Genomic DNA, 44,481 nt, shown 5'->3' on the forward strand with positions numbered 1-44,481 from the left:
TGGCGCGCTTCGGCGGCCGCAACTGGACGGTCTTCAGCGCGCTGATGCTGCTGCTCCCCACCATCGCGGCCGCGGTCGTGATGAAGCCCGGCACCTCGTACACCACTTTCATGCTGGTGGCGGCGCTCACCGGGGTGGGCGGCGGCAACTTCGCCTCCTCCATGACCAACATCAACTCCTTCTTCCCGCTCCGGAAGAAGGGCTGGGCGCTCGGCCTCAACGCGGGCGGCGGCAACATCGGCGTGCCGGTGATCCAGCTCGTCGGGCTCCTGGTGATCGGTACGGCGGGCGCCGCGCACCCGCGGATCCTGCTCGGGGTGTACATCCCGCTCATCGTGATCGCGGCGACGCTGGCCGCGCTGCGGATGGACAACCTGGCGCCGGTCAGGAACGACACCGGTGCGGCCCGGGAGGCGGTGCGGGACGCCCACACCTGGATCATGTCCTTCCTCTACATCGGCACCTTCGGCTCGTTCATCGGCTACAGCTTCGCCTTCGGCCTCGTGCTGCAGAACCAGTTCGCCCGCACCCCGCTGCAGGCCGCCTCGATCACCTTCATCGGGCCGCTGCTCGGCTCGCTGATCCGTCCGGTCGGCGGGCGCCTCGCGGACCGGTTCGGGGGAGCGCGCATCACGCTCTGGAACTTCCTCGGGATGGCCGCCGCGACGCTCGTCGTCGTGCTCGCCTCCGTGCAGAAGTCGCTGCCGGTCTTCACCACGGGATTCATCGCCCTGTTCGTGCTCACCGGGCTCGGCAACGGCTCGACGTACAAGATGATCCCCGGCATCTACCACGCCAAGGCGCTCGCCAAGGGCCTCAGCGGTGAGGCGGCCGCGGCGTACGGGCGCCGGCTCTCCGGGGCCTCCATGGGACTGATCGGCGCGGTCGGCGCGCTCGGCGGCCTCGGCATCAACCTGGCGTTCCGCGAGTCCTTCCTCACCGCGCACACCGGAACCCCGGCCTTCGTCTCCTTCCTGGCCTTCTACGCGGTGTGTTTCGCGCTCACCTGGGCCGTATACCTCCGCCGTCCCGCCGCTCCGCCGGCGCTCTCCCCGGCGGCGGAACCGGCGCCGCAGCTGAGCTACGCGGAGGTGTGAGCGGGCCCGGCCGCGCCAGGGTCCGGGATACGGGATACGGGCGTAACACCCGGGAAATCCTGGCGATCCCCGCCCGTCACCCCGTGTTGGCACGATGCGTCCGACCGGCGGATCGGCCGGACGTGACCATCCACCGGCGGCGGGGGCCACCAGGTACGTGTACCTCCAGCGGAGCGGGGCAAGCCATGCAGGTGCGGAAGACAGAACAGGGTGCGGACGGTGCCCGGGCGCCGTCGGCCGAGCCCACCGACACCACGGCACCCGTCACGGCGCCCGGGAAACTCGCCGCGGCTGCCTCCGTGCTGCCGCTGGCAGGCTTCACGGTCGGGGTGACGGCGGCCCGCCGGGCCGATGAGCTGGCCGCGCTGCTGGAGCGGCGCGGGGCGGTGGTGCTGCGGGCGCCCGCGCTGCGGATCGTGCCGCTGCTGGACGACGCGGAACTGCTCTCGGCGACCAAGGAACTGCTCGACAACGGACCGGACATCGTGGTGGCCACCACCGCGATCGGGTTCCGCGGCTGGATCGGCGCCGCCGACGGCTGGGGCCTCGGCGAGGCCCTGCTGGCCCGGCTGAGCGGGGTGGAGGTGCTGGCCCGCGGGCCCAAGGTGAAGGGCGCGATCCGGGCGGCCGGGCTGACGGAGACCTGGTCGCCCGCCTCCGAGTCGATGGCCGAGGTGCTCGACCGGCTGCTGGAGCAGGGGGTGGTGGGCCGGCGGATCGCCGTCCAGCTGCACGGTGAGCCGCTGCCCGGCTTCATCGAGTCGCTGCGGGCGGCGGGTGCCGAGGTCGTCGGCGTACCGGTGTACCGGTGGATGCCGCCGGAGGACATCGGGCCGGTCGACCGGCTCATCGACGCGGCGATCGCCCGGTCGCTCGACGCGGTGAGCTTCACGAGCGCCCCGGCGGCCGCCTCGCTGCTGGAACGCGCCGACCGGCTCGGCCGGCTCGACAAGCTGCTCGACGCGCTGCGGCACGACGTCCTGCCGGCCTGTGTGGGACCGGTCACCGCCCTCCCCCTGGAGGCCCACGACATCCCGACGTTCCAGCCGGACCGCTTCCGGCTCGGCCCGCTCGTCCAGCTGATCGCCGCCGAACTGCCGGGACGGGTACGGGCGTTGCCCGTCGCGGGCCGCCGCGTCGAGATCCGCGGCCAGGCGGCCGTCGTCGACGGCGAACTGCGGACCGTACCGCCCGCCGGCATGGCGCTGCTGCGCGCGCTGGCGCGGCGGCCGGGGTGGGTCGTCCCGCGCGCGGATCTGCTGAAGGCCCTGCCGGGCGCGGGCAGCGACGAGCACGCCGTCGAGACCGCGATGGCCCGGCTGCGGACGGCGCTGGGGGCGCCCAAACTCATCCAGACCGTCGTGAAGCGGGGCTACCGGCTGGCACTGGACCCGCTGACGGACGAGAAGTACGCGGGGGAGGAGTAGACCCCGTCCACCGGCCCGTCCATCCACCTGCCCACCGGCCCGTCCCTTGACCTAGCCCCGGTGGCCCCGGCGGGGCACTCTGGGGGCAGCGGGTGACGGGCGGCGGCTGGAAGGGTGACAGGCACATGACGGTTACGGCCTCCTCCGAGCTTCGATTCGACACCGGGCGGGTGAGCCTCGACCTCCTCGCGACGGTCACCGGACGCCTCTCCGAGGAGCCCGTCGACCGTCTCGACTCGCCGCGCCGCCTCACCGAATGGCTGTACGGCACCGGGCTCGTCCCGAGCGGTACGGCGGTGGCCGTCGACGCGGCATGGCTCGGCCGCTTCCTGGTGCTGCGGGACGTGCTGCGGCGCGTCGTGGCGACCCAGCTGGCGACCCCGCCGGCCGACGCGCCGTCTCCGGACGTTCCCGCCGAGCCGCTGCCGACGACGCCCACGGCCGCCGACGTCTCCCGGCTCAACGCCGCCGCCCTGGCAGCACCGCCCGCGCCCAGCGCCCGGTCCGCGCCGGACGGCACCCTCGTCCGCACTCTGGCCGCGCAGCCCGACTGCGGGGCCCTGCTCGCGGCCGTCGCCCGCGACGCCGTCGAGCTGCTCACGGACCCCGCCGCACGGGCCCAGCTGCGGCAGTGCGAGGGGGAGAGCTGCTCCCTGGTCTACCTCGACGCGTCGCGCGGACGGCGGCGCCGCTGGTGCAGCAGCGAGATCTGCGGCAACCGGGAACGCGTCGCCCGCCACCGCCGCCGCGCGGTGGCCGCCCAGGCCTGACCGCGCGACGGTCCATCGCCCACCCACCGTCCACCCACCCTCGGTCCGTCCGGATCGGCCGACGATCGGCCGCGTCATCGGCCGGGGTGGGGAATCGCAAGCCCGTCGCAGGCGGAGTGGTGCGCAGGGGGGTGCGGGTCGCGTACGGTTGCAGGCTGCCCCGTGCGTGTAGCCGAACCCGCACGGAGCGCTCTCAACGCACAGGAGAAGGGGGTCTTGCGTGGCCGCGCAAACCGCAGCGCCCGGGGGGGTCCGGGACGTGGAGATCGCCGTCGAACAGGCGCACCTGGACCGGGTGTACCGCCGGCTCGAGGAGAAGATCCACGAAGCCGAGTTCCTTATGGATGACGCCGCCAAACGCGGTCAGGTGGGAACACCCGGCGCGCTCGCGGAGCGCGACGCGCAGGTGTTCCGCGCCGGGTTGCACCTCAACCGGCTCAACGCGGAGTTCGAGGACTTCCTCTTCGGACGCATCGACCTGCTGCAGGGCAAGGACGGAAAGCGTGGCGCCGACGGCGCGTTCACCTCGCTCGAACCCGCGGACGACGCCGTCGTCAACGACGCCGCGAAGATCGCGGAAGTGCTGCACATCGGCCGCATCGGCGTCCTGGACGCCGACTACGCGCCGCTGGTGATCGACTGGCGGGCGCCCGCGGCCGCGCCGTTCTACCGCTCGACACCGGTCGCCCCCGGACGGGTGGTGCGCCGCCGCGTCATCCGGTCCAAGGGCCGCAGGGTGCTGGGGGTGGAGGACGACCTGCTGCGCCCGGAGCTGGAGACCGGGCTGCCGGTGGTCGGTGACGGTGCGCTGATGGCCGCCCTGGGGCAGGCCCGCAGCCACACGATGCGCGACATCGTGGCGAGCATCCAGGCCGAGCAGGACATGGTGATCAGGGCGCCCGCCGCGTCCGTCACGGAGGTCACCGGGGGCCCCGGCACCGGTAAGACGGCGGTCGCGCTGCACCGCGCCGCGTATCTGCTCTACCAGGACCGCCGGCGGTACGCGGGCGGCATCCTGGTGGTCAGCCCGACGCCGCTGCTCGTGGCGTACACCGAGGGCGTCCTGCCGTCGCTCGGCGAGGAGGGCCAGGTCGCGATCCGCGCCGTCGGCTCGCTCGTCGACGGCGTGGAGGCCGATACGTACGACGAGCCCGCGGTCGCCCGCATCAAGGGCTCGCTGCGGATGCTGAAGGTGCTGCGCAACGCCGCGCGCGGCGCGCTGGAGGCCCCGCAGGCGGGCAGGCCGCAGCAGCAGGCCGCGCTCTTCGAGGACGACGAGGAGGAGAACGGGGCCGAGCAGCGTGTCTCCCGCACCACGCTGCGCGTCGTCGCCTTCGGGCGGCGGCTGGAGCTGGGCGAGCAGGAGCTGTCGTCGATCCGGCACAACGTGCTGGGCGGCACCGCCCCCGTGAACCTGCTGCGCCCGCGCGCCCGCAGGCTGCTGCTGGACGCGCTGTGGCGGAAGGCCGGACGCCGCTTCGACGACCAGGAGCTGGCGGCCGAGGAGCGCCAGGGCTTCGACGAGGACATCTCGACGGAGCCGGAGTTCCTGGACTTCCTGCAGGCCTACTGGCCGATCCTCACCCCGCGCGGGGTGCTGGCGGCGCTGGCCGACGAGAAGCGGCTCGGCCGTTGGGCGCGCCGGGTGCTCACCCCGCCCGAGGTGCGCCGGGTGGCGCGTTCGCTGCGCCGCGACGGTGTGACCGTGCACGACGTGGCGCTGCTCGACGAGTTGGAGACGCTGCTGGGCCCGCCGCCGCGCCCGAAGAAGCGCGACGCGGACCCGCTGGACATGCTGACCGGTCTCGACGAGGTCACCACCTCGGCCGACCGGATGGGCGGCGGCCGCCGCAACCGGGCGGACCGGCTCGACGAGGAGCGGACCGAGTACGCGCACGTCATCGTCGACGAGGCGCAGGACCTGACGCCGATGCAGTGGTGGATGGTCGGCCGCCGCGGCAGGACCGCGACCTGGACGATCGTCGGTGACCCGGCGCAGAGTTCCTGGACGGATCCCGACGAGGCCGCCCAGGCGCGCGAGGAGGCGCTCGGCAGCCGGCCGCGCCGCCGCTTCACGCTGACGGTCAACTACCGCAACCCGTCGGAGATCGCCGATCTGGCGGCGAAGGTGCTGCAGCTGGCGATGCCCGGCATGGAGTCGCCGCGCGCGGTGCGCTCCACCGGCCTGGTGCCGCGCTTCGCGGTGGCCGGCGCCGATCTGGGCGCGGCGGTGCGCGCGGAGGCCGAGTTGCTGCTGGCCGACGTGGACGGCACGGTCGGCGTCGTGGTGGCCATGGGCCGCCGCGGGCAGGCCCGCAAGTGGCTGGCGGGGCTCGGCGAACGGGTGGTGGCGCTGGGCAGCCTGGAGGCCAAGGGCCTGGAGTACGACGCGACGATCGTGGTCTCCCCGGCGGAGATCGCCGACGAGTCGCCGGCCGGACTGCGGGTGCTCTACGTGGCGCTGACCCGCGCCACCCAGCGGCTCACGGTGCTCTCAGGTGAGCGCGACAGCCCGGACGGGTCCGGTGTCCCGGACCTGCTGCGGGACTGACGGCAGCCGCCGTCCGGGACCTGAGCGGGTCCCGGAGGGTGCTGGTGGAACGACGACGGGCGCCCCTCGTGAGAGGGGCGCCCGTCGGACGTTGGTGACACCGACCCGCCATGCTCGCCTCGCGGCAAGTGGGCGCTCGAAGCGCCTAAGGTTGGGCCCGGGGGCTTGGATCGAGCCGGTGCCGTACCCAGGCTAACAAACCGTCCCGTGGGTTGCTTCCCGCATCTGCCGACAACCCGGAATTTGCTCAAGGTCACAGTCCGGGCTTGAAAATTCAGCCTGTTTCTCGCATGGTGGAAGTATCTTTCCGTTGCCAAGGTCACGGTTACGCGTACCGGCCAGTAGGTGCAACGATCGAGCGGCAGAGCGTTTGAACCAGCAGGCAGCGGAAGAAGGTCGTCAGGATGGCAACGGCGCCAAGCGTCTCGTACTCGATCACGGTACGGCTGGAGGTCCCGGCGAGCGGGACCGCGGTCAGCCAGCTCACCACCGCGGTGGAGTCGTCGGGAGGGTCGGTGACCGGTCTTGACGTGACCGCCTCCGGCCACGAGAAGCTCCGGATCGACGTGACCATCGCGGCCACGTCCACCGCGCACGGCGACGAGATCGTCGAGAAGCTGCGCGGCATCGAGGGCGTCGTCCTCGGCAAGGTCTCCGACCGTACGTTCCTGATGCACCTCGGCGGCAAGATCGAGATGCAGTCGAAGCACCCCATCCGCAACCGTGACGATCTCTCGATGATCTACACCCCGGGCGTCGCCCGCGTGTGCATGGCCATCGCCGAGAACCCCGAGGACGCCCGCCGCCTCACCATCAAGCGCAACAGCGTCGCCGTCGTCACCGACGGCTCCGCGGTGCTCGGCCTGGGCAACATCGGCCCGATGGCCGCCCTGCCGGTCATGGAGGGCAAGGCGGCGCTCTTCAAGCGCTTCGCCGGCATCGACGCGTGGCCGATCTGCCTCGACACCCAGGACCCCGACGAGATCGTGGCGATCGTGAAGGCCATCGCGCCGGGCTTCGCGGGCATCAACCTGGAGGACATCTCCGCGCCGCGCTGCTTCGAGATCGAGGCCCGGCTGCGGGAGATGCTGGACATCCCGGTCTTCCACGACGACCAGCACGGCACCGCCATTGTGGTGCTTGCCGCACTCACCAACGCGCTGCGTGTCGTCGGCAAGGACATCGGCGACGTACGGGTCGTCATGTCGGGTGCGGGCGCGGCCGGTACGGCCATTCTCAAGCTGCTCATCGCCGCCGGCGTGAAGCACGCGGTCTCCGCCGACATCCACGGTGTCGTGCACGCGGGACGCCCCGACCTCGTCGACGCCGACCCCGAGTCGCCGCTGCGCTGGATCGCCGACAACACCAATCCTGAGGGCATCACGGGCACCCTCAAGGAGGCCGTGCGCGGCGCCGACGTCTTCATCGGCGTCTCCGCCCCCAACGTCCTGACCGGCGACGATGTCGCCGCGATGGCCCAGGGCGCGATCGTCTTCGCCCTCGCCAACCCCGACCCCGAGGTGGAACCGGCGGTGGCCCGGCAGACCGCCGCGGTGGTCGCCACCGGCCGCAGCGACTTCCCCAACCAGATCAACAACGTCCTGGTCTTCCCTGGTGTCTTCCGCGGCCTGTTGGACGCTCAGAGCCGTACGGTGAACACCGAGATGATGCTGGCCGCCGCGCACGCTCTCGCCGATGTCGTCGGCGAGGACGAGCTGAACGCGAACTACATCATTCCCAGCGTTTTCAACGACAAGGTGGCGGGCGCCGTCGCGGGAGCCGTTCAGAAGGCGGCAAAGGCGATGGGCGCGGCAACCGACTCGACGGCCACTGTGTGACGACACTGGGTCATCGCAACGCATCCGAGCCGCTTTTTCAGCGACTCGCTCGGGTGCCGGATTGGCTTTCCCCCCATATATGGGGGCAGGATGCAACTCGGGCAGTGAGGCAGCATCAGCTTCAAGCTCGCGCCCCCCTGGCAGAAAGAACACGGGAGTAAAGATATGAACCGCAGTGAGCTGGTGGCCGCTCTGTCCGAGCGCGCCGAGGTGACCCGTAAGGACGCCGACGCCGTACTGGCCGCTCTCGCCGAGACCGTCGGCGAGATCGTCGCCAAGGGCGACGAGAAGGTCACCATTCCCGGCTTCCTGACCTTCGAGCGCACCCACCGTGCCGCTCGCACCGCGCGCAACCCGCAGACCGGCGACCCGATCCAGATCCCGGCCGGCTACAGCGTGAAGGTCTCCGCGGGCTCCAAGCTCAAGGAAGCCGCCAAGGGCAAGTAGTTCCCGACTGGCAAGGCAGAGGGCGGCCATCCCCCCGGGGGGATGGCCGCCCTTGCTGTGTCCGGGCTCCGGACGGGCCCGCGGGCCCGTCCGGGGGAGTGCTAGACGCTCACGGGGTTCGGCAGCTCGACGTTGGCCCCCAGCTCCGCGAGCTTCGCCATGAAGTTCTCGTAGCCGCGGTTGATGAGGTCGATGCCGTGTACCCGGGAGGTGCCCTGGGCCGCCAGGGCGGCGATCAGGTACGAGAAGCCGCCGCGGAGGTCGGGGATGACCAGATCGGCGCCCTGCAGCTTCGTGGGGCCGGAGACGACCGCCGAGTGCAGGAAGTTGCGCTGGCCGAACCGGCAGGCGGAGCCGCCCAGGCACTCGCGGTACAGCTGGATGTGCGCACCCATCTGGTTGAGCGCCGAGGTGAAGCCCAGCCGGGACTCGTAGACCGTCTCGTGGACGATCGACAGGCCGGACGCCTGCGTCAGCGCCACCACGAGCGGCTGCTGCCAGTCGGTCTGGAAGCCGGGGTGGACGTCCGTCTCCAGCGCGATGGCGTTGAGCGGGCCGCCCGGGTGCCAGAAGCGGATGCCCTCGTCGTCGATCTCGAAGGCGCCGCCGACCCGGCGGAAGGTGTTCAGGAACGTCATCATCGACCGCTGTTGGGCCCCGCGGACGTAGATGTTGCCCTCGGTGGCCAGCGCCGCGCTCGCCCAGGAGGCCGCCTCCAGGCGGTCCGGGAGCGCGCGGTGGTTGTAGCCGCCGAGCTTGTCGACGCCGGTGATCCGGATCGTCCGGTCGGTGTCCATCGAGATGATCGCGCCCATTTTCTGCAGAACGCAGATCAGGTCCTCGATCTCCGGCTCGACCGCCGCGTTCGACAGTTCGGTGACGCCCTCGGCCAGCACGGCCGTCAGCAGCACCTGCTCGGTCGAGCCGACCGACGGGTACGGCAGCGTGATCTTGCAGCCGCGCAGCCGCTGCGGGGCTTCCAGGTACTGGCCGCCGGGCCGCTTCTCGATGGTCGCGCCGAACTGCCGCAGCACGTCGAAGTGGAAGTCGATCGGCCGGCCGCCGATGTCGCAGCCGCCCAGGCCCGGGATGAAGGCATGCCCGAGGCGGTGCAGCAGCGGGCCGCAGAACAGGATCGGGATCCGGGAGGATCCGGCGTGCGCGTCGATGTCGGCCACGTTGGCGCTCTCGACGTGCGAGGGGTCGAGCACCAGCTCGCCCGGTTCCTCACCGGCCTGGACCGTTACGCCGTGCAGCTGGAGCAGCCCGCGCACGACGCGGACATCGCGGATGTCGGGCACGTTGCGCAGTCGGCTCGGCTCGCTGCCGAGGAGGGCGGCGACCATGGCCTTCGGCACGAGGTTCTTCGCGCCGCGGACACGGATCTCGCCCCGGAGCGGGGTTCCGCCATGGACAAGCAGTACGTCGGAAGCGTCGGTCATGGATCTCGCGTTCCTGGAGACAGTCATAAAAATGGGCGGGGTCCCCGCAGGCACCAAGAAGAAATGGTAATGCGCCTACAGGGAACTCCTGTAAGCCCAGGAGGCGCCAGCTGTGTCATGACTTCGCTACAGCCGCTCCGGCCCGTCTGGTTACCAGCCGGTACAGGGCGCCCCGGGCCGGCGGGGCCCACCGCTCGACTGCCCGCACGCTGCGCGATTACGCCGGGGCCGGTCGTTGGCACCCCGCGACGGCCCGGGATGCGGGATCATGTTGACCATGATGGAGGTCACTTCGCTCACCGGCAGGCTGCTCGTGGCGACGCCGGCTCTGGCGGACCCGAATTTCGACCGTGCGGTGGTACTCCTTCTCGACCACGACGAGGCGGGGTCGCTCGGCGTCGTGCTGAACCGACCGACCCCGGTCGGAGTGGGCGATGTGCTCCAGCCGTGGGCGGTGCTCGCCGGGTCACCTCCGGTGGTGTTCCAGGGCGGCCCCGTCTCGCTGGACTCCGCCCTGGGGCTGGCCGTGGTCCCCGGTGAGTCCTGGGACGACGGGGACGACGCCCCGCTGGGCTGGCGGCGGGTGCACGGCGCGATCGGCCTGGTGGACCTGGAGGCCCCGCCGGAACTGCTCGCGGCGGAGCTGGGATCCCTGCGGATCTTCGCCGGCTACTCCGGATGGGGGCCGGGTCAGCTGGAGGCGGAACTGGTCGACGGCGCCTGGTACGTCGTGGAGTCGGAACCGGGTGATGTGTCCTCACCGGACCCGGAACGGCTGTGGCGCTCCGTGCTCAGGCGGCAACGCAATGAATTGGCGATGGTGGCCACGTACCCGGACGACCCGTCGCTCAATTAGGCTTGACGGTTATGAGCACTCTTGAGCCCGAACGCGGGGCCGGTACTGGCACCCTCGTCGAGCCGACCCCGCAGGTGTCGCACGGCGATGGCGACCACGAGCGCTTCGCACACTATGTCCAGAAGGACAAGATCATGGAGAGTGCGCTCTCCGGATCTCCGGTGGTAGCGCTGTGCGGGAAGGTCTGGGTGCCGGGACGGGACCCGAAGAAGTACCCGGTCTGCCCGATGTGCAAAGAGATCTTCGAGACGATGCCCCTCGGTGGCGGCGACAAGGACAAGAGCGGCAAGAACTGACCGCAGGTCTACGCCTGATTGGTCTATGCCAATTCGGTGCCGGCGGGGCAGGATGTCGGTCATGGATCTGATCCCCGCCCCGCGCCAGGTGTCCGACGACTCGGGGGACGAGTTCTTCGTCCTCGGACCTGACACGGTGCTGGCCGCCGGGCCGGGCACGGAGCGGGCGGAGAGATGGCTGCGCTCCGAACTCGGAGCGGCCACCGGTCACCGCCTCGCGCCGGGCAACGGCTCGGAGACCGACGCCATCAGGATCACGGTCGCCGAGATGGTCACCGACGATCTCGGCCCCGAGGGCTACCGGATCATGGTGTCGCCGACCGGTGTCCATCTCTACGGCGGCGGCCCGGCGGGCGTCTTCTGGGGCGCGCAGACGCTGCGTCAGCTGCTGGGCCCGGACGCCTTCCGGCGCGCACCGCTCGAAGGCCGCGAGTGGCGGATCCCGTTCTGCCACATCGAGGACTCACCGCGCTTCGGCTGGCGCGGCTTCATGCTCGACGTGGCCCGGCACTTCATGCCCAAGGACGCGGTGCTGCGCTATCTCGACCTGATGGCCGCGCACAAGCTCAACGTGCTGCATCTGCACCTCACCGACGACCAGGGCTGGCGCGTGGAGATCAAGCGCTACCCGCTGCTCACCGAGGTGGGGGCCTGGCGCGAGCGCACCAAGGTGGGGCTGCGGGAGTCCGAGCTGTGGGACGAGCGGCCGCACGGCGGCTACTACACCCAGGACGACATCCGCGAGATCGTCGCCTACGCGGCACAGCGGCACATCACCGTGGTGCCCGAGATCGACATCCCCGGGCACTCGCAGGCCGCCATCGCCGCCTATCCCGAACTGGGCAACACCGACGTCGTCGACACCGGCACGCTCTCCGTGCTGACCAGTTGGGGCGTCAACCCCAATGTGCTGGCCCCCGCCGACAGCACCCTGCGCTTCTACGAGGGCGTCTTCACCGAGCTGCTCGACCTGTTCCCGTCCGAGTTCTTCCACATCGGCGGTGACGAGTGCCCCAAGGAGCAGTGGCGCGCCTCCGCGGCCGCGCAGGCGCGGATCAAGGAGCTGGGGTTGGCCGGTGAGGACGAGCTGCAGAGCTGGATCATCCGGCACTTCGACGGCTGGCTCGCCGAGCGCGGCCGCCGGCTGATCGGCTGGGACGAGATCCTCGAAGGCGGCCTGGCTCCTGGTGCGGCCGTCTCCTCCTGGCGGGGCTACGAGGGCGGGATCGCCGCCGCGCGGGCCGGGCACGACGTCGTGATGTGCCCCGAGTCGCATGTCTATCTGGACTGGCGGCAGTCGGACCGGGCCGACGAGCCGGTGCCGATCGCGCGGGTGCGCATCCTGGAGGACGTCTACCGGTTCGAGCCGGTGCCCGCGGAGCTCACCGAGGAGCAGGCCGCGCACGTCATCGGGACCCAGGCCAACGCCTGGACCGAGGTGATGGACTCACCGCGGGTCGTCGACTACATGGTGTTCCCGCGGCTGGCGGCGGTCGCCGAGGTGGCCTGGTCGGAGCTGCCCGCGCCCGCCGAGCGGGACTGGCCGGACTTCGAGCGCCGAATGGAAGTCCACTACGCACGACTTGACGCGCTCGGTGTGGAGTACCGCCCGCCCGGTGGTCCGCTGCCGTGGCAGCGGCGCCCGGGTGTACTCGGACGCCCGATCGACGGACCACCCCCGATCGTGTGAGCAATACCGCAACATCTGTCCCCCGCAAGGGCGGGCCTGGCACGGTGGATTGGCGTATCTTCGCAACACCCTCGAAGAGCGTTAATCCCGACACTGGGGTGATACCCGACAGAACGGGGCATTCCCTCCCGTGGAGGGCAGGCCCGCACTTCGCGGACCCTCGCGTTGACCATCGCGGAACATGTGCCAGAGTTGCCACGTCCGGGCTGTCAGCACGTACGGTACGGCTACCGCACGGCGGAGAGCCGGGAAGGGGCAGCTGCGTGAGCACGAATGCACAGCAGACGGCACGCAACGTCACGTTGCCGTCCTCGCTCGAAGAGGCGGTGGCGGCGCTCGCCGCCGCGCCCAGCGCCGTGCCCGTGGCCGGCGGCACCGACCTGATGGCGGCCGTCAACTCCGGGCTGCTGCGGCCGGCCGGGCTCGTCGGTCTGGGCCGGATCAGCGAGATCCGCGGCTGGCAGTACGCCGACGGCCACGCCCTGCTCGGCGCGGGCCTCACCCACGCCCGGATGGGCCGCCCCGACTTCGCCGCGCTCATCCCGGCGCTCGCCGCCGCCGCCCGCGCGGCCGGACCACCGCAGATCCGCAACGCGGGCACCCTCGGCGGCAACATCGCCACGGCCGCGCCCACCGGCGACGCACTGCCGGTGCTGGCCGCGCTGGAGGCGAGCGTCATCCTGGCCGGCCCCGGGGGCAACCGGGAACTGCCGGTCAGCCATCTGCTGACCGGGATGGACCCGCTCCGCCCCGGCGAGCTCCTCGCTTTCGTGCGCGTACCGCTGCTGCACGCGCCGCAGACGTTCCTCAAGGCCACCGGCCGCACCGGCCCCGGCCGGGCGCTGGCCTCGGTCGCCGTCGTCCTGGACCCCGCCCGGCGCGGGGTGCGCTGCGCGGTGGGCGCGGTGGCGCCCGTACCGCTGCGGCCGCTGGAGGCCGAGCGGTGGGTCGCGGGACTGATCGACTGGGACGGCGGCCGGCTGCTCGCCCCCGAGGCGTGCACGGCCTTCGGCGAGTACGTCGCCGGAGCGTGCATCCCGGACCCCGTGCCGGGGCCGGACGGGGCCGAGGCCGTCGAGCTGCCGCCCGCCGCCGTACAACTGCGCCGCACCGTGGCGGCGCTGGCCCGCCGAGCGCTCGGGAGGGCACTGGCATGACCGACCAGCCGCAGCCGCAGCCGGGCACCCCGCTCACCCCGGGCACCTGGCAGCCCGTGCCGGGCGGCGGGGACTACGACCCCGACCAGACCATGCACGTCTCCTTCGCGGCGATGCTGCCGCCGGTGGCCGACGCGGGCGACGCGGCGACCCAGTGGTCGATCCCGCTCGTCGCGGCCGACCCGGTGGAGGAGTCCGGCGAGTACTCCCTGGGCGCCGTCACGGACGGCTTCACCGCGCCGTGGGCCGGCCGGCACCCCGACGAGACGCACTCCCGGCCCGACGCGCCCGCCCCGCGGCCGTTCAGCGCCGGGCAGTTCGGCCAGGGCGCGGCGGCGACCGCGGCCCGGCCGCCGGCCGGTAACGCCGGGCACGACCTCAGCGCGCAGGCCGTCGCCGAGCACGGCGGCGAGCCGGCCGGACCGTACCCGCCGGCCGGCCACGGGCCCGGCGAGGACGCGCGGCCGCTGGACGCACAGGACCCGGCGGCCCGGCACCCGTACTTCGCCGAGCACCCGCCGTCCGCCACCGCCGGCGCGATGCCGCCCGCCGACGGGGCCGGGCACTGGAGCCTGCCGTTCGTCGCGGAGGACGCGGCGGACGAGTCCGGCGAGTACCCCGTGGGCGCCATGGGGGCGGTCCCCGGAGCCGAGTCCGTCGTGGTGACCGAGGACGACCAGGAGGCGGCGGAGAGCCCCTCCGACGGGCCCGTCGAGCACGCGGAGCACGCGGAGCACCCGGAGCAGACCGAAGCGGCGGCGGACGACGAGGAGCCGGCGCCCGAAGAGGCGCACAGCGAACACCCGCTCGCCTCCTACGTGCTGCGCGTCAACGGCGCCGACCGGCCGGTGACCGACGCCTGGCTCGGTGAGTCCCTGCTGTACGTCCTGCGGGAGCGGCTCGGCCTGGCCGGTGCGAAGGACGGCTGTGAGCAGGGCGAGTGCGGAGCCTGTTCCGTACAGGTCGACGGCCGGCTCGTCGCCTCGTGCCTGGTGCCGGCCGCGACCGCGGCGGGCAGCGAGGTCCGCACCGTCGAGGGGCTGTCCGACGACGGGCAGCCGTCCGACGTGCAGCGCGCGCTCGCCGAGTGCGGCGCCGTGCAGTGCGGCTTCTGCGTTCCCGGCCTCGCGATGACCGTTCACGACCTGCTGGAGGGCAACCACAAGCCCACCGAGCTGGAGACCCGCCAGGCCATCTGCGGCAACCTCTGCCGGTGCACCGGCTACCGGGGTGTGCTGGACGCCGTCCAGGACGTCGTGGCGTCCCGCGAGGCCACCGCCGCCGAGCACTCGGACCACACTGCCGACGGGGCGCGGATCCCGCACCAGGGCGGGCCGCACGGCAGCCACCCGGGAGGCACCGCGTGACCCGCCGTACGATCCCGGGCCGACGGCCGGAGCCGCGGCACACGCGCCCGGCCGGCACGGGCGAACCCACCGGCAGCAGCGAGAGGGCAGCGGCATGACTGGATCCGACGCGGCCACGGCGGTGCCCGCCCAGGCCACCCGGACGCCCGCGGCGCCCGAACCGGTGCTCCACGGACTGGGCGTCTCCGTGCGGCCCGTGGACACCCTCGCGAAGGCGCAGGGGACGTTCCCGTACGCGGCCGACCTGTGGGCCGAGGGATTGCTGTGGGCCTCGGTGCTGCGCTCCCCGTACCCGCACGCGCGCATCGTCCGCATCGACACGTCGGAAGCCACCTCGATGCCCGGCGTCCGGGCCGTCGTCACGCACGAGGACGTGCCGGGTGACGCCATGCACGGCCGCCGCGTCGCGGACCGGCCGGTCTTCGCCAAGGACATCGTCCGGCACCACGGCGAGCCGATCGCCGCCGTCGCCGCCGACCACCCCGACACCGCGCGGCTGGCCGCCGCGGCGATCCTCGTCGAGTACGAGGTGCTGGAGCCGGTCACCGACCCGGAGAAGGCGTTCGCCGCCGAGCCGCTGCACCCCGACGGCAACCTGATCCGCCACATCCCGCTGCGCTTCGGCGACCCCGACGTCATCGGCGACGTCATCGTCGAGGGCCTGTACCGGATCGGCCGGCAGGACCCGGCGCCCATCGGTGCCGAGGCCGGGCTCGCCGTGCCCCGCCCGGACGGCGGCGTCGAGCTGTACGTGGCCTCCACCGACCCGCACACCGACCGGGACCTGGCCGCCGCCTGCTTCGGTCTGGAGGCCGACCGGGTCAAGGTCGTCGTCACCGGCGTGCCCGGCGCGATGGGCGACCGCGAGGACTCCGGGATCCAGCTGCCGCTCGGGCTGCTCGCGCTGAAGACCGGCTGCCCGGTGAAGTTCGTGGCCACCCGCGAGGAGTCCTTCCTCGGCCACTCCCACCGTCACCCCACCCTGCTGCGCTACCGGCACCACGCCGACGCCGAGGGCCGGCTCGTCAAGGTCGAGGCGCAGGTGCTGCTCGACGCGGGCGCGTACGCCGACCACTCGTCGGAGGCGCTGGCCGCCGCCGTGGCGTTCGCCGCCGGCCCGTACGTCGTGCCGCACGTCTTCGTCGAGGGCTGGGCCGTCCGCACCAACAACCCGCCGTCGGGACACGTCCGCGGCGAGGGCGCGCTCCAGGTCTGCGCCGGGTACGAGGGCCAGATGGACAAGCTCGCGGCGAAGCTGGGCCTGGACCCGGCCGAGCTGCGGATGCGCAACGTCATGGCCACCGGCGACCTGCTGCCCACCGGCCAGACCGTCACCTGCCCGGCGCCCGTCGGCGAGCTCCTCAAGGCGGTCCGCGACGCGGACCTGCCGCCGTTGCCCGTCGACGAGGAGGAGTCGCAGTGGCTGCTCCCCGGCGGCCCCGAGGGCGCCGGAGAGCCGGGCGCGGTCCGGCGCGGGGTCGGCTACGCGCTCGGCATGGTGCACATGCTCGGCGCGGAGGGCACCGACGAGGTCTCCACCGCCACCGTACGGATCCACGACGGCCGGGCCACCGTCATCTGCGCCGCCGTCGAGACCGGCCAGGGCTTCACGACGCTCGCCCGGCAGATCGTCCAGGACGTGCTCGGCGTCGAGGACGTCGGCGTGCTGGCCGCCGACACCGACCAGCCGCCGTCCGGGGCGGCCGCCCGAGGCCGGCACACCTGGGTGTCGGGCGGCGCGGTCGAACGGGCCGCCAAGATGGTGCGCACGCAGCTGCTGCAGCCGCTCGCGGCCAAGTTCGGGATGTCCGTCGAGCTGCTCACCATCGCCGACGGCAAGATCACCTCGTACGACGGGGTGCTCAGCACGACCGTCGGCGAGGCGCTGGAGGGCAAGGAGCTGTGGGCCACCGCGCAGTGCCGCCCGCACCCCACCGACCGGCTGGACGACACCGGCCAGGGCGACGCGTTCGTCGGCCTCGCCTTCTGCGCGGTCCGCGCGGTCGTGGACGTGGACATCGAACTGGGCTCGGTACGGGTCGTGGAGATGGCCGTCGCGCAGGACGTCGGCCGGGTGCTGAACCCGCGCCAGGTCGCCGCCCGGATCGAGGCGGGCGTCACCCAGGGCGTCGGTCTCGCGCTCATGGAGGACCTGCGGGCCCCCCGTGGCATCATCAAGCGGCCGAACCTCACCGGCTACTCCCTGCCGACCGCGCTCGACGCCCCGGACGTGCGCATCGTCAAACTCGTCGAGGAGCGCGACGTGCTGGCGCCCTTCGGCGCCAAGGCGGTCAGTGCGGTCCCGGTGGTGGTCTCGCCGGCCGCCGTCGCCGCCGCCGTGCGCGCCGCCACCGGCCGCCCCGTCAGCCGGCTGCCGATCCGCCCGCAGGCAGCGGTCGTCAAGCCGCAGTCCTGACCGGGACGGCGCCGGAGAACGGACACCACAGCGGACAAACGGAAGGGCCCGGCAGCGATGCGCTGCCGGGCCCTTCGTCTTCCTCACGGAGGCCGTAGCGGGAATCGAACCCACGTGCCTCGCTTTGCAGGCGAGTCCCTAAACCACTCGGGCATACGGCCGTGTCGGTGACATCACCGACGATAGGGCGCCGCCCCCGGGGCCGGTCAACGGTCCCGGCGGGCCCGCAACAGGACTGCCATACGCCGTTCATGAACCGAGGCGGGGGCCCGGGAACGGTGGCACGCCTAGGGCGTGTTGCGAGAGTCCCGCCGGGCCCACGACGCCTGGCACGCGTACCCGCCGCCGTGGGCGCCGCGCTCCTGGTCCCCGGCGTCCTGCGGCTGCTGCCGCGCGGGACGTTCCGGGCCGCCCGCGGACTGCCCGCGGTGATCCTGCTGCGCGGGGTCGCCGCCGGATCGTTCATCGGCGCGGAGAGCTTCATCCCGCTGATGCTGGTCACCGAGCGCGGCTATTCGGCCACCCTGGCCGGGCTCTCGCTCACCGGCGGCGGCCTGACCTGGGCGCTGGGATCGTATGTGCAGAGCCGCCCGCGGCTGCAGCCGCACCGCGAGCGGCTGATCAGGATCGGCATGCTCCTGATGGCCGCCGCCGTCGCGGGACCGGCCCTCGCGCTCGCCCCGTCCGTGCCCGCCTGGATCGTCACCGTCTCCTGGATCGTCGGCGGCTTCGGCATGGGCCTGGTCATCTCCAGCGGCAGCGTCCTGCTCCTCAAACTCTCCCGCCCCGACGAGGCCGGCAGCAACTCCGCCTCCCTGCAGGTCTCCGACGCCCTCGGCAACATCGTCCTCGTCGGCGCCTCAGGAGTCCTGTTCACCGCCCTGGGCGGCGGCTCCGGCCACTCCGGAGCCTTCGTGGCCGTCTTCCTCTCGATGGCGGGCGTCGCCCTCCTGGGCGTCCTCGTGGCGGGCCGGTTGACGCCGAAGGCGGTCTGATCCGGTCGTGGTACCGAGTGGTACCATGGCCTCATGCCTGGACTGAATGTTCGTTTCACCGACGATGAGCTGGAAGCCCTGCGCGAGCGCGCGGAGGCGGAGTCGACGAGCATGCAGGTCATCGCGCATGACGCGGTGGTGCGGGCGATCAGTGAGCGGGCGCGCCTCTTCGAGGCGGCGGCCACGCATGTCCTCCAGGCGAGCGAAGAGCTCAACCAGCGACTCGCGTGACGTACTACCTGACGCTTCCCGAGATCCTGAACCTGGCGAAGCGCCTCGGTGCTGATGAGGTGCGGGACTACGGGCTGCTGGATTCCGCGCTCGCCCGGCCGAGGGCGACCGTGTTCGGCCAGGATGCCTATCCGGACATCTGGCACAAAGCTGCCGCCCTCATGGAGTCACTGGCTCGCAACCGCGCACTGGTCGACGGGAACAAGCGGATCGCCTGGTATGCGACCTGGGTCTTCCTGCAGATCAACGGGCATACGCTGCGAGCGGGCTTCGACGTGGACGAGGCCGAGACCTTCGTGCTGAACGTCTGTCAGGGGGTGCTCGACGTGCCGAAGACCGCCGAGATCCTTCCCCGTTTCACCGGATGAGAGCCGGCACCCGGCGAGGCGAGCCCGGTCGCGGGACGCTCGGCGCGATGGCGTAGAACCGGGGTGACGGGCGTGCCGCAGGTACGCTTATGCGCTTGACGCTGTTGACGTCGACCGCCGCCGCTCCCGACCCCGCCCCGGAGACCGTGACTACTACCGCCGCCAGTGCCTCCCACCACCTTTCACCGGCCTTCCCGGGCCGTGCCCCCTGGGGCACCGCCGGAAAGCTGCGCGCCTGGCAGCAGGGGGCGCTCGACGAGTACATGCGGCTGCAGCCGCGCGACTTCCTGGCCGTGGCGACGCCCGGCGCCGGGAAGACCACGTTCGCGCTGACGCTCGCCTCGTATCTGCTGCACAACCACCTGGTGCAGCAGATCACGGTGGTCGCGCCGACCGAGCACCTCAAGAAGCAGTGGGCGGAGGCGGCTGCGCGGATAGGGATCAGGCTCGATCCGGACTACAGCGCGGGCCCGGTCAGCAAGGAGTACCAAGGCGTCGCGGTGACCTACGCGGGCGTCGGGGTGCGGCCGATGCTGCACCGCAACCGCTGTGAGCAGCGCAAGACCTTGGTGATCCTGGACGAGATCCACCACGCCGGTGACTCCAAGTCCTGGGGCGAGGCGTGCTCCGAGGCGTTCGACCCGGCGACCCGGCGGCTCGCGCTGACCGGTACGCCGTTCCGCTCGGACACCAACCCGATCCCGTTCGTGGCGTATGAGGAGGGCAACGACGGGATCCGCCGCAGCTCGGCCGACTACACCTACGGCTACGGGAACGCGCTCGCGGACGGTGTCGTCCGCCCGGTGATATTCCTCTCCTACAGCGGCAACATGCGCTGGCGCACCAAGGCCGGCGACGAGATCGCCGCGCGGCTCGGCGAGCCGATGACCAAGGACGCCATCGGCCAGGCCTGGCGCACCGCGCTGGCGCCGACCGGCGAGTGGATCCCCGCCGTGCTGAAGGCGGCCGACCAGCGGCTCACCGAGGTGCGCAGGAGCATCCCGGACGCGGGCGGGCTGGTGATCGCCACCGACCAGGAGTCCGCGCGCGCCTACGCGAAGATCCTCAAGGACATCAGCGGCCACAAGGTGACCGTCGTGCTCTCCGACGAGAAGGCCGCGTCCAAGCGCATCGATGCCTTCACGCACTCCGAGGACCGCTGGATGGTCGCGGTGCGCATGGTGTCCGAGGGCGTGGACGTGCCGCGGCTCGCGGTGGGCGTCTACGCGACGACGATCTCGACGCCGCTGTTCTTCGCGCAGGCGGTGGGCCGTTTCGTCCGGTCCCGCAGGCGTGGCGAGACCGCGTCCGTCTTCGTGCCGACCATCCCGATGCTGCTCGACTTCGCCAACGAGATGGAGGTCGAGCGGGACCACGTCCTGGACAAGCCCAAGAAGGCCGGCGACGAGGAGAATCCGTTCGCCGAGGAGGATCAGCTGCTGGCCGACGCCGAGAAGCTGGAGGACGAGGAGACCGAGGAGCAGCTGCCCTTCGAGGCGCTGGAGTCCGACGCCGTCTTCGACCGGGTGCTGTACGACGGCGCCGAGTTCGGCATGCAGGCGCACCCGGGGAGCGAGGAGGAGCAGGACTACCTCGGCATCCCGGGACTGCTGGAGCCCGACCAGGTGCAGATGCTGCTGCAGAAGCGGCAGACCCGGCAGATCGCGCACAGCCGGCAGAAGCCCGCGGACCAGGCCGACCTCATCGAGCTGCCGGCCGAGCGGCGCCCCATCGTCACGCACAAGCAGCTGCTGGAGTTGCGCAAGTCGCTGAACACGCTGGTGTCGGCGTACACCCACCAGAGCGGCAAGCCGCACGGCGTCATCCACAACGAGCTGCGCCGGGTGTGCGGTGGCCCGCCGAGCGCCGAGGCGACGGCCGGGCAGCTGAACGAGCGGATCAAGAAGGTCCGGGAGTGGGCCACGAAGATGCGCTGAGCGCCGCCGCGAACGGTCCCCGGAAGGCGCGCCTTCCGGGGACCGTTGTGCTCACCCGGCCGCTGTCACCAGGTGAAGGCCGACGACTGGGCCGTCGTCGCCGTGCAGTAGACCGTCGCCACGGTGGGCGACGAGGTCACGATCTTCAGTGACCAGTTGGTGGCGCTCGGAGTCCCGGTCAGCACCAGCGAATCGGTGGTGTTGCCGGTCGCGATGGTGCCCGAACTCAGCGACAGCGGGCCCAGGGTGATCGGGTTGCCGCCGGACATCGCCGGGTTGAGCTTCGCGGAGAACTGCACCTCACTGGTGACGCCGCCGGCGGTCTTGTTGACCTTCAGCGTCGTCGTGATGCTGTTCGGGTTGGCGCTGGAGCCGACCGGCATCGTGATCGCGGTGGAAGTGAGTTTGATCTTCTTGACGCCGCCGGTGTCGGTGGCTGTCAGGGTGCCCAGTCCGCTGCCCCACGTACCGCAGTTGTAGGTGGCGGTCGCGGTGCCCGGGGCAACGGCGAACGACGAGGTGGACAGGGCGAGGGTCGCCGTGACCGCCCCGACCGTGCCGAGAACGGCCAGGCCGACCAGTCTGGAACGTGCCATGTGGTTGGTGCTCCTTTCGGTGGATGGAGCGCCGGGCGCATGCCGAATTCAAGGTTTCCCAACCAAAGAAGTATCGCCAGGGCATTACGTCCGTCGCTGTTCCGCCGCCCCATCGACGGGGGCGTGCGGTGCCGGGCCCGGCATACTGAGTCGTAGTGAAACCATGATCTCCAGAACAGTCAACACATATGCGGGACAATTTTTCCGTGGCGTAAAGCGGAGGCTTCCGCAGTGTTTCCCGGTGATCGCTTCGAGTACTTCTCGACTTGTTCCTGAGATTGGCGGAGATCCCTTCCTTTGCTTCTCTTGACTTCTTCGGTCCTGGACCTCTCAATGTCCTGAATCATTCGACCGAGCCATCGCACTCCTGCCACTCCGGCTCCTCCCGGCGTCATGCCGTGCCGCCTCCGGTGAGGCCGGGGCGGTGGCCACCGTCACGAGGAGTCAGGTGTCCCGACAACGAAGATGCGTACCGCACCGGTTGGCCGCGGGCGCGGCCGGGCTCGTCCTGGTGCTGACCGGCGGGGGAGCGGCCCAGGCCCTGATCGTTTCGCCCTCGGGAACGGTCGGCCCGGTGGTGCACTGTGTGCTGCCGCTCGGTCAGGGTGAGGCCACCGGGCCGCAGGACATGACCGTCGAACTCAGCCCGTCCACCGTGCTCCCGGGCGGCAAGGTGCACGCCAAGGTCACGCTCGGGCCGGGCCCCGCCCTCAGCCCGATCTCCATCACCCAGGTGCCGACCACGCCCAACCTCGACCTGGCCCTGTCCGGCGGCGCCACCGGGACCGTCACCGTCACTGGCCCCGAGGTGCCGGTGGACGTCGAGGCCGGAAAGCCCACGGTCATCCCGCCGTTCGAGGGCGACTTCTTCGTCCCGCAGAACGCCTCGGGCCCGGTCGACTTCACCCCGCTGCGCAATCTGACCAGGACCAAGGTGCTCGGCGGGACCTACGAGACCCCCTGCGACGTGGTCAGCGGCAGCGGCAGCATCGGCACGGTCGACGTGCAGGGCTCCGGCGGCACGCCGGCCAGCCTTGTCGCGCCGACCGGGGCGGTCCGGCCCAACACCCCGGTCGCGCTGACCGGTTCCGACTGGACACCGGGCGGCACCGCCGTCCCCTCGCTGTGCTCCGCCGCCGGCACCGGCTGCGACCCGGCGAAGTTCTCCGCGAACACGCTGACCATCGGTTCCACCGGCGCGCTGGCCGGGACGGCGACCCTGGCCCCAGCCACCGACGTCCCGGACGGCGACTACCTGGTCAAGGTCAACGACGGCACGAAGGAGGCCACCGCGCCGCTGACGGTCAAGGCCGTGGCGGCGGGCGAGCGGGAGTTCACGCTGTCGAGCGGCAGCGGACCGGTCGGCAGCGTCATCACCATCACCGGCCGGAACTACCGGCCGGACCAGTGGATCAACATCGTCGGCCTCAACGCCGACGGCGCGACCCTGGACGACACCGCCGTCTATCCGCAGAGCACTCCGGACGGCACGTTCTCCACCGAGTTCACCGTCAGCGACCCCACCCTGGTCGCGGTCCAGGCGGACGAGGGCGGCGACCCGGCGACCGTCAGAACGCAGCCGTTCACCGTCACCACCGGCGGCGGAGGCGGCACCACCACCGGCAGTCAGACACTGCGGACCGCGGTGGTGCCGGGCCTGCTGTCGATGACCCAGGCGGGCGACACCGTCCAGTTCGGGTCGGTCCAGCTCGACGGTGACCCGCACACGTTGAACAGCGCGCTGAACAAGGTCACGGTGCACGACGCCCGCGGCGTCAACACGGGCTGGTCGCTGACCGGCACCATGACCGCCTTCACCAGCGGCTCCGGAGCCACCATCCCGGCCGACGCGGTCGGCTGGGTGCCGGTGTGCACGGCGCAGCCGGGCAGTGTCGGCACTCCGGTGGCGGGCTCGCCCGCGCAGCTGGGCAGCGCGGCCGCGACGTTGTGCGGTCTCGCGCCCGACGGGTCCCGCCAGTTCACCGGCGGGAACTTCGACGCCGACGCTGCTCTCACGCTCCAGGTCCCGGGGACGGCCCGGCCGGGCGACTACAGCGCGACGCTCACGCTGACGCTGTTGTGAACCGAGCTCCGAATTGATCGTTCCGCTGGACTTCCGGCCGGTACCCGCAGCTTCGGGTACCGGCCGGAAGTCTATTCAGGAAACAAGATCTGACGCCTCATCAGGTACTTCTCCGGCGCCTATTGACTTATGAAGGTCACACCCTCTCAATGTGCCGTGAATTAGCGGAATGACATCCCCCGATCTTGTTTCGAAGAATGGGAGTCACGTGTTCTTGCGACCAGGACCATTGGCACATCGATTGATGTCAGGATCTGCGGCACTCGCCCTCGCTCTGACCGGAGCCGGACTGGCTCTCGCACCGGCCGCCCACGCCGGGACGATCACTCCCACGGTGCACTGTTCGCTGCCGGCCGGCCAGGGTGAGGCGACCGGCCCGCAGACCATGACCGTCGACCTCACCCCCTCCGTCGTCGACCCCGGCGGCAGCGTGCACGCCAAGGTCACCCTCGGCGGGAGCCCGGCGACCAGCGGTATCGCGTTGAGCAATGTGCCGACCACCCCCAGCATCGACCTCGCCATGTCCGGCGGTGCCACGGGCACCGTCACCGTCCGCGGCCCCGAGATCACCATGGACATCCCCGCCAACACGCCGATTCTGATCCCGCCCTACGAGGGCGACTTCCTCATCCCGGTCAACGCCGCCGGACCGATCACGTTCAGCGTGGTCCGCACCCTGACCCAGACCAAGGTGCTCGGCGGTACCTACCAGACCCCCTGCGACGTCACCGCGAACGGCGGCAGCGTCGGCACGGTGACCGCCCAGGGCACCGCCGGCGTCCCGGCCACCCTCCACGCGCCCGCCACGCCCGTCCGCCCCAGCACCCCGGTGGCGCTCACCGGTGACCTGTGGACGCCCGGCGGCACCCCCGTCGCGTCGCTGTGCGACACCGCGGGCGGCGGCTGCGACCCGGCGAAGTTCGCCTCCAGCACCCTGGCGATCGGCGCCAACAAGCAGCTGACGGGCTCCGCGACGCTCTCCGACGCCAACTCGGTGCCGGACGGCAATTACCTCGTCAAGGTCAACGACGGGACCAAGGAGGCCACCGCGCCGCTGACGGTCAAGGCCTTCGTGCCCACCGGCCCACGGGCGTTCACGCTCTCGCGGAGCCAGGGCCCGGTCGGCAGCGTCATCACCGTCTCCGGCACCAACTACCGGCAGGACCAGTGGATCAACACCGTCGGCCTCGACGCCGACGGGCAGACCCTGGACGACACCGCGGTGTACGTGCAGACCACCGCCGACGGCACCTTCTCGGTGGACTTCACCGTCAGTGACCCGGCGCTGGCCGCCGTACGGACCGACGAGGCCGGCGACCCCGCCACCACGCTCACCCGGTCGTTCACCGTCGTGGCGGCCGCCGCCACGCTCGGCACGGGCACCGGCAAGGTCAAGCCCGGCGGGACCGTCACCGTCTCCGGAACCGGCTGGCCGGCCGGCACCGCCGCGACCGCCTCGCTGTGCAACGCCGACGGCACCGGCTGCGCCGCGAGCCGCATCGCCGCGAAGTCCCTGACGATCGCCGCCGACGGGACCCTGCACGGGACGGTCACCGTCGCGTCCTCGGTCGCCCCGGCCGCCTATCTGCTCAGGGTCGAGGCGGGCGGGGTCTCGCAGACCGGGGCCCTGACGGTGGCGAAGTACTTCATCGTCCTCAGCCCCTCCAGCGGCCCCAAGGGCACCCAGGTGACCGTCGTCGGCCAGGGCTTCGCCCCGGTCTGCACGGTGGTGATCTCCGGGCTGAAGGCGAACGGGTCGCAGACCTCCGACATCCCCAGGACCAAGGTCGTCGGCCTCGACGGCGCGTTCTCCCAGACCTTCACGGTCAAGGACGCCGCCACGGTCGCCCTCCAGGTCAAGGAGGTGCTGGTCAATCCGCGGATCGCGATGGCCGTCTTCACCGTCGACGACAGCATCCCGCCGCCCTCCGCCGGCTTCGCGCTCTCCCCGGACTCCGGCCCGCTCGGCACTGTGGTCCAGGTCACAGGCCAGGGCTTCGCGCCGGTCGCCACGGTGGCGGTGACCGGACGCCGGGCGGACGGCTCGCAGACGTCCGACGGTTCCGTCCTCCGCGTCATCGGCCTGGACGGCAGCTACGCGCTCAACTTCACGGTGCACGACCCGACGACCGTCGCCCTCAAGGCCTGTGAGGTGCTCGTCGACGGCAGAACCGTGCAGCGCACCTTCACCGTGACCTGACGGGAGGGGTGCGGAGGAACGGAAGAACCGCAGGCGGCGCGGCCCCGGAACCGGGACCGCGCCGCCTTCGTCATAGGCCCGTGAGCTTAAAGAGCGGGTCAGGAGTTTTCCTCGGTGTGACCGCATTGTGGACGACCCCTTCCGCTCAGCGGTACTCGGTCGCTACCGTGCCCGTCACGCACGCGCCGTGGCAGAGCAGCCGCGGAGCGCAGCCGGTACCACCGCGACCGGCGGCCTCTCCGCGCGCTGCCGCGGGACCGGCAGTGCGTCCCGCCGTGAGATGAGCCGCCACTCATATGAGGAGGGGGCGTCGTGACCGCGGAGACATCTCAGACGCTCGACAGAGGACTGCGGGTCCTCAAGCTATTGGCCGACACCGACCACGGGCTCACCGTTACCGAGCTCGCCACCAAGCTGGGGGTCAACCGCACCGTCGTCTACCGCCTGCTGGCCACCCTGGAGCAGCACGCACTGGTACGGCGTGACCTCGGCGGGCGGGCCCGCGTCGGGCTCGGCGTGCTGGGGCTCGCCCACCAGGTGCATCCGCTGCTGCGGGAGGCGGCACTGCCGGCCCTGAGGTCACTCGCCGAGGACATCGGTGCCACCGCGCACCTGACCCTCGTCGACGGCAGCGAGGCGCTGGCCGTGGCGGTGGTCGAACCGACCTGGACCGACTACCACGTCGCCTACCGCACCGGTTTCCGGCATCCGCTGGACCGGGGCGCGGCGGGCCGGGCCATCCTGGCCGGCCGCGGCGTCCTGCCGCACGCACCCGGGCAGGAACAGAACGGCGCCGAGCCGGGGGAGGGGCGGACCGAGCCGGTCCGCTACGTCCTCACCCACGGCGAACTGGAGGCCGGCGCCAGCGGCGCCGCCGCCCCGCTCATCGGGGTGACCGGTATAGAGGGCAGCGTGGGCGTGGTGATGCTCGCCGAGGCGGTGCCCGAGCGGGTCGGCCCCAGGGTGGTGGAGGCGGCCACGGAGGTCGCCGACGCGCTGCGCTAGGCCACGGTCCGCCGCGTGGCGGACGGGGCACCCGGCCGGGGTGCCCCGCCCGTCACGGCGGTGGACTACATTCTCTGCATGCCCGCAGTCTCCCGCCGTGCCCGAGTCCTTGCCCTTTGCGCGATGCTGGTGGCAGCGCTGCTGGCCGTCGCGGCGCTCGCCCCGCTCCCGGTGTCGATCGTGGTGCCCGGGATGACGGCGGACGTGCTCGGCGCGGACAAGGGCCGTCAGGTGATCACCGTCACCGGCACTCCGACCCGGACCACCAGCGGGCAGCTGCGGATGACCACGATCGCCGCGACCCAGCCGGACGCGTCGGTCCACCTCCCCGATGTGCTCAGGGCCTGGTTCGCGACCGACCAGGCGGCGATGCCGCGCGGCGCGGTCTATCCCGGCGGCGGCTCGGTCCAGGAGATCGAGCAGCACAACGCACAGGAGATGACCGACTCGCAGGACGCGGCGACCGGGGCGGCGCTCAGGCACCTCGGGCTGTCCCCCGCGAAGGTCAAGGTCGAGCTGCACCTCGCGGACGTCGGCGGACCGAGCGCCGGGCTGATGTTCAGCCTCGGCATCATCGACAAGATCGACGGGAACGGCCGCGGTGGTGACCTGACCGGTGGCCGCACCGTCGCCGGTACCGGCACCATCACCGCCGACGGCAAGGTCGGCGCGGTCGGCGGCGTACCGCTGAAGGAGCGGGCCGCCAAGCGCGACGGCGCCACCGTCTTCCTGGTCCCCAAGGGCGAGTGCTCCGACGCCGCCGCCGAGCTGCCCGCCGGGCTCCGGCTGGTGCCGGTCACCGACCTGGAGGGCGCCCTGGCGGCCCTGGCCGCGATCAACACCGGCGGCAGGGTCCCCAGCTGCTGACCTCCTGCTGACCCACGGATCCGTGGGTCGGGCCGCTCAGCCCTTCTTGATGAAGCCCTCCTGGATCATCCAGTCCTTGGCGACGTCGTGCGGGTCCTGGCCGTCCACGTCCACCAGCGCGTTCAGCTGCTGGGCGATCTGTGTCGTCAGCCGCTTGCTGATGGGGTCCAGCAGTCCGGCGATGGCCGGGTACTTGTGGAAGGTCTTGCTGTTGAGCTCGGGCGCCGCGTTGTAGTTCGGGAAGAAGTGCTTGTTGTCCGCCATCGTGTCCAGGTCCATGGCCTTGATCCGCCCGTCGGTGGTGAAGGCCTCACCGAGCAGGCAGGTGCCCTTGGCCACCTGGGTGTAGACGATGCCGGCGTCCATCTTCTGGATGTTGGAGGCCGGGATGTGCATCCCGTACGCCTTCTCCATGCCGAGCAGCCCGTCGTCCCGCGAGGCGAACTCGTTCTCCACGCACACGGTCACCGCCGAGGGGTCGGAGTTCGAGAGGGCGGCAACGTCGGAGAGCGTCTTGAGGTGGTACTTGGCGTTGTTCGCCTGGTTGATGGCGAGCGTGTACGTGTTGTCGAGGGAGGACGGCGGCAGCCAGGTGACGCCGTTCCTGACGTCCTCGTCGCGCACCGCCCGCCACTGCGCCAGCGGGTCGGTGATCGGCTTGTCGTGGCCGAGATAGGTGATCCAGGCGGTGCCGGTGTACTCGTACATCGCGTCCGCCTCACCGGACTTGATGGCCTCGCGGGCACCGATCGACCCCTGGATGTTGGTGCGGTCCAGCACCTCGGCGCCCGCAGCCTTGAAGGCCAGGCCGATCATCGAGCCGAGGATGATCTGCTCGCTGAAGTTCTTCGAGGTGACGATGAGCGAGGCGCCCTTGAGGGGCAGTCCCTGGCCGATGGAACCCGGGACCACGTCGTCCACCAGGGGGCTGCCGCTCTTGAGGCCGCAACCGCTGAGCGCGGCCGTCGCGACGAGCAGCCCGCAGCCCGCCGTCGCCAGGGTGCGTCCGTACCTCATGACCCCACCTCCAGGCCGCGCGGCCGCATCAGCTGTTCGGCGACCGAGGCGATCCAGTCCACGGCCAGCGCCAGCAGCACCGTCAGGATGGAGCCGAGCACCAGCACCGGCATCCGCTGGGTCTGGATGCCGGTGGTGATCAGGTCGCCGAGGCCGCCACCACCGCCGAAGGTGGCCAGCGTGGACGTGCCGACGTTGAGGACCAGCGCGGTGCGCACTCCGGCCAGGATCAGCGGTACGGCGAGCGGCAGTTCCACCTTGGACAGGACGCCGACCGCCGACATCCCGATGCCGCGCGCCGACTCGACGAGCGTCGGGTCGATGCTCCGCAGACCGGCCATGGTGTTGGACAGCACCGGCAGCACGGCGTAGGCCACCATGCCGATGATCGCGGTGCGCGGACCGATGCCCAGCCAGATGACGAGCAGCGCCAGCAGACCGATCGCCGGGGTCGCCTGGCCGATGTTGGCCAGCGCGGTGACGAACGGGGTGGCCTTGCGCAACTGCCGCCGGGTCAGCGCGATGCCGACCGGGATGGCGATGATCAGCACCCAGAACGTGGAGTACGCGGTGAGCTTGACGCTCTGCCAGAACCGCAGCTGGACGGTGTCGCCGGCCAGCGCGTTGTGCGCGATCGAGTCGAGGTCGGCGTTGCTGATCCACAGATAGGTGGCGCCCAGCGCGGCGCCCAGCACCAGCGGGGTGATCACCAGCTTGGGCCAGCGCAGCCGGCGCTCGGGCGCCTCGTGCGGCAGCGGACCGGTGCCCGTCCCGACGGCCCCGGCCACCCCGTCGTCCTCGGCCGCCTCCGGGTCGTCACGGAAGGCCCGCCCGCGCACCTCGTGCTCGCCCGGCGGGCGTTCGGGGCGGCGCGCGCTCATGCGTCCGCCCTCTTCGGTCCCTCCGGGGGAGCGGCCTCCGCACCCTCCTGCTCCAGCCGCGTCTGCTGCCTGCGCAGCTCCTCCAGCTCGTGCCGGTGCTCGATGGCGGTGAGCCGGTCGGCCTCCAGCATCTCGTGGACGGAGTTCATCAGCGTCTCCATGTCCACGACGCCGATGAACTCGCCGCGCCGGCCGGTCACCGCGACCCGGCCGCCGCTGTCGGTGAGCACCGCCTCCAGCGCGTCGCGCAGCGTCGCGTCCCGCGTCACCGTGTCGTGCACGAGGGTGCCGGCCCGCGCCAGGGACCCCTTGGCGCGCATCAGGTCGCCGCGCCGCAGCCACTTGTACGGGCGGCCGCGCTTGTCCAGCAGCAGCAGTTCGTTGGTGGTGGCGTCACGCAGCCGGTCGAAGATGGCCTGCAGCGGGTCGTCGACCGTCACGGTGGGGAACTCCGCGATTCCCACGTCCCGCACCCGGGTGAGGTTCAGCCGCTTGAGGGCCGCGCCCGCGCCGACGAAGCCGGAGACGAAGTCGTCCGTCGGGTTGGTGAGGATCGCCTCGGGGGTGTCGAACTGGGCGATGTGCGAGTGCTCGCGCAGCACCGCGATGCGGTCGCCGAGCTTGATGGCCTCGTCGAAGTCATGGGTGACGAAGACGATCGTCTTGTGCAGTTCGTGCTGCAGCCGGATCAGTTCGTCCTGCAGATGGTCGCGGGTGATCGGGTCGACGGCGCCGAACGGCTCGTCCATCAGCAGCACCGGCGGATCGGCCGCCAGGGCGCGCGCGACCCCGACCCGCTGCTGCTGCCCGCCGGACAGCTGGCGCGGGTAGCGGCCGTGGAACTCGCGCGGGTCCAGCCCCACCAGGTCGAGCATCTCCTCGACGCGGTCCTTCACCCGGGACTTCGACCAGCCCACCATCTTGGGGACCAGCGCCACGTTCTCGGCGACCGTCATGTGCGGGAAGAGCCCGGAGGACTGGATCGCGTAGCCGATCTTGCGGCGCAGTTTGACCGGGTCCATGTCGGTGACGTCCTCGTCGCCGATCCGGATCCGCCCCGAGGTCGGCTCGATCAGCCGGTTGATCATCTTCAGGGTGGTCGACTTGCCGCAGCCGGACGGGCCGACGAACACGACGGTCTCGCCCGCCTTGATCTCCATGCTGACGCTGTCCACCGCCGGTTCGGCGCTGCCGGGATAGCGCTTGGTCAGGTTCTCCAGCTGGATGGTGGCACCAGCCACCGAGGCGCCGGACGCCGGTGACCGATCGGACGGTTCAGACACGGATCCCCCTCGGGATGGTCATACGGCCCACGACGATGTACGCGGCGTCGAAGAGCAGCGCCAGGACGACGATGCCGAGCGTGCCGGCGAGCACCTGGTTGAGGGCGTTGGCACTGCCCAGTGACGCGATACCGCGGAAGATCTCGTTGCCGAGCCCGGGGCCGGACGCGTACGCGGCGATCGCCGCGATGCCCATCAGCATCTGCGTGGAGACGCGGATGCCGGTCAGGATCGGCGGCCAGGCCAGCGGCAGTTCCACCTTGGCCAGCCGGGCGAAGCGCGACATCCCGATGCCCTTGGCCGCGTCCACCAGTGTGGGGTCGACGCCGCGCAGCCCGACGATGGCGTTGCGCACGATCGGCAGCAGCCCGTACAGCGTCAGCGCGGTGACGGTCGGCGGGACGCCGAGGCCCAGCACCGGGATCAGCAGACCGATCAATGCCAGCGACGGGATGGTGAGGATGGTCGAGGTCGCGGTGACGGCCAGATTGCCCGCCCACTCGCTGCGGTACGTCAGGACGCCGAGCACGACGCCGATGACGGTGGCCAGCACCATGCACTGGAAGACGGCGCTGGCGTGCTGGAACGCGTCGGTCAGCAACTGCTGGTGCCGGTTGCCGAGGTAGCTCCAGAAACTCACCGTCCGGCTCCCTCCTGCTCGTACCGCGGGGTTCCGCCCGTCCCGTCACCTCACGGGCGGTCACGTCACGGGCGGTCCTCCGCTGCCTGTTCGATCAGCGGGATGATCCGGAGTGGCACCGGATTTTCCATGACGATCGCCGTGGAGGCCCGCATGATGCCATCAAAGCCCACAACCCGGTCGATCACCCGTTGAAGATCCGCGTTCGAACGGGCCACCAGCCGGCAGAGCATGTCGCCCTGGCCGGTCGTGGTGTGCAGCTCCAGCACCTCGGGCACGCCCGCCAAGTGGGCGCGGACGTCCACGCCTTGGCCCTGCTTGATCTCCAGCGTCGCGAAAGCCGTCACCGGATAGCCGAGCGCGGCCGGATCCACCTGCGGCCCGAACCCCCGGATCACCCCATTGGCCCGCAGCCGGTCCAGCCGGGCCTGCGCCGTCCCGCGGGCCACACCCAGCCGCCTGGACGCCTCCAGCATCCCGATTCTCGGCTCATCGGCGAGCAGCTTGATCAGCTGCCCGTCCAGCACATCGATCCCCATGACTACCGCCTCCGATGGTCAGACTGCACAGATTGACCCGTGATTCCGGCGCTTCACTGTGCTCATTGTCCAGTGAAATCGGCAACTATTGCGCACTCTGGTCCGCAGGGCGACGCTTTTGACATGACTGAGACGACTGAGACGCAGCAGACCGCCGAAGCCCAGCAGAAGGACCTGTTCCCGGTGAAGGGCATGGACGCCGTCGTCTTCGCCGTGGGCAACGCCAAGCAGGCCGCGCACTACTACTCGACCGCCTTCGGGATGAAGCGCGTCGCCTACTCCGGCCCGGAGAACGGCAGCCGCGAGACCGCGTCGTACGTGCTGGAGTCCGGCGGCGCCCGCTTCGTCTTCACCTCGGTCGTCAGGACCGCCAGCGAGCGCGGCAAGTTCCTCGAGGCGCATGTCGCCGAGCACGGCGACGGTGTCATCGACCTCGCCATCGAGGTACCGGACGCCCGCGCCGCCTACGCCTACGCCGTCGAGCATGGCGCCACAGGGCTGGAGGAGCCGCACGAGCTGACGGACGAGCACGGCACCGTCGTCCTCGCCGCGATCGCCACGTACGGCCAGACCCGCCACACCCTCGTCGACCGTTCCGGCTACACCGGCCCGTACCTGCCGGGCTACGCAGCCGCCGACCCGATCGTCGAACCGGGTACCCGCCGCTTCCAGGCGATCGACCACTGCGTCGGCAACGTCGAGCTCGGCAAGATGAACGAGTGGGTGGCGTTCTACAACCGCGTCATGGGCTTCACCAACATGAAGGAGTTCGTGGGCGACGACATCGCCACCGAGTACTCCGCGCTCATGTCCAAGGTCGTCGCCGACGGCACCCGCAAGGTGAAGTTCCCGCTCAACGAGCCGGCCATCGCCAAGAAGAAGTCCCAGATCGACGAGTACCTGGAGTTCTACGGCGGCCCCGGCGTCCAGCACATCGCCCTCGCCACCAACGACATCGTCGCGACCGTGCGGGCCATGCGCGCCGCCGGTGTCGAGTTCCTCAACACCCCGGACTCGTACTACGACACCCTCGGCGAGTGGGCCGGCGAGACCCGCGTCCCCGTCGAGACCCTCCGCGAGCTGAAGATCCTGGTCGACCGCGACGAGGACGGCTACCTGCTGCAGATCTTCACCAAGCCGGTCCAGGACCGGCCGACCGTCTTCTTCGAGATGATCGAGCGGCACGGCTCCATGGGCTTCGGCAAGGGCAACTTCAAGGCCCTCTTCGAGGCGATCGAGCGCGAGCAGGAGCTGCGCGGCAACCTCTGAGCGATACGGGTACGCCGACGGGCCGTGCCGGGGCGGCAGAGCTTCCCCGGCCACGGCCCGGGTGCCAGTCTGGAACCATGCGCGAACTGATCGAACGACTGCACGAGGGACTGCCGGCGGAGGCGGTCCTCACGGACCGGGACGTCACCGCCTCGTACGCCCATGACATGGCGAGCTTCTCCGAGGCGGGCACTCCGGCGGTGGTGGTGCTGCCCCGCACCGTCGAGCAGGTGCAGCACGTGATGCGCACCGCGACCGCGCTGCGGGTGCCTGTGGTCCCGCAGGGCGCGCGCACCGGTCTGTCGGGTGCGGCGAACGCGTCGGACGGCTGCATCGTGCTGTCGCTGGTCAAGATGGACCGGATCCTGGAGATCGACCCGGTCGACCGGGTCGCCGTCGTGGAACCCGGTGTCGTCAACGCCGTGCTGTCGCGCGCGGTCGCCGAGCAGGGCCTGTACTACCCGCCCGATCCGTCGAGCTGGGAGCAGTGCACCATCGGCGGCAACATCGGCACCGGAGCCGGCGGGCTGTGCTGTGTGAAGTACGGCGTCACCGCCGAGTACGTGCTGGGACTGGAGGTCGTGCTCGCCGACGGCCGTCTGCTGAACACCGGCCGCCGCACCGCCAAGGGCGTCGCGGGCTACGACCTGACCCGGCTCTTCGTCGGCGCCGAGGGCACGCTGGGCATCGTCGTGCGGGCGGTGCTCGCGCTGCGGCCCGCCCCGCCGCGGCAGCTCGTCCTCGCGGCGGAATTCCCGTCCGCGGCGGCAGCGTGCGCCGCGGTCTGCGAGATCATGGCCCGCGGCCACGCCCCCTCGCTGCTGGAACTGATGGACACCACCACCATCCGGGCGGTCAACGACCTGGCCCACATGGGGCTGCCGGAGACCACCGAAGCGCTGCTGCTGGCCGCGTTCGACACTCCCGATCCCGCCGCGGACCTCGCGGCGGTCGGTGAGCTCTGCACGGCCGCCGGCGCCACGCAGGTCGTCCCGGCGGAGGACGCCGCCGAGTCCGAGCTGCTGCTGCAGGCCCGCCGGATGGCCCTCGTCGCCCTGGAACGGGTCGGCACGGCGACGATGATCGACGACGTGTGCGTGCCGCGCACCAAGCTCGCACCGATGATCGAGGGCGTCGCCGCCATCGCACAGAAGTACGAGCTGACCATCGGCCTGTGCGCGCACGCGGGCGACGGCAACACCCACCCCATCGTCTGCTTCGACGGAGCGGACGAGGACGAATCGGCGCGCGCCCGTGAGTCCTTCGACGAGATCATGGCGCTGGGCCTGGCCCTCGGCGGGACGATCACCGGCGAGCACGGTGTCGGCCTGCTGAAGAAGGACTGGCTGGCCCGGGAACTCGGCCCGGTGGGCGTGGAGTTGCAGCGCGGCGTACGACAGGTCTTCGACCCGCTCGGCCTGCTCAACCCGGGCAAGCTCTTCTGAACCCCCGCGTTCCCCCGCGCCCTCACCCCTCGGGCGACTCGTCCGTCACCGTCCATGGATCGCGCAGCCACAACTCGTCCCGGGTCGTCGGGGCCAGCAGCTCGTTCAGCCCGTCGTCCATGCCGAGCTGCTCGTGCTCGGTCCCCGGCGGCACGGCGCGCAGGGTGCGCTCCAGCCAGGACGCCACCGGCGAGGACGGCGCCTCCAGCAGCGCGTTGCCGTCCGGGGAGCTCAGCGCCATACAGATCACGCTGCGCCCGTTGACCTTCGTCGGCCAGATGCGCACGTCCCCGTGCCCGCACGGCCGGAACACCCCTTCCACCAGCAGTTCGCGGGCGAACGTCCAGTTCACCGGGGCGTCCGAGCCCACATGGAAGGTGATGTGCACAGCAAAGGGATCATCTGTGCGATAGGCCAGCCGGGCCGGTACCGGAATGCTGCGCTCCGGCGACAGCACCAGGTTCAGTTCCAGTTCGCGTTCCACCACGGTCTGCATCAGGTCGTCGTCCTTTCCTTGGCGGGCGGCCCCTTGCGGTGTTGCGCAGCGGGTGCTGCGCGGGGCCCGCACCAGGAGAGAGCGCATACAACCCCAACCATTACGCGACTTCTCCGAATCGCGGTGAAAATTACGGAAGGCCCCGCGCGGGTCCCTCCCACCCGGTAAGGGTGTGTGGTGTGCGGTACCGCGGACCCGGCGGGTCCGCCTGTCTGGTAGATGTGGTCATTGCACTCCCCTGGCCGAATAGATACGGACCTCACGAACCATGAGCTCACCCTCCACTGGCTCCTCCGGTTCCTCCGGTTCCCCCGTTCCGGGGTACTACCCGGATCCGTCGATCCCGGGCTACATCCGGTACTGGAACGGAGCCGCCTGGGTGCCGGGCACCAGCCGTCCCGCACCGCGGCCCGGCGAGGAGCTCGCCCCGCCGCCGGGGCAGGACGCCGGCGGCCGGGGAACGCCCGGCCCGCCGGCCCCCGCGCCGGCCTCCGGCGGCGGTACGGGCATGCCCGCCGTCGAGGAGTCGGGCGTCATGTTCTTCGACGAGGACCCGGTGCGGACCGCGGAACCGGCGGCGTCCGACGGGCGTGGCGCGGCCGCCGCCCCCGTCTGGTCGGCGACGCCGGCCGTCGAGCCGCCCCGCACCACCTGGGGCGCCGCGGAGCCGCAACCGCGTCCCGAGCGGGCTGCCCCGGACGCCAACCTGCCCGCCACGCGCGGCGCGTCGGTCGGCACTCCTGCGACCGGCACTCCGGCCACCGGTACCCCCGCCGCCGGGACCCCGTGGGGCACCCCGCCGCGGCAGCCGCAGCCGCAGCCGCAGACACCGGAACATCCGCATCCGCATCCGCAGCCGCAGCCGCAGCCGCACATGCCGCGACAGTCGCAACAGCCGCAGACCCCGCAGCAGTCGCAGCCCGCCGCGGGCGAGGGCACGGACGGGCGGCGCGCCGGTTCCGCGCCCCTCGCCCAGGCCGCGCCCGCGCCCTGGGCGCAGCAGGTGCACGAACTCGCCCGGCAGGGCCCCGGCGGGGCGGGTCCCGGCGCGGGTCCCGGTGCCGGGACGGGCGGTGGCACGGCCGGCGGCGTCGTCGCCGTGCCGGGCCAGCAGGGTGAGCCGGCGGGTGTGGTGCCGTGGCGGCCGCCGGTGAACGACCCGTTCGCGTCGATGGTGCAGGAGCAGGGCCGCCCGGCCGGGCTCGGCCGGCGCCTCGCCGCCCGGCTGCTCGACACGATCGTCGTCCTCGCGGTCACCGGTGTGGCGGCGGTACCGCTCGGCACGGCCGCCTACCGCCACCTCAAGGACAAGGTGGACGAGGCGCGGCAGACCGGTGAGACCGTCACGGTCTGGCTGATCGACGGCACCACCGGCGTCCAGCTGGCCATCGTGCTCGGCGTCGCCCTCGTCGCCGGGCTGCTGTACGAGGTGCTGCCCACCGCCAAGTGGGGCCGGACGCTGGGCAAGAAGCTGTTCGGGCTGCGGGTGGTCGACATCGAGTCGCAGCTCGCCCCCGGCTTCGGACCCTCGCTGCGCCGCTGGCTGACGCACACCGTCCTCGACGCGCTCGTCGTCGGCGTCGTCGGCCTGGTGTGGTGCATGGTCGACCGCCCCTGGCGGCAGTGCTGGCACGACAAGGCGGCCCGTACGTTCGTCGCCCGGCAGTAGCGGGCGGCGCTGACGGTCCGTTCGGGGTACCCCGAACGGATCTTGCCGGAAGGCGCGTCCGCTTCCTACGGGTTTCACTCGGTTCATGAGTACCGACCAGCCGTCGCCCGGATCTCCTGACGATCCTTTCGCCAAGCCCCCCCAGGACAGTGGCCCCGGTACGCCCGGCGGCTCGCCCTACGGTCAGCAGCCGCCTTCCTACCCGCCGCCGCAGGACGGGGGCGGCAACGACCCGTACAGCGGCAACCCGTACGGCAATCCGCCGCCCGGTGGTCCCCCGCCCGGCGGCGGCGCACCGCCGCCCTACGGCGGCGACCCCTACGGCGGCGACCCCTACGGCGGCGACCCCTACGGCGGTGGCACGCCCGACCCACTGGCCGGCATGCCGCCGCTCGGCGACGTCGGCAAGCGGCTGCTCGCGAGGATCATCGACTTCATCCTCATCTCCATCCCGGTCGGCCTGCTCGACTGGGCCTTCGGCACCTTCCAGACCGACACGGACGACATCAACTACGGCCGGTCGCTGCTGGGGTCCTGTGTGGCCGCGGTCCTCTACATCGGCTACGAGTGGTGGATGACCAGGGCGACCGGCCAGACCCTGGGCAAGAAGTGGCTGGGCGTGCGCATCGCCATGCTGGACAACGGCACCGTCCCCACGTCGTCGGCCGCGCTGATCCGCGCCTGTGTGTTCTGGCTGCCGACACTGTTCTGCTGCCCGTGCCTGTGGATCGTGCTCATCGGGATCCTGCTGCTGCTCGACAAGCCGTACCGCCAGGGTCTGCACGACAAGGCGGCGAAAACCGTCGTCGTCACCGCGTGACGGTCCGCCCCGGCGGACCCGGCCGGCCCCGTCGTCGTACCGGTCCCGCCGTCAGCACACGACGGCGGCCCCGGAGCAACCGCTCCGGGGCCGCCGCCCGCCGCTCAACGCCGCAGCGAGTGCTCGCTGACGCGGGACTGGCCGGAACTGTGCACCCGTGGGCGGGGGACCGTCGCGGGCGCGGTACGGAAGGTCGTACGGCCGCGGGCCTTGGCGCGGGCGGTCAGCGGGATCGTGGTCGTCACCGCGACCAGCACGCCGAGCAGCAGCCCGGCCGCCGCGATGATGACGACGCTGGGTCCGGAATGAGCCTCGGACAGCAGCAGCATCGCAAGAGTGGACAGGACAACGGTCGCGGAACCGTATGCGAGTTGCGCGGGGGTAGGACGCGGCATGGCGGGATCCGTCCTCGAATACGTCGGTTAAGTCGCAGTGTCGGAAGGGGCGGTGGACATCTTCATGCGTGGGCGCCGGCAACTGACTCTACGGATCGGCATGCCCCATGGGAACGGTTGGTAAGCGTGACCTAACCCACGGTGGGGGAGCACAGGGGGGCGCACGGAATCTCGACCCGGTCCACCCGTCTCAACTGGCAGACGGTCCACCTGGGTTGATGTCCGTTATCCGGACCTAAAAAGCCGGTCAACGTACTGGTCTGCCATGAGCAAGTCAAGACCTGTCTTTTCTTCCGGCACTTGGATGCAATGGCATCTCCCAAGGGGAGGTCAAGACATCTTGAAGAATCTTCGCAGCAACATCAGACCCGCCACCCTCGCGGTGGCGCTCATCGCACTCGGTGCGATGGCGATGCCCGCGACCTTGGCCGCAGCCGCTCCCGCGGCGGGCAACGAGGCGCAGGCGAGCCACGATCCGATGCAGGCGCCGACCGGCAAGGCGCCGGCCGGCACCAAGGCCAAGGTCGACGACGACCGTCTCGGCCCGCTCGGGCGCGAGCAGGCGGTACGCCGGCAGGACGCCCTGCAGAAGGTGATCGCGGGGGACCTCACGGTCCAGGACAGTGGCCGCTCCAAGGTCGCCAAACTCAGCGCGGGCAAGTACGTCGAGCTGAGCCGCGAGAAGACCGACAAGATCTTCGTGATCCTCGCCGAGTTCGGCGACAAGGTCGACCCGCAGTACGGCGGCACCGTCGGACCGCTGCACAACCAGATAGCGGAACCCGACCGTTCCACGGACAACAGCACCGCCTGGCGGAAGGACTACAACGCGCAGTCCTTCCAGGACCTCTACTTCTCCCACGACCCCAAGAAGGAGTCGGTGGCGAAGTACTACGAGAAGCAGTCCTCCGGCCGCTACTCGGTCAACGGCGAGGTCTCCGACTGGGTCAAGGTCGACTACAACGAGGCCCGTTACGGCAACAACAAGTGCGGCGCCACCAACTGCGCCACCGTCGAGGACCTGGTCCGCGACGGCACCGCGCAGTGGGCCGCGGACCAGAAGGCCAAGGGCCGCACCGCCGCGCAGATCAAGACGGACCTCGCCCAGTACGACCAGTGGGACCGTTACGACTTCGACCACGACGGCAACTTCAACGAGCCCGACGGTTACATCGACCACTTCCAGATCGTGCACGCGGGCGAGGACGAGTCCGCGGGCGGCGGCGTCCAGGGCACCGACGCGCTGTGGGCCCACCGCGGTTACGCCTACCAGGGTGACGAGGGCTTCACCGGCCCGGCCGGCAACCAGCTCGGCGGCACCCCGATCGGCGACACCGGCATCTGGGTCGGCGACTACACGATGCAGCCGGAGAACGGCGGCCTGGGCGTCTACGCCCACGAGTACGGCCACGACCTCGGCCTGCCCGACCTGTACGACACCACGTACATCGGCGAGAACGGCACCGCCTTCTGGTCGCTGATGTCGTCCGGCTCCTGGCTCTCCAACGGCACCACCGACATCGGCTCGCTGCCCGGTGACATGGACGCCTGGGACAAGATGCAGCTCGGCTGGCTGAAGTACGACACCGCCAAGGCCGCCAAGCTCTCGACGCACAAGCTCGGCGTCGCCGAGTACAACACGAAGGACCCGCAGGGTCTGGTCGTGACGCTGCCGTCGAAGAGCGTCACCACGGCGATCACCACGCCCTTCGCGGGCACCAAGCAGTGGTGGAGCGGCGCCGGCAACGACCTGCGCAACACCCTGACCCGCCACGTCGACCTCACCGGCAAGACGTCCGCGGCCCTGTCCTTCAAGGGCTGGTACGACGCCGAGGACGGCTACGACTACCTCTACACCGAGGTGTCCACCAACGGCGGCGTCAACTGGGCCCCGATCGACGGCACCATCGACGGCCAGCCCATCACCCGCAACGGCAGCGGCCGTCCGGCCATGACCGGCACCACGGGTGGCTACAAGGACATGAACTACCCGCTCGACGCCTTCGCCGGCCAGCAGATCGAGCTGCGCTTCCGCTACCGCACCGACGGTGGCGTCGCGCAGAAGGGCTTCGCGGCCGACAACCTGACGATCACCGCCGACGGCGCCGCCGTCTTCACCGACGGTGCCGAGGGTGACGACAACGGCTGGACCGCGAACGGCTTCAGCCGCTCCGAGGCGTCCTTCACCAAGTCGTACCCGCAGTACTACATCGCGGAGAACCGCGAGTACGTCAGCTACGACAAGGTCCTGAAGACCGGTCCTTACAACTTCGGGTTCGGCGCCGCCGCCCCGAAGAAGGTCGAGCACTACGCGTACCAGAACGGCCTGCTGATCTGGCTCTGGGACACCTCGCAGCTGGACAACAACGTCGGCGAGCACCCCGGCCACGGCCAGATCCTGCCGATCGACGCCCACGCCAAGCCCGACGCCTGGTCCGACGGCGCGCTGTTCCGCAACAAGATCCAGTCCGCGGACTCCACCTTCGGCTGGTACCCGACCGACGCCCTCACCGCGCACAAGAACGGTGTCGCCACGACGATCAAGTCCAAGCCGGGCGTCCCGGTCTTCGACGACCGTCACGGCACGTACTGGTACGACACCAACCCGTACGCGAGTGTCCAGGTGCCGAACACGAATACCCGCATTTCGATCCTGTTCGACTCCCCGAACGGACAGAACACGATCGTCGCGGTCAGCCCTGCGGGTCGCTGACCTGCGTTGATCCAGTGTTCGGCCCACGCCCTCTGGTGGGCGGGGGCCGATCACCGGATTATGTGGGCATGGCAGTCGGTGGATTCACCAAGCTTCCCAACGGCAACGTCGTCGTCGCTCTCAAGCTGCCCCACCCGGGCGGCGCGGAGGACAGCGTCCGCGTCATCGTGCACGCCCAGAACCGCCAGCGGGCGCTCACCCGGCTCCGGAATCTCGGCTTCCGGGCGGCCCGGCTCAGCGGCAACACCGAACCGCCGACGCCCGACGAGGTCACCGCCGTCCTGCACCACCCGGACGGCCTCGTCTGGCGGCACTCCGCGTCCGGCTCGGAAGAGCTCTGGCAGCCCTTCCGGGCCACCCACCGCCGCGCGGGCTGAGCGGGCGGGCGGTCCCGGCTTCTCCGGCCTCCCGACCCGCTCAGGGCCGCTCAGAGCCGTCCGGGCCCCTCTGCACCGCCCTCAGGCCCCGACCGCCGGCTTGCCCGTCAGCAGGACGCCCGCGGCCAGCAGCTCGGCCAGCGCGCTCTCCGTGGTCGCCGGGGCGACACCCGCCGTCAGGTCCAGCAGCACCTGCGTGACGAAGCCCTCCCGGGCCGCGTCCAGGGCCGTGGCGCGCACGCAGTGGTCGGTGGCGATCCCGACCACGTCCACCTCGGTGACGGCCCGCTCCCGCAGCCACTCGGTGAGCCCCATGCCGTTCTCGTCCAGGCCCTCGAAGCCGCTGTAGGCGGCCGAGTACGCGCCCTTGTCGAAGACCGCGTCCACGGCGCCGGAGGCGACCGCCGGCGCGAAGTTCGGATGGAACCCGACGCCCTCGGTGCCCGCCACACAGTGCACGGGCCAGGACGTCACGAAGTCCGGCCGGTCCGAGAAGTGGTCCCCCGGGTCGACGTGGTGGTCACGGGTGGCCACCACATGGCGGTAGCAGGCAGTGGCCTGCCCGACGAGATCGGTGATCGCGGCGGCCACGTCCGAGCCGCCGGCGACCGCGAGGCTGCCGCCCTCGCAGAAATCGTTCTGGACGTCCACGACGATCAGTGCGCGGTGCATTCGCGGTCCTCTTCGGTCGGCTGACCGCCGTGCGGGGACAGGCGGCACGCGTCGAGCGTAGGGACTCGCGCCGCGATCCGCGACAGTCCCGGCCCCGCCGACCCCGGCGGCCGCCGCGTCACACCTGCTCCGTGGGGAGCACCGGCTCGCCGCGGGAGAGCTGCGAAGCGGACAGCGGCAGCCCCGCGCGCGCCTCGATGTGCCGGGTGCGGGCCGCCTCCAGCGGCTCACGGCCGGTGATCTCCCCGCCGCGGACCAGCGGAACCAGCAGCTGCCGGTCCTCGAGCTCCGGCGGCACGGGCCCGGTGCCGACCACCTCCGCCTCCGCGACCCCGTCGTCGTCCAGCCGCCGGGCCGCCCACTTACGGCCGCCGACGCTGCTCTTGGCGCCCATCGACTTCTTGGCGACGGCCACCATCGGCGCGTCCGGCTCGTTCGACGAGGCCCGGGAGACCAGCTTGTAGACCATGGAGCAGGTCGGGTGGCCGCTGCCGGTCACCAGCGAGGTGCCGACCCCGTACGCGTCCACCGGCGCCGCCGCCAGCGAGGCGATGGCGTACTCGTCGAGGTCGGAGGTCACCACGATCCGGGTGTTCTTGGCGCCGAGGTCGTCCAGCTGCTGCCGCACCCGGTGGGCGAGGAGCAGCAGGTCGCCGGAGTCGATGCGGACGGCGCCCAGCTCGGGCCCGGCGACCTCCACGGCGGTACGGACCGCCGACATCAGGTCGTAGGTGTCCACCAGCAGCGTCGTGCCCCGGCCGAGCGATTCGACCTGGGCGACGAAGGCGTCCCGCTCGGTGTCGTGCAGCAGCGTGAAGGCGTGCGCGGCCGTGCCGATCGTCGGCAGCCCGTAGCGGAAGCCGGCCGCCAGGTTCGAGGAGGACAGGAAGCCGCCGACGTACGCGGCCCGCGAGGCGGCGACCGCCGCCAGTTCGTGCGCCCGCCGGGCGCCCATCTCCATCAGCGGACGACCGCCGGCCGCGACCGCCATCCGGGACGCGGCCGCCGCGATGGCGGAGTCGTGGTTGAGGATCGACAGGATCACCGTCTCCAGGATCACCGCCTCGGCGAAACTGCCCTCCACCCGCAGGATCGGCGAGCCGGGGAAGTACACCTCACCCTCGGGGTAACCCCAGATGTCGCCGGTGAAGCGGTACTTGGCCAGCCACTCCAACGTCGGCCCGTCCACCACGTTCTCGCGGGCGAGGAAGTCCAGCACATCGGCGTCGAAGCGGAAGTTCTCCACCGCGTCCAGCACCCGGCCGGTGCCGCAGACGACACCGTACCGGCGGCCCTCCGGCAGCCGGCGGGTGAAGACCTCGAACACCGAGTGCCGGTGCGCCGCCCCGCTGCGCAGCGCGGCCTGCAACATCGTCAACTCGTACCGGTCGGTGAACAGCGCGGTGGACGGTACGGCCACCGGCAGCCCCAGATCTGCAGCGCTCATGGAACGGGATAGTACCCCGACTACTCGTCAGAGTGACGATTTCTCTGCGCTTCCGCGTCCATTTGTGCGAAGCGCCGCCATAGCGGCAGCATTGGAGGAGTGATGAGTGCCCACCCGTCTCCCGCCCCCGCCCTTCCAAGGACGCGCTCCGCGCGCTGTTCTGTCGCTCCCGCAGAGATCGCACGGCCCGAGTCGACCGAGGCCACCTTCGAAGTACCCGACCCGGACGTCCCCTGGGTGACCCTGGTGCACAACGACCCCGTCAATCTCATGAGCTACGTGACGTACGTCTTCCAGGCCTACTTCGGGTACTCCAAGGACAAGGCCGTCAAACTCATGAAGGACGTCCACCACAAGGGCCGCGCCGCCGTCTCCAGCGGCACCCGCGAAGAGATGGAGCGCGACGTGCAGGCGATGCACGGCTACGGCCTGTGGGCGACCCTGCAGCAGGACCGCTGATGGCCGGCTACTTCGAACCCGCCCCGGGCGGCGGCGCCGTCATCACCCTCGACACCGTCGAGATCTCCATCCTGCGCAGCCTCGCCGTGCAGCTCCTGGAGATGATCGGCCCGGGGGAGGAGCCGGTCTCCGACGACCCGCTGGCCGCGCTGTTCCCGCCCGACGGGCCGACGAAGCCCCCGGCCGACCCGGCGCTGGCCCGGCTCTTCCCCGACGCCTACGAGGACACCGCCCAGTCCTCGGAGTTCCGCCGCTTCACCGAGAACGACCTGCGCACCCGCAAGCGCGAGGACGCGCTGGCCGTGGTCCGCGCGCTCGACGCCGGCGCCCCTGAGCTGCTGCTCACGCCCGAGGACGCCCGCCGCTGGCTCGGCGCCCTCAACGACCTGCGGCTGACCATCGGCACCCGGCTGGAGGTCACCGACGAGGACACCGAGCTCTACCGGCTGCCGGACGACGATCCGCTCAAGCCGATGGTGATGGCGTACCTGTGGCTCGGCGGTCTGCAGGAGACGCTGATCGAGACGCTGTGACGTCCGGCATTCGCTCAGCGGACGCTCAAATCCGGATAACGATCATGTCACCGCGATCATCCGGTATGCGGCTTCACTTCACCTTCGGGGTGTTTTTCCCGTGGCCCGCGTCACATTCCCCTTTTCCGACGGCGTCTCAGCTTGTTATTTATGGTCCGGACTCGAACATCGAGTAGGACACCATCACTCA

The 44,481-nt window shown here is 71.3% G+C and carries 38 protein-coding genes, 1 tRNA gene and 1 pseudogene (1 of these 40 cut by a window edge); 28 read left to right on the plus strand and 12 right to left on the minus strand.

The window, feature by feature from the left end:
- The 6 genes from C6N31_RS29520 to C6N31_RS29545 form a co-directional block, all read left to right on the plus strand.
- Positions 1-1,097, plus strand: the 3' portion of a protein-coding gene (locus C6N31_RS29520; protein WP_138357580.1) for a nitrate/nitrite transporter. The gene continues 283 nt to the left of window position 1, outside the view; only the last 1,097 of its 1,380 coding nucleotides appear in the window; the start codon falls outside the window, past its left edge; its stop codon occupies positions 1,095-1,097.
- 299 nt (positions 1,098-1,396) lie between these two features.
- Complete coding sequence (locus C6N31_RS29525; RefSeq protein ID WP_244809827.1) at positions 1,397-2,524, plus strand: uroporphyrinogen-III synthase; 1,128 nt, start codon at positions 1,397-1,399, stop codon at positions 2,522-2,524.
- 125 nt (positions 2,525-2,649) lie between these two features.
- On the plus strand, positions 2,650-3,294 hold the full coding sequence (locus C6N31_RS29530) for a CGNR zinc finger domain-containing protein (protein WP_198358578.1): 645 nt from the start codon (positions 2,650-2,652) through the stop codon (positions 3,292-3,294).
- 220 nt (positions 3,295-3,514) lie between these two features.
- A complete protein-coding gene (locus C6N31_RS29535) occupies positions 3,515-5,845 on the plus strand; it encodes a HelD family protein (RefSeq protein WP_198358579.1) in 2,331 nt (776 codons plus the stop codon).
- 404 nt (positions 5,846-6,249) lie between these two features.
- A complete protein-coding gene (locus C6N31_RS29540; RefSeq protein WP_138356567.1) occupies positions 6,250-7,683 on the plus strand; it encodes an NAD-dependent malic enzyme in 1,434 nt (477 codons plus the stop codon).
- 165 nt (positions 7,684-7,848) lie between these two features.
- Positions 7,849-8,130: an HU family DNA-binding protein gene (locus tag C6N31_RS29545; protein WP_007264399.1), complete on the plus strand. Its 282-nt coding sequence runs from the start codon at positions 7,849-7,851 to the stop codon at positions 8,128-8,130.
- 101 nt (positions 8,131-8,231) lie between these two features.
- On the opposite strand, the gene murA is transcribed toward C6N31_RS29545, so the two are convergent.
- Positions 8,232-9,572, minus strand: coding sequence for a UDP-N-acetylglucosamine 1-carboxyvinyltransferase (gene murA, locus C6N31_RS29550; protein WP_138356568.1), 1,341 nt, complete (start codon positions 9,570-9,572; stop codon positions 8,232-8,234).
- Positions 9,573-9,849: 277 nt separating this feature from the next.
- Here murA and C6N31_RS29555 point away from each other — a divergent pair, with 277 nt between their 5' ends.
- From C6N31_RS29555 to C6N31_RS29580, 6 genes are all read left to right on the plus strand, one after another.
- A complete protein-coding gene (locus C6N31_RS29555; RefSeq protein ID WP_198358580.1) occupies positions 9,850-10,428 on the plus strand; it encodes a YqgE/AlgH family protein in 579 nt (192 codons plus the stop codon).
- Between the two features lie 11 nt (positions 10,429-10,439).
- Positions 10,440-10,724 (plus strand): DUF3039 domain-containing protein, encoded by a 285-nt coding sequence (locus C6N31_RS29560; protein WP_138356570.1) that lies wholly within the window; start codon positions 10,440-10,442, stop codon positions 10,722-10,724.
- 61 nt (positions 10,725-10,785) lie between these two features.
- A complete protein-coding gene (locus C6N31_RS29565) occupies positions 10,786-12,414 on the plus strand; it encodes a beta-N-acetylhexosaminidase (protein WP_198358581.1) in 1,629 nt (542 codons plus the stop codon).
- 263 nt (positions 12,415-12,677) lie between these two features.
- Positions 12,678-13,571 carry an FAD binding domain-containing protein gene (locus tag C6N31_RS29570; protein ID WP_198358582.1) on the plus strand — a complete coding sequence of 298 codons (894 nt, stop codon included), beginning with the start codon at positions 12,678-12,680 and terminating at the stop codon, positions 13,569-13,571.
- On the plus strand, positions 13,568-14,938 hold the full coding sequence (locus C6N31_RS29575; protein WP_138356573.1) for a 2Fe-2S iron-sulfur cluster-binding protein: 1,371 nt from the start codon (positions 13,568-13,570) through the stop codon (positions 14,936-14,938). The genes C6N31_RS29570 and C6N31_RS29575 overlap by 4 nt, the downstream gene beginning before the upstream one ends.
- A 94-nt stretch (positions 14,939-15,032) precedes the next feature.
- Complete coding sequence (locus C6N31_RS29580; RefSeq protein WP_138356574.1) at positions 15,033-17,354, plus strand: xanthine dehydrogenase family protein molybdopterin-binding subunit; 2,322 nt, start codon at positions 15,033-15,035, stop codon at positions 17,352-17,354.
- A gap of 89 nt (positions 17,355-17,443) precedes the next feature.
- Here the strand turns inward: C6N31_RS29580 and C6N31_RS29585 are convergent.
- A tRNA-Cys gene (locus C6N31_RS29585) sits at positions 17,444-17,515 on the minus strand.
- Positions 17,516-17,680: 165 nt separating this feature from the next.
- Here C6N31_RS29585 and C6N31_RS29590 point away from each other — a divergent pair.
- The 4 genes and pseudogenes from C6N31_RS29590 to C6N31_RS29605 form a co-directional block, all read left to right on the plus strand.
- A pseudogene (locus C6N31_RS29590) lies at positions 17,681-18,349 on the plus strand (MFS transporter); the annotation flags it as partial.
- 33 nt (positions 18,350-18,382) lie between these two features.
- Positions 18,383-18,580: a hypothetical protein gene (locus tag C6N31_RS29595; protein ID WP_138356575.1), complete on the plus strand. Its 198-nt coding sequence runs from the start codon at positions 18,383-18,385 to the stop codon at positions 18,578-18,580.
- Positions 18,577-18,948, plus strand: a complete 372-nt coding sequence (locus tag C6N31_RS29600) for a type II toxin-antitoxin system death-on-curing family toxin (RefSeq protein WP_138356576.1) — start codon at positions 18,577-18,579, stop codon at positions 18,946-18,948. Before C6N31_RS29595 ends, C6N31_RS29600 begins: the two co-directional genes overlap by 4 nt.
- Before the next feature lie 146 nt (positions 18,949-19,094).
- On the plus strand, positions 19,095-20,885 hold the full coding sequence (locus C6N31_RS29605; protein ID WP_198358592.1) for a DEAD/DEAH box helicase: 1,791 nt from the start codon (positions 19,095-19,097) through the stop codon (positions 20,883-20,885).
- A gap of 65 nt (positions 20,886-20,950) precedes the next feature.
- Here C6N31_RS29605 and C6N31_RS29610 read toward each other — a convergent pair whose 3' ends face one another.
- Complete coding sequence (locus C6N31_RS29610) at positions 20,951-21,481, minus strand: hypothetical protein (protein ID WP_138356577.1); 531 nt, start codon at positions 21,479-21,481, stop codon at positions 20,951-20,953.
- 448 nt (positions 21,482-21,929) lie between these two features.
- Here C6N31_RS29610 and C6N31_RS29615 point away from each other — a divergent pair, with 448 nt between their 5' ends.
- The 4 genes from C6N31_RS29615 (at position 21,930) to C6N31_RS29630 (ending at position 27,636) form a co-directional block, all read left to right on the plus strand.
- A complete protein-coding gene (locus tag C6N31_RS29615) occupies positions 21,930-23,564 on the plus strand; it encodes a WxL domain-containing protein (RefSeq protein ID WP_138356578.1) in 1,635 nt (544 codons plus the stop codon).
- A gap of 244 nt (positions 23,565-23,808) precedes the next feature.
- Positions 23,809-25,764, plus strand: a complete 1,956-nt coding sequence (locus C6N31_RS29620) for a hypothetical protein (protein WP_198358583.1) — start codon at positions 23,809-23,811, stop codon at positions 25,762-25,764.
- Between the two features lie 312 nt (positions 25,765-26,076).
- Positions 26,077-26,769 (plus strand): IclR family transcriptional regulator, encoded by a 693-nt coding sequence (locus tag C6N31_RS29625; RefSeq protein WP_138356580.1) that lies wholly within the window; start codon positions 26,077-26,079, stop codon positions 26,767-26,769.
- Positions 26,770-26,847: 78 nt separating this feature from the next.
- Complete coding sequence (locus C6N31_RS29630) at positions 26,848-27,636, plus strand: S16 family serine protease (RefSeq protein ID WP_138356581.1); 789 nt, start codon at positions 26,848-26,850, stop codon at positions 27,634-27,636.
- A 36-nt stretch (positions 27,637-27,672) separates the two neighbouring features.
- Here the strand turns inward: C6N31_RS29630 and C6N31_RS29635 are convergent, their stop codons facing one another.
- The 5 genes from C6N31_RS29635 to C6N31_RS29655 form a co-directional block, all read right to left on the minus strand.
- A complete protein-coding gene (locus C6N31_RS29635) occupies positions 27,673-28,653 on the minus strand; it encodes a glycine betaine ABC transporter substrate-binding protein (protein WP_138356582.1) in 981 nt (326 codons plus the stop codon).
- Complete coding sequence (locus tag C6N31_RS29640; protein ID WP_138356583.1) at positions 28,650-29,534, minus strand: ABC transporter permease; 885 nt, start codon at positions 29,532-29,534, stop codon at positions 28,650-28,652. Before C6N31_RS29640 ends, C6N31_RS29635 begins: the two co-directional genes overlap by 4 nt.
- The gene (locus tag C6N31_RS29645; RefSeq protein ID WP_164299252.1) at positions 29,531-30,817 is read right to left on the minus strand and encodes a betaine/proline/choline family ABC transporter ATP-binding protein; all 1,287 of its coding nucleotides are present in this window, start codon (positions 30,815-30,817) and stop codon (positions 29,531-29,533) included. The genes C6N31_RS29640 and C6N31_RS29645 overlap by 4 nt, the downstream gene beginning before the upstream one ends.
- Positions 30,810-31,457 carry an ABC transporter permease gene (locus C6N31_RS29650; RefSeq protein WP_138356585.1) on the minus strand — a complete coding sequence of 216 codons (648 nt, stop codon included), beginning with the start codon at positions 31,455-31,457 and terminating at the stop codon, positions 30,810-30,812. Before C6N31_RS29650 ends, C6N31_RS29645 begins: the two co-directional genes overlap by 8 nt.
- A gap of 65 nt (positions 31,458-31,522) precedes the next feature.
- The gene (locus tag C6N31_RS29655) at positions 31,523-31,996 is read right to left on the minus strand and encodes an Lrp/AsnC family transcriptional regulator (RefSeq protein WP_198358584.1); all 474 of its coding nucleotides are present in this window, start codon (positions 31,994-31,996) and stop codon (positions 31,523-31,525) included.
- A gap of 123 nt (positions 31,997-32,119) precedes the next feature.
- Between C6N31_RS29655 and hppD the strand changes: the two genes are divergently transcribed.
- Both hppD and C6N31_RS29665 read left to right on the plus strand, forming a co-directional pair.
- Positions 32,120-33,265 carry a 4-hydroxyphenylpyruvate dioxygenase gene (hppD, locus tag C6N31_RS29660; RefSeq protein ID WP_138356587.1) on the plus strand — a complete coding sequence of 382 codons (1,146 nt, stop codon included), beginning with the start codon at positions 32,120-32,122 and terminating at the stop codon, positions 33,263-33,265.
- A gap of 77 nt (positions 33,266-33,342) precedes the next feature.
- Positions 33,343-34,710 carry an FAD-binding oxidoreductase gene (locus C6N31_RS29665; protein WP_138356588.1) on the plus strand — a complete coding sequence of 456 codons (1,368 nt, stop codon included), beginning with the start codon at positions 33,343-33,345 and terminating at the stop codon, positions 34,708-34,710.
- 22 nt (positions 34,711-34,732) lie between these two features.
- Here C6N31_RS29665 and C6N31_RS29670 read toward each other — a convergent pair whose 3' ends face one another.
- Positions 34,733-35,206 (minus strand): SsgA family sporulation/cell division regulator, encoded by a 474-nt coding sequence (locus C6N31_RS29670; protein ID WP_187145292.1) that lies wholly within the window; start codon positions 35,204-35,206, stop codon positions 34,733-34,735.
- Positions 35,207-35,474: 268 nt separating this feature from the next.
- On the opposite strand from C6N31_RS29670, the gene C6N31_RS29675 reads away from it, so the two are divergent.
- Positions 35,475-36,875, plus strand: a complete 1,401-nt coding sequence (locus C6N31_RS29675; RefSeq protein ID WP_198358585.1) for an RDD family protein — start codon at positions 35,475-35,477, stop codon at positions 36,873-36,875.
- 85 nt (positions 36,876-36,960) lie between these two features.
- Positions 36,961-37,695 (plus strand): RDD family protein, encoded by a 735-nt coding sequence (locus C6N31_RS29680; protein ID WP_198358586.1) that lies wholly within the window; start codon positions 36,961-36,963, stop codon positions 37,693-37,695.
- 104 nt (positions 37,696-37,799) lie between these two features.
- Here C6N31_RS29680 and C6N31_RS29685 read toward each other — a convergent pair whose 3' ends face one another.
- Positions 37,800-38,090, minus strand: coding sequence for a hypothetical protein (locus tag C6N31_RS29685; protein ID WP_138356591.1), 291 nt, complete (start codon positions 38,088-38,090; stop codon positions 37,800-37,802).
- 340 nt (positions 38,091-38,430) lie between these two features.
- Between C6N31_RS29685 and C6N31_RS29690 the strand changes: the two genes are divergently transcribed.
- Entirely contained in the window at positions 38,431-40,803 is a 2,373-nt protein-coding gene (locus C6N31_RS29690) for an immune inhibitor A domain-containing protein (protein ID WP_381585167.1), read from the plus strand.
- Between the two features lie 68 nt (positions 40,804-40,871).
- Entirely contained in the window at positions 40,872-41,180 is a 309-nt protein-coding gene (locus C6N31_RS29695) for a hypothetical protein (protein WP_138356592.1), read from the plus strand.
- A gap of 81 nt (positions 41,181-41,261) precedes the next feature.
- On the opposite strand, the gene C6N31_RS29700 is transcribed toward C6N31_RS29695, so the two are convergent.
- Positions 41,262-41,852, minus strand: coding sequence for an isochorismatase family protein (locus C6N31_RS29700; RefSeq protein WP_198358587.1), 591 nt, complete (start codon positions 41,850-41,852; stop codon positions 41,262-41,264).
- Between the two features lie 118 nt (positions 41,853-41,970).
- Positions 41,971-43,299, minus strand: coding sequence for a nicotinate phosphoribosyltransferase (locus C6N31_RS29705; RefSeq protein WP_198358588.1), 1,329 nt, complete (start codon positions 43,297-43,299; stop codon positions 41,971-41,973).
- A gap of 102 nt (positions 43,300-43,401) precedes the next feature.
- Between C6N31_RS29705 and clpS the strand changes: the two genes are divergently transcribed.
- Both clpS and C6N31_RS29715 read left to right on the plus strand, forming a co-directional pair.
- Positions 43,402-43,758, plus strand: a complete 357-nt coding sequence (clpS, locus tag C6N31_RS29710) for an ATP-dependent Clp protease adapter ClpS (protein WP_138356595.1) — start codon at positions 43,402-43,404, stop codon at positions 43,756-43,758.
- A complete protein-coding gene (locus C6N31_RS29715; RefSeq protein ID WP_198358589.1) occupies positions 43,758-44,291 on the plus strand; it encodes a DUF2017 domain-containing protein in 534 nt (177 codons plus the stop codon). The genes clpS and C6N31_RS29715 overlap by 1 nt, the downstream gene beginning before the upstream one ends.
- The last annotated feature ends 190 nt before the right edge of the window (positions 44,292-44,481 follow it).

Source organism: Streptomyces fildesensis, assembly GCF_016107395.1.
GTDB classification, from domain to species: Bacteria; Actinomycetota; Actinomycetes; order Streptomycetales; family Streptomycetaceae; genus Actinacidiphila; species Actinacidiphila fildesensis.

What these genes read in the sequence shown, in the direction of transcription:
- C6N31_RS29530 (WP_198358578.1), top strand. Translation starts at nt 2,650, where the DNA reads ATGACGGTTACGGCCTCCTCCGAGCTTCGATTCGACACCGGGCGGGTG.
- C6N31_RS29540 (WP_138356567.1), top strand. Translation starts at nt 6,250, where the DNA reads ATGGCAACGGCGCCAAGCGTCTCGTACTCGATCACGGTACGGCTGGAG.
- C6N31_RS29545 (WP_007264399.1), top strand. Translation starts at nt 7,849, where the DNA reads ATGAACCGCAGTGAGCTGGTGGCCGCTCTGTCCGAGCGCGCCGAGGTG.
- murA (WP_138356568.1), bottom strand. Translation starts at nt 9,572, where the DNA reads ATGACCGACGCTTCCGACGTACTGCTTGTCCATGGCGGAACCCCGCTC.
- C6N31_RS29555 (WP_198358580.1), top strand. Translation starts at nt 9,850, where the DNA reads ATGATGGAGGTCACTTCGCTCACCGGCAGGCTGCTCGTGGCGACGCCG.
- C6N31_RS29560 (WP_138356570.1), top strand. Translation starts at nt 10,440, where the DNA reads ATGAGCACTCTTGAGCCCGAACGCGGGGCCGGTACTGGCACCCTCGTC.
- C6N31_RS29565 (WP_198358581.1), top strand. Translation starts at nt 10,786, where the DNA reads ATGGATCTGATCCCCGCCCCGCGCCAGGTGTCCGACGACTCGGGGGAC.
- C6N31_RS29575 (WP_138356573.1), top strand. Translation starts at nt 13,568, where the DNA reads ATGACCGACCAGCCGCAGCCGCAGCCGGGCACCCCGCTCACCCCGGGC.
- C6N31_RS29580 (WP_138356574.1), top strand. Translation starts at nt 15,033, where the DNA reads ATGACTGGATCCGACGCGGCCACGGCGGTGCCCGCCCAGGCCACCCGG.
- C6N31_RS29595 (WP_138356575.1), top strand. Translation starts at nt 18,383, where the DNA reads ATGCCTGGACTGAATGTTCGTTTCACCGACGATGAGCTGGAAGCCCTG.
- C6N31_RS29610 (WP_138356577.1), bottom strand. Translation starts at nt 21,481, where the DNA reads ATGGCACGTTCCAGACTGGTCGGCCTGGCCGTTCTCGGCACGGTCGGG.
- C6N31_RS29620 (WP_198358583.1), top strand. Translation starts at nt 23,809, where the DNA reads ATGTCAGGATCTGCGGCACTCGCCCTCGCTCTGACCGGAGCCGGACTG.
- C6N31_RS29630 (WP_138356581.1), top strand. Translation starts at nt 26,848, where the DNA reads ATGCCCGCAGTCTCCCGCCGTGCCCGAGTCCTTGCCCTTTGCGCGATG.
- C6N31_RS29635 (WP_138356582.1), bottom strand. Translation starts at nt 28,653, where the DNA reads ATGAGGTACGGACGCACCCTGGCGACGGCGGGCTGCGGGCTGCTCGTC.
- C6N31_RS29640 (WP_138356583.1), bottom strand. Translation starts at nt 29,534, where the DNA reads ATGAGCGCGCGCCGCCCCGAACGCCCGCCGGGCGAGCACGAGGTGCGC.
- C6N31_RS29655 (WP_198358584.1), bottom strand. Translation starts at nt 31,996, where the DNA reads ATGGGGATCGATGTGCTGGACGGGCAGCTGATCAAGCTGCTCGCCGAT.
- hppD (WP_138356587.1), top strand. Translation starts at nt 32,120, where the DNA reads ATGACTGAGACGACTGAGACGCAGCAGACCGCCGAAGCCCAGCAGAAG.
- C6N31_RS29665 (WP_138356588.1), top strand. Translation starts at nt 33,343, where the DNA reads ATGCGCGAACTGATCGAACGACTGCACGAGGGACTGCCGGCGGAGGCG.
- C6N31_RS29670 (WP_187145292.1), bottom strand. Translation starts at nt 35,206, where the DNA reads ATGCAGACCGTGGTGGAACGCGAACTGGAACTGAACCTGGTGCTGTCG.
- C6N31_RS29675 (WP_198358585.1), top strand. Translation starts at nt 35,475, where the DNA reads ATGAGCTCACCCTCCACTGGCTCCTCCGGTTCCTCCGGTTCCCCCGTT.
- C6N31_RS29680 (WP_198358586.1), top strand. Translation starts at nt 36,961, where the DNA reads ATGAGTACCGACCAGCCGTCGCCCGGATCTCCTGACGATCCTTTCGCC.
- C6N31_RS29685 (WP_138356591.1), bottom strand. Translation starts at nt 38,090, where the DNA reads ATGCCGCGTCCTACCCCCGCGCAACTCGCATACGGTTCCGCGACCGTT.
- C6N31_RS29695 (WP_138356592.1), top strand. Translation starts at nt 40,872, where the DNA reads ATGGCAGTCGGTGGATTCACCAAGCTTCCCAACGGCAACGTCGTCGTC.
- C6N31_RS29700 (WP_198358587.1), bottom strand. Translation starts at nt 41,852, where the DNA reads ATGCACCGCGCACTGATCGTCGTGGACGTCCAGAACGATTTCTGCGAG.
- C6N31_RS29705 (WP_198358588.1), bottom strand. Translation starts at nt 43,299, where the DNA reads ATGAGCGCTGCAGATCTGGGGCTGCCGGTGGCCGTACCGTCCACCGCG.
- clpS (WP_138356595.1), top strand. Translation starts at nt 43,402, where the DNA reads ATGAGTGCCCACCCGTCTCCCGCCCCCGCCCTTCCAAGGACGCGCTCC.
- C6N31_RS29715 (WP_198358589.1), top strand. Translation starts at nt 43,758, where the DNA reads ATGGCCGGCTACTTCGAACCCGCCCCGGGCGGCGGCGCCGTCATCACC.